The 56454-nt window shown below is 53.5% G+C and carries 59 protein-coding genes (1 of these 59 only partly in view); 24 read left to right on the top strand and 35 right to left on the bottom strand.

Features of this window, described 5'->3' with window-relative positions; genetic code table 11:
- Positions 1-117, bottom strand: the 5' portion of a protein-coding gene (locus TH30_RS13000) for a DUF2798 domain-containing protein (protein WP_114098529.1). The gene continues 114 nt to the left of window position 1, outside the view; only the first 117 of its 231 coding nucleotides appear in the window; its start codon is at positions 115-117; the stop codon falls past the left edge of the window.
- A gap of 95 nt (positions 118-212) precedes the next feature.
- Here TH30_RS13000 and TH30_RS12995 point away from each other — a divergent pair, with 95 nt between their 5' ends.
- Entirely contained in the window at positions 213-1136 is a 924-nt protein-coding gene (locus TH30_RS12995; protein WP_114098528.1) for a LysR family transcriptional regulator, read from the top strand.
- Here the strand turns inward: TH30_RS12995 and TH30_RS12990 are convergent.
- Entirely contained in the window at positions 1125-1565 is a 441-nt protein-coding gene (locus tag TH30_RS12990; RefSeq protein ID WP_114098527.1) for an Lrp/AsnC family transcriptional regulator, read from the bottom strand. The genes TH30_RS12995 and TH30_RS12990 overlap by 12 nt on opposite strands.
- 143 nt (positions 1566-1708) lie before the next feature.
- Between TH30_RS12990 and TH30_RS12985 the strand changes: the two genes are divergently transcribed.
- On the top strand, positions 1709-2605 hold the full coding sequence (locus tag TH30_RS12985) for a DMT family transporter (protein WP_114098526.1): 897 nt from the start codon (positions 1709-1711) through the stop codon (positions 2603-2605).
- An 88-nt stretch (positions 2606-2693) separates the two neighbouring features.
- Here TH30_RS12985 and TH30_RS12980 read toward each other — a convergent pair whose 3' ends face one another.
- The 7 genes from TH30_RS12980 to TH30_RS12950 all read right to left on the bottom strand — a co-directional run bounded on the left by TH30_RS12980 (position 2694) and on the right by TH30_RS12950 (position 9570).
- On the bottom strand, positions 2694-4049 hold the full coding sequence (locus tag TH30_RS12980; protein ID WP_114098525.1) for a hypothetical protein: 1356 nt from the start codon (positions 4047-4049) through the stop codon (positions 2694-2696).
- A 168-nt stretch (positions 4050-4217) separates the two neighbouring features.
- Positions 4218-6872 carry an alanine--tRNA ligase gene (gene alaS, locus TH30_RS12975; protein ID WP_114098524.1) on the bottom strand — a complete coding sequence of 885 codons (2655 nt, stop codon included), beginning with the start codon at positions 6870-6872 and terminating at the stop codon, positions 4218-4220.
- 169 nt (positions 6873-7041) lie between these two features.
- Positions 7042-7521 (bottom strand): GNAT family N-acetyltransferase, encoded by a 480-nt coding sequence (locus tag TH30_RS12970; RefSeq protein WP_114098523.1) that lies wholly within the window; start codon positions 7519-7521, stop codon positions 7042-7044.
- 28 nt (positions 7522-7549) lie between these two features.
- On the bottom strand, positions 7550-7693 hold the full coding sequence (locus tag TH30_RS12965; RefSeq protein ID WP_114098522.1) for an entericidin A/B family lipoprotein: 144 nt from the start codon (positions 7691-7693) through the stop codon (positions 7550-7552).
- Between the two features lie 207 nt (positions 7694-7900).
- Positions 7901-8077 carry a DUF1328 domain-containing protein gene (locus TH30_RS12960; protein ID WP_114098521.1) on the bottom strand — a complete coding sequence of 59 codons (177 nt, stop codon included), beginning with the start codon at positions 8075-8077 and terminating at the stop codon, positions 7901-7903.
- Positions 8078-8155: 78 nt separating this feature from the next.
- Positions 8156-8296, bottom strand: coding sequence for an entericidin A/B family lipoprotein (locus TH30_RS12955; RefSeq protein ID WP_114098520.1), 141 nt, complete (start codon positions 8294-8296; stop codon positions 8156-8158).
- Positions 8297-8517: 221 nt separating this feature from the next.
- On the bottom strand, positions 8518-9570 hold the full coding sequence (locus tag TH30_RS12950; RefSeq protein ID WP_114098519.1) for an alpha/beta hydrolase family protein: 1053 nt from the start codon (positions 9568-9570) through the stop codon (positions 8518-8520).
- On the opposite strand from TH30_RS12950, the gene TH30_RS12945 reads away from it, so the two are divergent.
- Complete coding sequence (locus TH30_RS12945; RefSeq protein ID WP_258548719.1) at positions 9535-10722, top strand: helix-turn-helix domain-containing protein; 1188 nt, start codon at positions 9535-9537, stop codon at positions 10720-10722. The genes TH30_RS12950 and TH30_RS12945 overlap by 36 nt on opposite strands.
- A 28-nt stretch (positions 10723-10750) precedes the next feature.
- Here TH30_RS12945 and TH30_RS12940 read toward each other — a convergent pair whose 3' ends face one another.
- The 3 genes from TH30_RS12940 to nikR form a co-directional block, all read right to left on the bottom strand.
- Positions 10751-11056: an NIPSNAP family protein gene (locus TH30_RS12940; RefSeq protein WP_114098518.1), complete on the bottom strand. Its 306-nt coding sequence runs from the start codon at positions 11054-11056 to the stop codon at positions 10751-10753.
- A gap of 105 nt (positions 11057-11161) precedes the next feature.
- Positions 11162-12235, bottom strand: coding sequence for a recombinase RecA (gene recA, locus TH30_RS12935; protein ID WP_114098517.1), 1074 nt, complete (start codon positions 12233-12235; stop codon positions 11162-11164).
- 283 nt (positions 12236-12518) lie between these two features.
- A complete protein-coding gene (nikR, locus tag TH30_RS12930; RefSeq protein WP_114098516.1) occupies positions 12519-12998 on the bottom strand; it encodes a nickel-responsive transcriptional regulator NikR in 480 nt (159 codons plus the stop codon).
- A 98-nt stretch (positions 12999-13096) separates the two neighbouring features.
- Between nikR and TH30_RS12925 the strand changes: the two genes are divergently transcribed.
- Together TH30_RS12925 and TH30_RS12920 are read left to right on the top strand one after the other, a co-directional pair.
- A complete protein-coding gene (locus TH30_RS12925) occupies positions 13097-13891 on the top strand; it encodes a DUF4198 domain-containing protein (protein ID WP_114098515.1) in 795 nt (264 codons plus the stop codon).
- Positions 13891-14415: a carboxypeptidase-like regulatory domain-containing protein gene (locus TH30_RS12920; RefSeq protein WP_114098514.1), complete on the top strand. Its 525-nt coding sequence runs from the start codon at positions 13891-13893 to the stop codon at positions 14413-14415. The genes TH30_RS12925 and TH30_RS12920 overlap by 1 nt, the downstream gene beginning before the upstream one ends.
- On the opposite strand, the gene TH30_RS12915 is transcribed toward TH30_RS12920, so the two are convergent.
- Positions 14398-15297 carry a DMT family transporter gene (locus tag TH30_RS12915; protein WP_114098513.1) on the bottom strand — a complete coding sequence of 300 codons (900 nt, stop codon included), beginning with the start codon at positions 15295-15297 and terminating at the stop codon, positions 14398-14400. The two genes, TH30_RS12920 and TH30_RS12915, sit on opposite strands and share 18 nt — an antisense overlap.
- Before the next feature lie 196 nt (positions 15298-15493).
- Between TH30_RS12915 and TH30_RS12910 the strand changes: the two genes are divergently transcribed.
- Positions 15494-16255, top strand: a complete 762-nt coding sequence (locus TH30_RS12910) for a PH domain-containing protein (protein WP_114098512.1) — start codon at positions 15494-15496, stop codon at positions 16253-16255.
- Between the two features lie 13 nt (positions 16256-16268).
- Here the strand turns inward: TH30_RS12910 and TH30_RS12905 are convergent, their stop codons facing one another.
- Entirely contained in the window at positions 16269-16889 is a 621-nt protein-coding gene (locus TH30_RS12905) for a substrate-binding periplasmic protein (RefSeq protein WP_114098511.1), read from the bottom strand.
- A gap of 675 nt (positions 16890-17564) precedes the next feature.
- Positions 17565-18194: a substrate-binding periplasmic protein gene (locus TH30_RS12900; protein WP_147251989.1), complete on the bottom strand. Its 630-nt coding sequence runs from the start codon at positions 18192-18194 to the stop codon at positions 17565-17567.
- A gap of 401 nt (positions 18195-18595) precedes the next feature.
- Between TH30_RS12900 and TH30_RS12895 the strand changes: the two genes are divergently transcribed.
- A complete protein-coding gene (locus TH30_RS12895; RefSeq protein WP_114098509.1) occupies positions 18596-19495 on the top strand; it encodes a DMT family transporter in 900 nt (299 codons plus the stop codon).
- A 60-nt stretch (positions 19496-19555) separates the two neighbouring features.
- On the opposite strand, the gene TH30_RS12890 is transcribed toward TH30_RS12895, so the two are convergent.
- From TH30_RS12890 to flgB, 8 genes are all read right to left on the bottom strand, one after another.
- The gene (locus tag TH30_RS12890) at positions 19556-22177 is read right to left on the bottom strand and encodes a hybrid sensor histidine kinase/response regulator (RefSeq protein ID WP_114098508.1); all 2622 of its coding nucleotides are present in this window, start codon (positions 22175-22177) and stop codon (positions 19556-19558) included.
- Between the two features lie 237 nt (positions 22178-22414).
- A complete protein-coding gene (locus TH30_RS12885) occupies positions 22415-24418 on the bottom strand; it encodes a methyl-accepting chemotaxis protein (protein WP_114098507.1) in 2004 nt (667 codons plus the stop codon).
- A 213-nt stretch (positions 24419-24631) separates the two neighbouring features.
- Positions 24632-25702: a flagellar biosynthesis protein FlhB gene (flhB, locus tag TH30_RS12880; RefSeq protein ID WP_114098506.1), complete on the bottom strand. Its 1071-nt coding sequence runs from the start codon at positions 25700-25702 to the stop codon at positions 24632-24634.
- 50 nt (positions 25703-25752) lie between these two features.
- Complete coding sequence (gene fliR, locus TH30_RS12875) at positions 25753-26517, bottom strand: flagellar biosynthetic protein FliR (RefSeq protein WP_114098505.1); 765 nt, start codon at positions 26515-26517, stop codon at positions 25753-25755.
- A 68-nt stretch (positions 26518-26585) separates the two neighbouring features.
- Positions 26586-26855, bottom strand: coding sequence for a flagellar biosynthesis protein FliQ (gene fliQ / locus TH30_RS12870; protein ID WP_068517466.1), 270 nt, complete (start codon positions 26853-26855; stop codon positions 26586-26588).
- Between the two features lie 166 nt (positions 26856-27021).
- Positions 27022-27348 carry a flagellar hook-basal body complex protein FliE gene (gene fliE / locus TH30_RS12865; RefSeq protein WP_114098504.1) on the bottom strand — a complete coding sequence of 109 codons (327 nt, stop codon included), beginning with the start codon at positions 27346-27348 and terminating at the stop codon, positions 27022-27024.
- A gap of 46 nt (positions 27349-27394) precedes the next feature.
- Positions 27395-27802 (bottom strand): flagellar basal body rod protein FlgC, encoded by a 408-nt coding sequence (flgC, locus tag TH30_RS12860; protein ID WP_044829525.1) that lies wholly within the window; start codon positions 27800-27802, stop codon positions 27395-27397.
- Positions 27803-27825: 23 nt separating this feature from the next.
- Positions 27826-28227 carry a flagellar basal body rod protein FlgB gene (flgB, locus tag TH30_RS12855; protein WP_114098503.1) on the bottom strand — a complete coding sequence of 134 codons (402 nt, stop codon included), beginning with the start codon at positions 28225-28227 and terminating at the stop codon, positions 27826-27828.
- Between the two features lie 282 nt (positions 28228-28509).
- Between flgB and csrA the strand changes: the two genes are divergently transcribed.
- The 5 genes from csrA to fliP all read left to right on the top strand — a co-directional run bounded on the left by csrA (position 28510) and on the right by fliP (position 31187).
- Positions 28510-28788, top strand: a complete 279-nt coding sequence (csrA, locus tag TH30_RS12850; RefSeq protein WP_114098502.1) for a carbon storage regulator CsrA — start codon at positions 28510-28512, stop codon at positions 28786-28788.
- 246 nt (positions 28789-29034) lie between these two features.
- A complete protein-coding gene (locus tag TH30_RS12845; RefSeq protein ID WP_114098501.1) occupies positions 29035-29463 on the top strand; it encodes an EscU/YscU/HrcU family type III secretion system export apparatus switch protein in 429 nt (142 codons plus the stop codon).
- On the top strand, positions 29460-29795 hold the full coding sequence (locus TH30_RS12840) for a hypothetical protein (RefSeq protein WP_114098500.1): 336 nt from the start codon (positions 29460-29462) through the stop codon (positions 29793-29795). The genes TH30_RS12845 and TH30_RS12840 overlap by 4 nt, the downstream gene beginning before the upstream one ends.
- Before the next feature lie 175 nt (positions 29796-29970).
- Positions 29971-30372, top strand: a complete 402-nt coding sequence (locus tag TH30_RS12835; protein ID WP_114098499.1) for a FliO/MopB family protein — start codon at positions 29971-29973, stop codon at positions 30370-30372.
- Positions 30369-31187, top strand: a complete 819-nt coding sequence (gene fliP, locus TH30_RS12830) for a flagellar type III secretion system pore protein FliP (protein WP_181850272.1) — start codon at positions 30369-30371, stop codon at positions 31185-31187. Before TH30_RS12835 ends, fliP begins: the two co-directional genes overlap by 4 nt.
- Before the next feature lie 146 nt (positions 31188-31333).
- Here the strand turns inward: fliP and TH30_RS12825 are convergent, their stop codons facing one another.
- The 10 genes from TH30_RS12825 to TH30_RS12780 form a co-directional block, all read right to left on the bottom strand.
- The gene (locus tag TH30_RS12825; protein WP_114098498.1) at positions 31334-32653 is read right to left on the bottom strand and encodes an SEL1-like repeat protein; all 1320 of its coding nucleotides are present in this window, start codon (positions 32651-32653) and stop codon (positions 31334-31336) included.
- Positions 32654-32752: 99 nt separating this feature from the next.
- A complete protein-coding gene (locus TH30_RS12820; protein WP_114098497.1) occupies positions 32753-36253 on the bottom strand; it encodes a hypothetical protein in 3501 nt (1166 codons plus the stop codon).
- A gap of 2 nt (positions 36254-36255) precedes the next feature.
- Positions 36256-36981 (bottom strand): OmpA/MotB family protein, encoded by a 726-nt coding sequence (locus TH30_RS12815; protein WP_114098496.1) that lies wholly within the window; start codon positions 36979-36981, stop codon positions 36256-36258.
- Positions 36981-37865 carry a flagellar motor protein MotB gene (locus TH30_RS12810; RefSeq protein ID WP_114098495.1) on the bottom strand — a complete coding sequence of 295 codons (885 nt, stop codon included), beginning with the start codon at positions 37863-37865 and terminating at the stop codon, positions 36981-36983. The genes TH30_RS12815 and TH30_RS12810 overlap by 1 nt, the downstream gene beginning before the upstream one ends.
- 11 nt (positions 37866-37876) lie before the next feature.
- Positions 37877-38518, bottom strand: a complete 642-nt coding sequence (locus TH30_RS12805) for a protein phosphatase CheZ (RefSeq protein ID WP_114098494.1) — start codon at positions 38516-38518, stop codon at positions 37877-37879.
- A 35-nt stretch (positions 38519-38553) separates the two neighbouring features.
- Entirely contained in the window at positions 38554-38940 is a 387-nt protein-coding gene (locus tag TH30_RS12800; protein ID WP_114098493.1) for a response regulator, read from the bottom strand.
- Between the two features lie 216 nt (positions 38941-39156).
- A complete protein-coding gene (locus TH30_RS12795) occupies positions 39157-39894 on the bottom strand; it encodes a MotE family protein (protein WP_114098492.1) in 738 nt (245 codons plus the stop codon).
- Between the two features lie 147 nt (positions 39895-40041).
- Positions 40042-40710 (bottom strand): DUF6468 domain-containing protein, encoded by a 669-nt coding sequence (locus tag TH30_RS12790; protein ID WP_114098491.1) that lies wholly within the window; start codon positions 40708-40710, stop codon positions 40042-40044.
- On the bottom strand, positions 40710-41852 hold the full coding sequence (gene fliM, locus TH30_RS12785; RefSeq protein ID WP_114098490.1) for a flagellar motor switch protein FliM: 1143 nt from the start codon (positions 41850-41852) through the stop codon (positions 40710-40712). The genes TH30_RS12790 and fliM overlap by 1 nt, the downstream gene beginning before the upstream one ends.
- A gap of 42 nt (positions 41853-41894) precedes the next feature.
- On the bottom strand, positions 41895-42431 hold the full coding sequence (locus tag TH30_RS12780) for a flagellar basal body-associated FliL family protein (protein ID WP_114098489.1): 537 nt from the start codon (positions 42429-42431) through the stop codon (positions 41895-41897).
- 426 nt (positions 42432-42857) lie between these two features.
- Here TH30_RS12780 and TH30_RS12770 point away from each other — a divergent pair, with 426 nt between their 5' ends.
- From TH30_RS12770 to flgH, 4 genes are all read left to right on the top strand, one after another.
- Entirely contained in the window at positions 42858-43625 is a 768-nt protein-coding gene (locus TH30_RS12770) for a flagellar hook-basal body complex protein (protein WP_114098667.1), read from the top strand.
- 66 nt (positions 43626-43691) lie between these two features.
- Positions 43692-44477: a flagellar basal-body rod protein FlgG gene (gene flgG, locus TH30_RS12765; RefSeq protein ID WP_114098487.1), complete on the top strand. Its 786-nt coding sequence runs from the start codon at positions 43692-43694 to the stop codon at positions 44475-44477.
- Positions 44478-44588: 111 nt separating this feature from the next.
- Positions 44589-45584, top strand: a complete 996-nt coding sequence (flgA, locus tag TH30_RS12760) for a flagellar basal body P-ring formation chaperone FlgA (RefSeq protein ID WP_114098486.1) — start codon at positions 44589-44591, stop codon at positions 45582-45584.
- Positions 45585-45700: 116 nt separating this feature from the next.
- Complete coding sequence (gene flgH / locus TH30_RS12755) at positions 45701-46474, top strand: flagellar basal body L-ring protein FlgH (RefSeq protein ID WP_114098485.1); 774 nt, start codon at positions 45701-45703, stop codon at positions 46472-46474.
- A gap of 242 nt (positions 46475-46716) precedes the next feature.
- On the opposite strand, the gene dksA is transcribed toward flgH, so the two are convergent.
- A complete protein-coding gene (gene dksA / locus TH30_RS12750; protein ID WP_008890403.1) occupies positions 46717-47133 on the bottom strand; it encodes an RNA polymerase-binding protein DksA in 417 nt (138 codons plus the stop codon).
- Between the two features lie 149 nt (positions 47134-47282).
- The gene (locus tag TH30_RS12745; RefSeq protein WP_114098484.1) at positions 47283-47726 is read right to left on the bottom strand and encodes a flagellar assembly protein FliX; all 444 of its coding nucleotides are present in this window, start codon (positions 47724-47726) and stop codon (positions 47283-47285) included.
- Positions 47727-48105: 379 nt separating this feature from the next.
- On the opposite strand from TH30_RS12745, the gene TH30_RS12735 reads away from it, so the two are divergent.
- The 8 genes from TH30_RS12735 to TH30_RS12700 form a co-directional block, all read left to right on the top strand.
- Positions 48106-49248 carry a flagellar basal body P-ring protein FlgI gene (locus TH30_RS12735; protein WP_114098482.1) on the top strand — a complete coding sequence of 381 codons (1143 nt, stop codon included), beginning with the start codon at positions 48106-48108 and terminating at the stop codon, positions 49246-49248.
- The gene (locus tag TH30_RS12730) at positions 49248-49595 is read left to right on the top strand and encodes a rod-binding protein (protein WP_114098481.1); all 348 of its coding nucleotides are present in this window, start codon (positions 49248-49250) and stop codon (positions 49593-49595) included. The genes TH30_RS12735 and TH30_RS12730 overlap by 1 nt, the downstream gene beginning before the upstream one ends.
- A gap of 2 nt (positions 49596-49597) precedes the next feature.
- Positions 49598-50059, top strand: a complete 462-nt coding sequence (locus tag TH30_RS12725; RefSeq protein WP_114098480.1) for a hypothetical protein — start codon at positions 49598-49600, stop codon at positions 50057-50059.
- A gap of 17 nt (positions 50060-50076) precedes the next feature.
- Positions 50077-52485: a flagellar hook-associated protein FlgK gene (gene flgK, locus TH30_RS12720; protein WP_114098479.1), complete on the top strand. Its 2409-nt coding sequence runs from the start codon at positions 50077-50079 to the stop codon at positions 52483-52485.
- Positions 52486-52511: 26 nt separating this feature from the next.
- Positions 52512-53741 carry a flagellin N-terminal helical domain-containing protein gene (locus tag TH30_RS12715; protein ID WP_114098478.1) on the top strand — a complete coding sequence of 410 codons (1230 nt, stop codon included), beginning with the start codon at positions 52512-52514 and terminating at the stop codon, positions 53739-53741.
- A 100-nt stretch (positions 53742-53841) separates the two neighbouring features.
- Positions 53842-54312, top strand: coding sequence for a flagellar assembly protein FliW (gene fliW / locus TH30_RS12710; RefSeq protein WP_114098477.1), 471 nt, complete (start codon positions 53842-53844; stop codon positions 54310-54312).
- Positions 54313-54422: 110 nt separating this feature from the next.
- Positions 54423-55781: a flagellin N-terminal helical domain-containing protein gene (locus TH30_RS12705; protein WP_114098476.1), complete on the top strand. Its 1359-nt coding sequence runs from the start codon at positions 54423-54425 to the stop codon at positions 55779-55781.
- Between the two features lie 408 nt (positions 55782-56189).
- Positions 56190-56454: flagellin N-terminal helical domain-containing protein (locus TH30_RS12700; RefSeq protein WP_472973931.1), on the top strand; the 265-nt coding region annotated here is incomplete at its 3' end.

Below are 56454 nucleotides of genomic sequence, written 5' to 3'. Positions count from 1 at the left end.
CGGGTATCCGGCATCAATGCCGGTATTGATCAGGGTGACAATGCCGGTCATCAGGAAACACAGCCAAAGCGACATGAAGAAGGAAAACACAAAGCGCTGCATCTGCGGGGGGAACATATCGGATCCTCATATTGGGGCTGTCGTCTGGGTCAAACATCCCCTATTCTTGTTTTTGAGAAAAGACGATAATACTGGAAGATAAATTCCCATAAATGGAACACCTGCAAAATCTTGATGATCTCGCGATTTTCGCAAATCTGGTAGATGCGGGCAGCTTGCGCCGCGGATCAACCCAGATGCGCATTCCGGTTGCGACCCTTAGTCGGCGCTTGCAAAAGCTTGAAGCTGCCCTTGGCTGCAAATTGCTTGATCGGGGTGGCGGAATCTTTTCCCTGACCGAGGCAGGACGGGAATATTATAACCGCATCAAGCCGATCATGTCCGAACTTGCCCTGCAGCTGGACGAGATCGATCAGCGCCAAAGCCAATGCGCCGGACTTCTGCGTCTGGCGCTTCCGGTCAATCTTGCCAACTATTGGCTGCCCGATTTCTTTTCGGATTTTATGACGCGCTATCCGCGGATTGAGCTGCATCTGACCCTGTCCAACGCCATTCTGCCCGAAGAAGACTTTCCGTTTGATATCGCCATCCGGGTCGGCAAACAAACCCGCCCGTCCCTGATGATGCGCAGGCTGGCAGGCACTTGGCTTGTCCCCTGCGCCGGACCGTCCTATCTGGCACGCAAGGGATACCCGACATCACCGGCCGATCTTGCCAATCACGACATGATCATCTCCCGCCCGCTTCTGACCTGGCGATTTTATGATCGCAAGACCGGGACCGAAGAAAGCGTTCCCGCGACAGGCCGGTTCAATGTCGATGAAATGGAAATGGCCATCAAAATGGTCCGCAAAGGCCACGGGCTTGGACTGTTTGCCCATAACATCATTGCCGATGATCTTGCCGCAGGCACTCTGGTCCCGATCCTTTCCGACTGGGATACGGAAATGCGCGATTTCTATGCGGTCTGGCATGAAACCGATTTCATGCCGATGCGCCAACGGGTGTTTATCGACGAACTGGCGGCCTTTGCACTGCGCAATCCGCCTGACAAGGATGCGTTGCTATCTGGGTGACAGGGGCGGCATGCGCCGTTCTACCGGCTTGGATTTGACAATGGCGGTATTGGTTTCGGCCTTGTCGACAATCTGATCAAGCAAACCGTCCAGCTCCTTCATCGACCGGATATAAAGCCGTGCGACAAAGCAATCATCGCCCGTTACCTTGTCGCATTCGCCAAACTCGGGAATTTCGGAAATCAGCTGCTGTACGATATGTAACTTCCCCGGAAGTGGCCGGATACGCACGATGGCCTGAAGCGGATAGCCCAGTGCCTCGGGATCGACATCAATCGTAAAGCCGCGAATGACCCCGCGCTCTTCGAGCCGACGGACCCGCTCGGCCACACCGGGTGCAGACAGGCCGACCTTGGCCGCCAGTTCCTTTTGCGAGATTCGGGCATCGCGCATCAGGATTTTAAGAATCTTCTGATCGATTTCATCCATGACTTTATAAATCCCGTAAAAATCGTAACCGTGCTTTCATTAAAAAGGCTACATGGCAATTTTACCTTTCACAAGCCATATAAAACCGGTCGCAAAAAGCGGAAAGTAATGCCATCAAATGAATTCCTGAACGGAGCTTTCCGATGAAAGAACAAGTACGCGGCACCATCGAAATGACGGCTGCCATGACAATTCTGGGGACCATTGGCTGGTTTGTGGTGATGTCTGACCGCCCGGCAATGGATGTGGTTTTCTGGCGCTGCGTGTTTGGCGCGGCATCCCTTCTGGTGATTTGCACGGTGATGGGTCTTTTGCGCGGGCTTTTGAACCTGCGCATGCTGGGCTGGGCAGCACTTGGCGGTGTTGCCATTGTGACGAACTGGTACATGCTGTTTCAGTCCTATCCGATGGCCTCGATCTCGGTATCGACTGCGGTTTACAACACCCAGCCCTTCATGCTGGTGCTGTTTGGTGCAGCCTTCTTTGGCGAGAAACTGACTGCCAACAAATTCATCTGGCTCGGCATCGCCTTTGCCGGACTGCTTTTGATCATTGCCGGAAAACCCCAGGGTGGTCTTGGCGGATCGGACTATGCCGGGGGCATTCTGATGGCGCTTGGTGCGGCATTTTTCTGGGCAACGGCAGCCATCATCACCAAAAAGCTCAAAGGCACGCCGCCGCATCTGATCGCCCTTATTCAGGTCTGTGTCGGCATCCTGATGCTTGTCCCGTTTGCCGATCTTGAAAATCTGCCAGACAGCGCGCTTAGCTGGGGATCACTGATCACGGTCGGGGTGGTTCATACCGGGATCATGTATGTGCTGATGTATGGGGCGGTTCAGAAACTGCCAACCCATTTGCAAGGATCACTCAGCTTCATCTATCCGGTGGTCGCGATCATTGTCGATCTGATTGCCTTTGGCTATCGCCCGGATATGGGCCAGATCATCGGCGCAATTGCCATTCTGATTGCAGCGGCGGGCATGAATCTTGGCTGGCAGATCATCCGCCCGCGCACTCCGCGCAAAGTGGTATTCTGAAGTCTGGCAAACCTGACATCGGCACATTCATCACACAAAACAAAAGGGCCCCGAACGGGGGCCCTTTCATTATTCATACTTTCGCGCCTCAGCCTTCCAACGCCATTTCCTCGGCTTCTTCCTCCAGAGCATCAACACTGACATCCAACGCCCCGTCTCGTTTAGATTTGATTTTGGGCGCAGCCTTCCGCCACGCGACAAGGTTTTGCCCAATGTCTTTGTAAAACTCTGGAACAATTTCTTCCAAGGATGAGATGAAATTGGTTTGCTGCGTAAACTTCGCACCAATTCTGCGCGACAGTAAAACGTGGAAACCAAGCACTTGCATACCTTCTTTCCCGGTTTCCGCAATCGTGGCATCTTCCCGAAGCTCTTCGAGTGGATAGAGCGTAGCCTCACTGCTACCAGGCCACATCAAACGAATGTGGATATCCGGCGTTTCGACAGATTTCAGTTGTCTCAGAAGCCAGTTGACGCGGGCTTTGGTTGATTTCTTATCCTCCGGCGCCCTGAGGAACATCTCCACTGATATGGAGCGCGTCATCAAATTGGCATAAACCTCTACAGGAGAAGCGGCATCAGGAATGATGAGCGTTGTACCTAAACGTTTTGTTTCCCGCAGACAGGCAAACTCTTCTTTCATACGCAGGTTCGGATCATCCATGTGCTTTCTTGGGAGCTTCTCACGAACCAGTGTCTGGGTCTGCCGACTCAAAATAAGGGAAAGATCGCGGGTTTCCTGATGCCAAGCTTCAAGAACAACTTGGGCTGATTCGGACTTAGCTGGTATCCCTTCAGATGCAGAGACAAGCTTGTTCAGCTCTGTCCATTCTTGCGGCATCCGGTCAAAACCTTTTATCCCCGTACTTTCGTGGGTTAAAAAACGCTTTAATTCATTGAGTAGATAAAGCTGATCTGGGTCAGAAACCTCATCGTTGCTTATCAACAAGTCTGCCGTCGTAAGAATGAACATCCAGGACCAATGATAGACTGGAATACGAGACCGACTTTTGCGAACAGATTGCAACGGGTGATTTTCAGGCTTGGATGTAAACTGATTGGAAATCGTAATTACGCAATCGACCCCATGCAATTTAGCAAGGTTGCGATATCTTTCTACTTGGTCATCATCCAGCAGGTTTGAACCGACCTTGGTTTCAACGAGCGCCCGCCATTCGCGTTTTCCAGTCTGCACTATTAACAGGCCATCCGGGCGATCTTTCGACGCTGTTTTATCCCCAGCAAAAACAATCTCGGTAAAGGCGTCAATCGTAGAGGTACGACCAACACGAACACCTAATGACTTCAGTAAATTTTGTCCGAACTCATGAATACTTGTTAAACAACTTAGCACGACTGCGGTTGTTCTGCCCTCTTTCGAAGTTGTCGCCAAAACTGGAAACAATCGCGCTGCTTCACCTTGGGACAAATATTCTGGTCTCATCTGTCTCCCCCCTTCAAATGCAACCAAAGGTTAGACCTGAGAACACAAGTACCGCAACCAAAAGATTTATTAAGCAGATATAATTTAAGTACCCCAGTTCCATAACCGAAAAAAAAAGGGCCCCGAACGGGGGCCCTTTCATTATTCATACTTTTGTCTGTGACGGCATTAGCCAGCCACATGCGCCTCGATGGCAGCCAGTGCGGCGTCGGCCTGTGACGGGTCGGAACCGCCACCCTGCGCCATGTCCGGACGGCCACCGCCGCCCTTGCCGCCGAGTTTCTCGACACCGATACGGACAAGGTCAACCGCGCTGAATTTTGCGGTCAGGTCTTCGGTCAGGCCAACCACGATGGACGCCTTGCCACCATCACCCGAAACAAGGGCCACGATACCTGAACCCATCTGATCGCGCAGTTCGTCAACCATGCCTTTGAGTTCCTTGGCAGGAATACCGTCGAGCGAACGCAGGGCAAGTTTGACGCCATTGATTTCCTTGAAGGCATCGCCACCCGATGCACCACCGGAACCGGCAGTCGCAAGTTTCTTGCGCAGATCGGATACTTCGCGTTCAAGACGACGACGTTCTTCCTGAAGCGCCTTCACGCGCGCCGGGACGTCTTCGGCAACGGCCTTAAGATCAGCTGCCACAGTTGCCAGCACGTTTTCGCGTGCGGCCATGTATTTGGCAGCATCGGCACCGGTCAGGGCTTCGATACGGCGCACACCGCTTGAAACCGCACCTTCGGAAACGATTTTGAACATACCGATATCGCCGGTGCGCTTGACATGCGTACCGCCGCAAAGTTCGAGCGAATAAGCGTGTTCGTTGCTTTCGGGCAGGCCCATGGAAACAACACGGACTTCATCGCCGTATTTTTCACCAAACAGCGCCATCGCACCCAGTTCAATCGCCTCGTCCGGGGTCATCAGACGAGTGGTGACTTCGCTGTTTTCGCGGATAAGACGGTTAACGTCGGCTTCGATCAGTGCGGCTTCCTCGGCGGTTACGGCCTTGGGATGGGATACGTCAAAGCGCAGGCGGTCCTGTGCGACGAGCGAGCCCTTCTGGGTCACGTGACCACCAAGATGCTTGCGCATGACCGCATGAAGCAGGTGCGTTGCCGAGTGGTTGGCACGCAAGCTTGAGCGGCGGGTATGATCAACGCGGAACTCCGCAGCATCACCAACAGCAACATTGCCTTCGACAACCTTGCCCAAATGCACATGAAGGGCACCAAGCTTTTTCTGGGTGTCGGTGATTTCAATGACCGCACCCTTTTCGGTTTTGATCACACCGGCATCGCCCTGCTGACCACCGGACTCACCAAAGAAGGTGGTCTGGTTGGCAAGAACAGCAACCTCGTCGCCCTTCGATGCGGATTTGACTTCGGCACCATCCTTGATCAGCGCGGTCACAACGCCTTCGGCGGTTTCGGTTTCATAACCAAGGAATTCGGTCGCGCCATCACGGTCATTGATGTCAAACCAGACTTCTTCGGTGGCCGCTTCGCCCGAACCCGACCATGCAGCACGGGCCTTGGCTTTCTGTTCTTCCATGGCCGACGAGAAACCGTCTTCATCGATGCCGATTTTACGCGCCTTAAGCGCATCGGCGGTCAGATCAAGCGGGAAGCCATAGGTGTCATAAAGCTTGAAAGCAACGTCACCCGAAAGGGTCGCACCCTCGCCCATGCCATCGGTCGCGTCATCAAGCATCTTGAGCCCGCGATCCAGCATGGTTTTAAAGCCCTGCTCTTCCAGCTTGAGCGTTTCTTCGATCAGTGCCTGTGCACGCACCAGTTCCGGGAAAGCACCGCCCATTTTGCGGACCAGTGCCGGGACCAGTTTATACATGACCGGATCCTGGGTGCCGACCATATGCAGGTGGCGCATGGCGCGACGCATGATACGGCGCAGAACGTTACCGCGACCGGCATTGGACGGCAGAACACCATCCGCAATCAGGAAGCTGGTCGAACGCAGATGGTCGGCAACCACGCGGTGCGACACATTATGCGGACCATCCGGATCGGTATTGGTGGCGTCGGCCGATGCTTCGACCAGTGCGCGCATCAGATCGATGTCATAGTTGTCATGCTTGCCCTGAAGGACGGCAGCAATACGTTCCAGACCCATGCCGGTATCAATCGACGGCTTGGGCAGATCAACGCGATCACCATTTGCCATCTGTTCATACTGCATGAAGACGAGGTTCCAGATTTCAATGAAACGGTCGCCGTCTTCGTCGGCACTGCCCGGAGGGCCACCCCAGATGTGATCGCCATGGTCAAAGAAGATTTCCGAGCACGGACCACACGGGCCGGTATCGCCCATCGACCAGAAGTTATCCGAGGTCGGAATACGAATGATGCGGTCATCGGAAAGACCGGCAATCTTTTTCCACAAACCATGGGCCTCGTCATCGGTGTGATAGACCGTGACCAGAAGCTTGTCCTTGGGAAGACCATATTCCTTGGTGATCAGGTTCCATGCGAATTCAATCGCGTTTTCCTTGAAATAATCGCCAAACGAAAAGTTGCCGAGCATTTCAAAGAAAGTGTGATGGCGGGCCGTATGACCGACATTTTCAAGGTCGTTATGCTTGCCACCGGCACGCACGCATTTCTGCGAGGTGGTCGCGCGGGTATAATCGCGCTGTTCCTGACCGGTGAAAACGTTCTTGAACTGGACCATCCCGGCATTGGTAAACATCAGGGTGGGGTCATTGCGCGGCACCAGCGGGCTGGAAGAAACGACTTCGTGGCCGTTCTTGCGGAAGAACTCCAGAAACGTGGTGCGGATATCGTTAACGGTCTGCATATCTCTCCAACCCGGAAAACGCGGAACAAATTCATCCGCCGTGTTGGCGGACGGACTGCCCTATTTAGCGGGTCGGCCCTGCCCTGTCCAGTCAGGCGAAAGCGTTCAGCGCCAATTGTATCAAGATTTATGAGATTACGGCTTGGCTCATGCTCGAAACCGCTGGATGCTATACAGTCTTCAAGACCATTGAAAACCGATCCCTGTTCATTTGCCTCACAAAGCCAAGCTTCTCAAAACCCAGTCGACGCAATAATTTGGCAGATGATCTGTTTCCGGGATGGGCAAAAGCCGTCAACACGGGAATGGCTGTTTGGTGGCGGGCATGATCAATTGCGGTCTTTGCCAGCTCTGTGGCATAGCCCTGCCCCCAGAAATCGGGATTAAAGAAATATCCCAGTTCCGGCCCCCAGTCAGGATCGAACGGATCGATATACAATCCACCCCAGCCGATTATTCTTTGATCCTGACGCAACCGGATCACCCAGGGGGCGAAACCGTCAGATTTGCGGCGCGCCTCAAAGGCACTCAATCGCCTTTCGCAGTCATCAATTGTTTTGTCGCAATGGGTAAAGCGCATTGCGACGGGATCTCCCAGGAACGCAAAAAGGTCGCCAATATCGGCGACCTGCAACGACGTATAGAACAACCGTTCGCTTCAGAACTCCACAAAGGAGTTAGTCATTAATGCCTTCCTGAATTTGCTGACCAAGCTTTTCCACGTCGCGGCCGAATCCCTGAGCGGTTTCGCAGGCTGAAAGAGCCACGCCAAGGCCAAGAACCAGTGCAAGTGCCAACAAACGCTTCGTTATCATTACCATCGTACCAGGTTGCTCCGTAGCTGGGCGGATCAGATGCCGCTTATTGATTATGGGGCCATTCTGGCGTGACCGCGCACAGCTTACAACTGATAACGCAGCCCTTTGCCCCGATCACCCTTACAGACCAAAAGGACGCCATTATGGCGCCCTTCTGACCTTGTGCCGATCCGGGTTCCGGACGGCCAATCCTGGAATTGCATCATCGGCCTACATCGGCGGACGACGACCGCGCAGCGCATTCACCAGAAGTGAAATGGCAAAAAGCACGATAAAGACAAAGAACAGGACTTTGGCAATCCCGACGAATGTCCCGGCCAGACCACCAAATCCCAGAACGGCGGCAATAAGGGCAAGGATCAGACAGAATATGGCCCAACCTAACATGGCCTGTCTCCTGTGATGAGCGGGGGATGTTGCACATCTGGCAACGGATCAGACCGTCACATTTTCGGACGGTCACATTTACTGTGCGCTATCCTGAATGGCTTCACCGGCGTCTTCGACGTCTTCGCCAAAACCTTCGGCGGTTTCACAAGCGGCCAGGCCAACGCCCATACCCGCAATCATCAGAACGGCAAAAATCTTTTTCATCAGGTCCGACATGTTTGTTCTCCTGTTTGCTCGTAAGTGAAATGTTTCACAACACTCAAAACGGGAAGAAACGGGTGATGTTCCCGCAACTCACGCCAATTGCCTGATTTGAAACAATTAAGGCAGCCTCAACCCTTTTAATTCCGGGCCCCTTGACCAATCGTGATCATTTTGAGGCAGGGAAAAAAAAGAGGACATATTGGTCCTCCTTTTTCCTTGAAGCTTTCCCGAATTCAGGACCCCGGCAGGTTCAGGAATTCAGCAATCGCTGTAACAATCCTTTGATGAATCTGGCCACGGTCTGTGCCCGGAGGATCAGAGCAAATTGGATCGCTTCCTTCTTCTTTCAGAAGTTCAACCGCCCCCGGCACACATTCCGCAAGAAACGTCAGGTGATTTGCCGGTGCAAAGATTGCCGAGGATGCGTTTTTGATCCGTGCAACCAGATTGCTGCCCGAAGGGCCAAAGTCGGTAGCCGCCCACCTGTCTTCATCACCAAGGCCAACAAACAATATGGCATTGCTTACATTCGACAGGCTGGCCTGCGTGGCTGCAAACCCCATGCCCGGTTCGATTGCGACGATGCGTTTGATCCGGTCGTCCGACTTCGAAGCGGCGAAGTCATTTGGCAAATGATCGACATCTACACCGCCTTTGCGCAAAAAGTCACAATCCTGCGCCGCATCACCAAGTCTTTTACAATATTGAGCATAAAGCGCCTGATCGAACTGCACCCCGGAAAGACTCAGCACCGTCGTCCCCCCTAAAGAAAACCCGATTGCCGCGATATTCCGAGGATCAATGTACGGGGCAAAAGCCGGATTGGAGAGTATCTGATCAAGAGTGGCACTGATATCTTCAGCACGTTCACCTACAAATGGCGTCCGTCGGGGCGAAGAGTCCCCCGATGTTGTACCTGGATGGTTTAGCGCAACAACGATCGCCCCGCGCAAAGCCAATTGTGAAGACAGCCAGCCAAGTCCGTCCATATTTCCTCCTGAACCGTGGGAAAGAAGGATCAGGGGGTGGCGTCCCGGCGCGATTGCAGCACCAATATAAGCATCCGTACCTTTCCAGATGACGTTCCCGCCAACAGGAGCACGATAAATGAAGGTATCAGCCGGGTACCAGACTGATGCTGCCAATGGCATGGAACGATGGGCTGCCCGCACATCGAACCGATCATATCCGGGGTAATCTGATTGCTGTTTTGCGTGAACAAACGATGGGGACAAACCCGCCACCAGAAGATGGGAAAGCAGGACGACGACATAATTAAGTTTCATGATCAGGTTCCTTGTTCGCAGTTTAAGCTTGTGGGAACCTTCTGGCGCAAACTAGAATTTCCTGCGTCCTCGAACGGGTTTGTGAACGTATCAAAACCGGTTTTGATACCTTTGTCGGGAACTGACTGTCCGATGCTTGTCCTCCCTGTCCCAATCATTGTTGCCCTGGTTCTGGTTTTTCTTTTTGTCCGCGCGGCCGTGGGGGGAAAAACCCCCAAGATGCTTATGGCGCTCCTGCTTGCGTCTGCAGGGCAAAGTGTTTTGGTTGGGACTGTGCAATATTATGGCTTCACCAGTCTAAGGTGGCTTCAACCCGTTACTGCGTCGGTAATTCCCGCTCTGGCATGGATTGCATTTGTCGAAGCCAGTATCCGTATCCGACTGCATAGCCGGGACTGGTTGCATTTTCTGGTACCGGCCGTTGTTTTACTGTGCGTGCTTTTTTTGCCTGCAATCATTGATGTGGTACTTTGCAGTCTTTTTGTAGGGTATGGATGCGCGATCTTGGTCATGCTTCATCGCCAAGCTGGCGATTTTGCACATATGCGACTGGCCTCGGGCCACATACCATCACTGGTTTGGCGTTTCATCGCGTTGGCATTAATCGCTTCTGCCATAAGTGACGTTATGATCATTGCCGCAAAGACAGGCGGAAATGATCAGATTGTCGGTGTCATTTTAAGTGTCACATCTTCGATGGCTCTGCTCACCATCGGCTTTCTGTGTCTTTCCCCGGATATTGCAATTGATATCGATACAAACGATCCGCCGGAAAATCCGGCATCCAGCCACATTCCCCGAAACGTCGACATCACAGAACACAAATCCACAATGATCCAGCTTGAGGATTTATTGGTGGGGCAGCGGCTTTATCTCGACCCGGATTTGACACTTGCGCGCATTTCGCGGCGTATGGGTATACCGCTAAAGCAGATTTCGGCCGCGATCAACGCCACGACCGGTGAAAACGTATCGCGCTATATCAATAAATTCCGGATCGAACATGCCTGTAACGAACTTGGCCGCGGTCAGAATGTGACAACGGCCATGCTTTCGAGTGGCTTTAACACCAAGTCAAACTTCAATCGGGAATTTCTGCGCATTACTGGCAAGACGCCCAGCCAGTGGCAACAACAGTCACAAGCTGACTGACCCTGTAGGGTATCCCTTTTTACCGTTGTCAGCCCATCACCGGGCGCATGAAGCTGCGCTCATAGGAAATGATCGAGCGGTTCCGAACTTCCATATTCAGGACTTCCTGACATTCCCCGTCATCAGCCATACGGGTTCGATAATCTTCATATTCGGCAAGGCTCGGAAAGCTGAACAGCGCATAGGCGACGTTACTGGCCCCTTCGTGGGGCAGGAAATAGCCATGATGCGTGCCGCCCATGCGGTTGACGATGGGAATCCAGCGTTTGGCATATTCCTCGAACTCGGGGATTTTATGGCTGTCGATGATATATTTCAGATAGCAGGTGATCATGGCGGGGCTCCTGACCGGTGGCAGCTATATTAACGTCCAAAAGCAAAAGGACGGACCGCAATCACGGCCCGTCCTTTGGAAAACTAAGCTGAAAAATCAGCTCGATCAATCGTCATTGACCGGTTCATCTTCGCTCATATTGGTCATGCTTTCGGCAATCAGACCGGCACTCTCGCGAATGCTCTTTTCGATTTCCTGGGTCATTTCCGGATTCTCGCGCAGGAAGGTCTTGGCATTCTCGCGGCCCTGACCGATCCGGGTCGAGTTATAGGAGAACCATGAACCCGACTTCTCGACAATCCCGGCTTTAACACCAAGATCAAGGATTTCGCCCATCTTGGAGACGCCTTCGCCATACATGATGTCAAATTCGACCTGCTTGAAGGGCGGTGCCATCTTGTTTTTGACGACCTTGACGCGGGTCTGGTTACCAACGACCTCGTCACGATCCTTGATCTGGCCAATACGGCGGATATCAAGACGAACCGAGGCATAGAATTTAAGCGCGTTACCACCGGTGGTGGTTTCCGGGCTGCCAAACATCACACCGATCTTCATACGGATCTGGTTAATGAAGATCACCATACAGTTCGACCGCGAAACCGAGCTGGTCAGTTTACGCAAGGCTTGGCTCATCAGGCGGGCCTGCAGACCAACATGGGTGTCGCCCATCTCGCCTTCAAGCTCGGCACGCGGTACAAGGGCAGCAACCGAGTCAACGACCAGAACATCAATCGCCCCGGAACGGACCAGCGTGTCGGCAATCTCAAGCGCCTGTTCACCGGCATCAGGCTGCGAGATCAGAAGTTCGTCGGTATTCACACCCAGCTTGCGGGCATAGCCCGGGTCAAGCGCGTGTTCCGCATCGACAAAGGCACAGGTCCCGCCAAGTTTTTGCGCCTCGGCAATGGTGTGCAGGGCCAGCGTGGTTTTACCCGAACTTTCCGGACCATAAATTTCAACGATACGGCCACGCGGCAAACCGCCGATCCCAAGACCGATATCAAGACCGAGTGAACCGGTCGAAATGGCTGAAATGTCAACGGCGCTATCCCGCTGACCCAGCTTCATGATCGAACCTTTGCCAAATGCCCGTTCGATCTGCCCAAGGGCGGCTTCGAGTGCCTTCTGCTTATCCATAGTATCCTTATCCACCAAATGCAGCGCGGTCTGAATCATTGCTCGAACTCTCTTATTCCACAGGGCCGGGTAGGATGCAACGCAGGCGGTTCCCCGGACCTAAATGCGGAACGCCACCGCTTGAAGAACCTGCTGCCCAGACAGACTGTTTTCCCTGTTCACGTCAGCAGAACGCTTGAGAACATAATGTGAACACTCTCATAAAAAATCGGATGTTGCAAGTTTGTTCTTTTTCTCTTCGATGCCAGAATTTATCGCCAGAATCAAAAACCCCGACCAGAATTCGGTCGGGGTGCAGCATTTCCGGATAAGAAACCTGTCTTTAGTTGGTGATTTTCAGGTGTTCATGCTTATGCGCATGACCATGATGATCATTGCCATGATGATGGGTTTCAACATGCAGTTCGCCCGGAACCGTATAAAGCTGTCCGTGACGGACACCGGGCTGGGCAAGAACCTTGTCGGCGAAGGTCCGAATTTCCGATAACGCACCACGCAGGGTCACGCTTTCAAGACAGGTATCGTGATCAATGTGGAAATGCACCGTCGAGACCGTCAGGTTGTGGTGTTCATGCTGGGTGCTCATCAGACGGGATGCCAGCATGCGTTCTTCATGGTCATAGACATAATTCAGAACGGCGATACCGACGCCGTCAGCATCCTCGCTGAGCTTGGTGTTCTGAAGCTTTTCCCGAATCAGATCGCGGAACCCTTCGGACCGATTGGTATAGCCACGGCCTTCGAGGAAGGCGTCAAAGGCCTCCATCAGATCGTCTTCAATCGATACCGTCACGCGGGTCATGGCAATTCCCTTTCAGAATCATCGTCTTGACATGTATGAACAATTTTGAAAAATTCATACCACCTGTTTTACAGACCTAATTTCCCAAAGGATAGCAGATGTTTCAATCAAAGTTCGCACGCGCCCTGATAATTGGTGCGACCGGATGCCTTTTGGGCAGCGCAGCGGCAGCCCATGAATTCATTGCCCGCACGAGCCAGACAGATGTCGCCCCCGGCAGCAGTGCGGTCCTGACGATGGATTCGACCCATCAGTTCGGCATCCCCGAAGAGGCCGAAGCTACCAGCCATGTGCGCGCCCAACTGATCACACCAGCGGGAAAAACCGACCTTGAAGTGGTCACAAACCCCGATGCCCCCAATCTTGTGGCGTCCTTTACCTATCCTGATCAATCAGCCTGGCTCCATAGCCATCGCCTTCCGGTCGTGTGGTCGCAAACGCCTGACGGCTGGCTTGAAGGCAGGCTTGATCAGCATGCCGATGCAATCACATCAACGCGGTATGAAAAATTCGCCAAACACCTGGTTGGCGGATCGCAAGAAAACGACCTCATCACCGCAGCACTTGGTGACAAACTTGAAATCGTGCCGCTTGCCGATCCGCGCAAAACCGCAATCGGGGCCGATGCCGAGTTTCAAATTCTGCTGGATGGCCACCCTTTAACGACAACTGTTCTTGCGACCTATGCCGGGTTCACCGATACCCCGTCATCCTGGGCCTATTACAGTGAAACACTCACCGACGAGCACGGCAGTGCAATTGCCAAAGTCCGCATTTCGTCACCGGGTCTTTGGGTTGTACGTGTCGCAGCCGACGTTTCCGACCCGCAAGAAGATGTTCGGGTTCACAACCTGCGTGCCACGCTGAGCTTCTATGTGGATGGTCAGGAATAATGTTCGCACGCCCTCTTCGATGGCTGCCAGTTCTTCTGGTCCTGCTTTTTGCCGGACCAGAAGATGCTTTTGCCCATGGGGCTGGATGGCAGCTGGTCGATAGCGATACGACGGTTCGCTATCGCTTTGGCTATACCGACGGAAGCCCGATGGCTTTTGCCGAAATTGTTATTACCGCTCCGGACGGGAAAATCTGGCAAAAGGCGCGTACAGACCGGACGGGCCATTTCGCCTTTGCCGTAGACCCCGCCTCAGAAACGGACGGTCCCGCCGGAAAATGGCACTTAAAGGTCGCTGACGGCATGGGGCATGTCGTGCAACTAAGCCATCAGCCGGACAGCGCACCGAACCCCGAACAAACCGAACATGCATCATCCAATGCAATGCAAGGCACCTCTGCGCTGTTTGACCTGCCCCTTTGGGCAGATATCCTGTTCGGGTTAAGCCTTTTGGCCAACCTGTTTGGCGGCTTGCTGATCTGGCGCCAACATGCCTGGAAAAAACTGTCAGTGCATGAACAATAGTGCAACACCGGCAAAGGCAAGGCAGGTTCCAGCAACGGCCTGCCAGCCGACCGGCTTGCGCATGACCAGTCCTTCATAGACGATCAGCAAGACTGGCGGCAAAGCCATCAATGTCGAGGCAATCCCGACATTGGCATTCTGAACAGCCGCCATCGACAGCCACACCCCGATAGCAGGTCCGATTAACGCCCCAAGCAGCAACCACTTGCCAACATCAGGTGCAATACAGGCAGTAACGGTCCGTCGCACCCGACCCAAAAGGATGGCAATGCCCCACATGACAATGACGGCAACCAGCGTTCTGATCCAGGTCGCTGACAAGGCGGAATAGCCATCAATCAATGCATATTTCGCGGTGATCAGATTGGCGACCTGCCCGATCGCCCCGCCAAGCCCGAACAAAATCCCCAGAACATAGTTGCGCCCGCCGAGGCCGACAGGTCGCCCCTTTTTACCAAGAATAACAATCAGAACACCACTGACGCCAAAGGCGATGCCCGCGATTTCAATCGGGCGCAGGGTTTCGTCAAACAGCAACCATGCCAGAACTGCCCCCATGATCGGTACGGTCGACATCAACAACATCGAAAGCCTTGCCCCGATCAGGACAAAGGCCTGAAACAGCATGGCGTCCCCGATCACAAGCCCGACAATGGAAGACAGGCTGAGCCAGCCAAGCTGTTCCCAACTTACGGCCGCAGGCCAGGGGGATCCTTCAAGCAGCAAATGCAAAACCGTCAGACAGAAAATCGAACAGGCCAACCGCCCGCGATTGACCGTCTGGGCCCCGGCCTTGCCGCCAATATTGGAAAAGATCATGCTTGATGTTGCCCAGCACAGGGCGGCGGTAAAGGCGGCTGCCTCACCAAACAGGGGGATCATGGGGCGCGTTTCCTGTCATTGATATCATACCGGACTTTTGACCGGCTTCGGGCGTTGGGGGCCAGCTATCCATAAGCGCAAATTTGGGGGCGTTTGCAATCTGAATTATCGGGGCTAACGGCATCGCGGTCGCAACTTCTTGCGAATTTCTGCATGCATCGTATGTTCATGAAATCACGCATTTAAGGATCCAAGCATGACCAAGGCCCGACAAAAAGACAGCAACGGTAAACCGTTCAAGGGAATTCGCCGATACCTTCATGACGGTGAAGTCGTGATCATGGATTTGCCGATATCGGCGGTGTCGGTTCTCGTCCCCGGTTTGATCAAGATCATCTGGATTGCCGCCCTGATCTATGCGTCCTATCACTGGCGTGAAATTTACAATTTCCTGATGCCGGAATTCCGGAGCCTTCTGACCGGGCCCGAGGCATTTGCCGCCCTTGACCGGATCTGGGAGGAATATGAATTCGTCTTTTCCTTTGCCCTGATCGGTTTGATCCTGGCAGCCATTTCGATTGTCTGGAGCATCCTGCGCCGCGTCCTTGGTGTTTCAACACGGGCCGCAAAAGACAGCCTGCTTTTGCCCCTGACCGCGATCCGTGATCTGTTCTTTTTTGAACGCGTCATTACCAATAACCGGATTGTCACGCGCAGCGGTGTTTTGCGCAAAGATCAGGATGATCGCGGGTTTGAGGCGATCAAATCCACCCGCATCAGCAAAAGTGTTGTCGGCAATATCTTTGATTATGGTGATCTGCATATCACCGACCGGATCGGGCATACCTTCACCCTGCATCAGGTCAGCCATCCCGAAGATGTCGCCAAGCAGCTGTCGGATTTCTTTGGGCGCGTTTACGCCAATCAGAACCAGAACGCCCCGATCGACATCACCCATCTGGGCTCAAATCAGGCGATTGAAGCTGATCCTCAATCCACACGCACACCGGAAATGTAAGGAATATCCGGGCTTACAGGCCTGCGAATGAATGTCCTTGGGCGTAAAATTCACGCAGAATACGGGCGACGTCCGGCACCAGGTTTTCATGTTCTTTGGAAAGCCAGATATAGGCACCGCTCTGTTTCAGGACGACCTTGTTCATCCCGGCGAGTGTATCCCTGTATTCGCGAAGGTTCAGATCATCGATCAGAAAGGCATCAATACGACCCTTTTTGAACATCTCGACCATCAATTCGTAGCTCGGCACAGTGATCGTGTTTTCATGGCCTTGCGACAAACTATCTGACCATTCTGTGCCGCGACGTATCCCGAGAGTAGCCTGAGAGATATCTTCAATCGCTGACACCTTGAAATCACGGGTGACAAGAATGGCCTCACCGATGATCAGGGGAACCGGCACCATAACCATGTCTGCTGTCTTGTATGGCTCGAACCCTTCTATCCGAAGTAATTCACCATCCACTTCACCATCAAGCAGCATTTGTGCCGATCTGGCAGCCGGATTGTAACTGACAATGAAACAGGGACTCTGCAGGGCAAAAAGATGTTCAAGCTCTTCGCCGACTTTCAAGCCAAGATAGTCGTTTGGTGAAGATAAAGACAGACAGTTACGCGCCTGTGCTGACGACATAAAGGTCAAGCATACTAACGAGGCCAGAAAAACCCGGGCAACGGACGATAACGGCAACGACGCAACTCCGGTCTCAACCTTTTCAATCACTTTGGATCAGGCACTTAGCAGATCAGCTCCGTATCAGGCAAGGAATTCAGTTGTTCTGGTTGTCGGTGTTCACATGCCCTTGGTGCCGACGGCACATATATGATTGTCTGTATGGCAGAACCGGGAAGGTAAAGCCATTGTAATTGCGCCGGATACCTGTCGGAATCAATTATGTTCTGACACGGTCACGAAGGATGCTGGCGCATCAATCCCATCTGCCTGCGCAGACGGTAGCAATTCAAATGATAGCAACAAGGCCACGATAAAAATAATAGCCACCATGCAGGATCGTGCGATCCCGGTCGACGTGCGTTTCGCCATTCTTACCCCCAAGCCAGCATCACGACAGGTTCATTTATCGAACCTTGTTCATGTACTGTTTCTCGCCTGTTTTCCGGTCTTCATTTACTGAGTACCGGACCTGTTCGTATTCTTTTTTGGTCTTGTCGGCGGAATGTTACCGCCAACCGGATTCAACTATAGATAAAAACGAAACAAACATGCAAGAAATCTAAATCACCACCGTGGATTTAAAATATCCAGTCAGGACATCGCGCACATCACATGGCTTCGTACCGTCGCAGCCTAGGGATTTACGATCCGAAGATAATTCGCAGTTGCCATGTCAAACCGGGGCATCAAATAGGCAAATTCTGCTTTCAGCCAGCTATAAACAAAGAACTCGTCAACAGGGACAGCCTTAAACCCGTCGGGAACACCCCCAGAGATTTCCAGCGAATAGGCGTCAAGCAACATGGCATCAATCCGCCCTTCTTGAAGCATCTGCTTTAGCATATCTGCCCCTTTGGGGACTTTGACAACATTCGGATAGTTCGCAATAAGCTTCTCTGGCCAGGTCGCGCCCAACGGCACGCCAAGAACCTCGTTGTTCAGATCCTGGATGCCAGCTATCGGGCCGTTGCTTACGACCAGAAAACCTTTAAGCCTGCCAAGAACGACCTCACCATGCACCATCGGCACGTCAAACTGTTCGTGAAGATCATCCCGCGCGGCAAACACACCATCAATTTCCCCGGAACGGATCTCGGAAAATGCCCTTATTTGTGGCAATGCGACGGGACGAACACACAGACCGGCCTCTTCCATCACCCGACGATACAGTTCCAGTTTCTGGTCATCGACGTGAATTTCCGGCAATGCAATACGCAGACAAACCTGATCAGCCTGAACCGGTGACATAGAAGCCAGTGACAAAACCAGCCCGAGCAAAGTGTATGCTGCAAAAACACAGTTTCGTTCGAAACCGCGTTTGTGATTTGGCGTCACCTTGTTTGTCGCAGGGCGTCCGCTTTCCCGGCTATGGCGGCCCAAACAAATCGTCACGATTTCAGCGACACCTTTTACATTCTATCAAGCGATTCTGATTTGCTGTTCGTCAGGATAGGACGGCTGCGGTCATTTGGCTATATCTAGAAATACGACATCATGATGTCTTTTCGCGCTTGACCAAATCCATTGCCCCACGCACCATCGCGTCGCGGTGACCTGCCGCAACTTCGGGGCCTGCGCCACCACCATGACACGTCCCCGGTCTTTCAAAATGTCGCGCCACATCCCTGACGGATGAAGGTGCCCCAACGCCGGACGTCGACCAAATGAAATTCGGGGATATTGCCCGTTACCTGTTCCTTGCCATCGTGTGGGGATTTTCATTCCTTGTTGTTATCAAAATCGTTGAAGCCTTTGGCTGGGTGGGCGCTGTCACGTTCCGCGCTTTGATCGCCGCCGGATCGCTTTATCTGTTGGCCCGCCTGTTTCGTCGGAAGCTGGATTTCGCGGCTGGCTGGCGTCCGTTTGCCATTGTCGGGGCAACCACGGTTGCCGGACAATTGATCGGGCTGTCTTATGCGGCCCCGCGGATCGGAACCGCCATGGCGGCGATCTTTGTTGCCGCCATTCCACTGTTTTCCATGATCATCAGCCAGCTTTGGGGCCTTGAACGCGCCACCCGTCAAAGCTTTGCCGGTCTTGTTCTGGGTATTGGCGGCATAGTGCTTCTGGTTGGTTTTCCAGCTGTTCCGGTTACGACCGAATTTGCACTGGGATGTGTGGCATCCGTCCTAGCTGCATTCTGCGCCGCCTTTGGCAGCAACTATGCCAGCCGTCACTTGCGCGAAACGGGCAATTGGGAAACCACCATCGGCGCATTTCTGACTGGCGGATTGATGACCTTGCCACTGATCCTTGCCGTACCGCTTGAACGCACACCGGTCGCAGAAGACTACATGTATCTGATCATCGCGGCCGTACTGATGAGTGTTTGCACCTATATCGTCTATTTCCGACTGGTCGCATCCATTGGCCCGACACGGGCTATCAGTGTGGAGTTTCTGGTGACGGTGATCGCGGTATTTGTTGGTGCCACCGTACTTGATGAAAAGCTTTCCGCCATGCAGTTCGCAGGCGGGGTCACGATCATGGTTGGCTGCGCACTGGTCTTGAATCTTGTGCCCGCCTGGATGCGCCCGCGCGCCCAAATGCCCGATATCCCGTGACAAGATCACGCCGAAGAACAAAAGAAAAAGGCGACCGCATGCTGGTCGCCTTTTTTGTGATTAGAGGACTTCCTTGACCTTGGTCGCAAGATCCTTGAGCGAGAAAGGTTTGGGCAGGAAATGCACACCGTTTTCCTCGTCAAGCTCGTCGCGATAGGTATCTTCGGCATAGCCCGAGATGAAGATAACTTTGAGTTCCGGTTTTTTCTCGCGCAGCATGCGGATCAGGCTGGGGCCGTCAATGCCGGGCATGACGACATCGGAAATCACAAGATCAATGGTCTTGTCGGTCTTGTTGAGGACCTCAAGCGCGTTTTCACCATTATTGGCTTCGAGCACGTCATAGCCCTTGCTGCGCAAGGCACGCGCGCCAAAGGTCCGCACTGCATCCTCATCCTCGACCAGAAGGATCGCACCGGTCCCGGTCAGATCGCGTGACGGGGCTTCTTCGGTTACGGCCTGGGTTTCGGCCAGTTCCTGTTCGGTCGCCTCATAGCGCGGAAGATAGATGGTAAAGGTCGTGCCTTTGCCTTCCTCGCTATTGACCGCAATAAAGCCGCCAGTCTGTTTGACGATGCCATAAACCGTCGAAAGACCAAGACCGGTCCCCTCGCCACGCTGCTTGGTCGAGAAGAAGGGCTCGAAAATGCGGGTCAGATTGTCTTTGGGAATGCCGATGCCGGTGTCGGTCACCTTGATGCCGATATAATCGCCGGGCGGAATGACTTCGGTGCCGGTTGCAGTCGGTTCATCGACGATCTCGCTGCTGGTCTGAACCGTCAGCGTTCCGCCCTCACCCGCCATGGCATCGCGCGCATTGACGACAAGGTTAATGATCACCTGATCAAGCTGGCCCGGATCGACCTTGACCAGACCAATGTCACGGCCATGGGTGACTTTAAGATCAATCTTCTCGCCAATCAGACGACGCAGCAGGTTCGACATTTCTGCAAGCGCATCAGTGATATTGATGATTTTCGGCTGCAGGGTCTGACGACGGGAAAACGCCAAAAGCTGCCGGACAAGATTGGCAGCACGATTGGCATTCTGTTTGATCTGCATGATGTCGGCAAAGCTCGGATCACCCGGCCCATGGCGCGATAGCAGCAGATCACAGAACCCGATCATCGCGGTCAGAAGATTGTTGAAGTCATGGGCCACCCCACCGGCAAGCTGACCGACAGCCTGCATTTTCTGGGACTGGGCGAACTGTTCTTCCAGGTTCTTCTGTTCGGTCGTATCCAGGAAGTTCAGAAGCAACGCCCCGGCTTCGCCTGAGCGGCCCGCCACACGTTGCAGATAAATCTGCGCGGCCACCCCTCGGGCACCTGCAAGGCGGGCTTCGATCTGACCGCCCTTACCCATGCCCATCACGGCCTTGGACAAATAGCGGGCCACTTCATCACGATCCTCGGGCAGGATCAGCTCAAGGATCGAGCGCCCCACGACATTGGAATGCTTCTGACCGGCGGTTTGCATAAATGCACGGTTGGCATCGGTCACCGTGCCCGACATATCAGCCAGAACGATCGAAAGCGGGCTTTCATCAAAGAACCAGCGCACCCGGCGCTCGGTCTCGGCAAGGGCGTGTTCCCATTCATGGGCGGGCATCGGATCAGGGAAGATCACGGCCTGACTGCGGACCGGACCTGTGCCCGGTGCATTGATCGAATGGGTCACAAAGCAGCGAATGGGTTCACCGCCAGACACCTTGAATTTGACTTCACCGTTGATCCCGTCGCCAACAATCAGGTCAGCCAGTTCGACCGTACCGTCATTGAACTCTTCGGGTTCCCCGCCAAGCCAGCTTGCCAGACGACGGTTGAGATAAAGAATGCGGCCTTCTTCATCCAGCCCGCATACCCCCACCGGAAGCCGTTCAATCATCTGATCGGCATGCTCAAACCCGCCCGCGGCCTGGGCAACCGGCAAGCTCGACACCATTTCAGGCGCAATCGGTGCAGACAGGGCAAAGCTGGGCTGGCTTTCGGTCGATGGCAGCAACAGCGAAGCACCGCTTTCCGACATGACAGAGCCATCAACACCATCAACCGTCCAAAGCATCTGACCGGCACGGGCATTTGCCTCGGTCACGGAAATGCGCAGGCAGACAACTGCTCCCGCTTCCGCATTTTTGGCTGCATCAACCGTGTTATCGACGTCAGTATTTTCTGCTTCGCCGCCGTCAGGCGCGGCGGCATCTTCGGAAGTTGCGTTATCGGCTTCGAACTTTTCAGAACGCGACAGATCAACAAACATCTGACCGCTCTCACCACGCATTGCACGTGTGCGCAGTTCGGCCAGATCGTCACTCCCGATCCCCAGAAACGACAGGCGCGCTTCAAGCGCGGACAACATGTCCGATCCGGGTTCGATACCAAGTTTGCGTGAGAAGGCAGGGTTGGCATAAAGGGTGCGGCCATAGGCATCAATCAGCGCAATGCCGATGTCGGATTTGCCAAAACCGGAAATCAGCGGTCCGAGCTCGGAATGACCGCCATTGCGCCAGCGCGCAGACAGGGCCAGCGCCGCCACCGAAATAATGGCAACGCCCGTGACCATCGCACCGATGATCCACATTAAACGCGCATCAAGGCCTGCCTTTGCCAGAACATCCATCAGGACAAAGACAAACACAACAAATGCGACACTTACAGCAAGGATGAGCCCCCGAAACAGCACGCGACCGCCTTTAACGACAATAACTTATCAAAATAGTCTATACTTTTAGCTGGTTATCACGCGACTGGCTACCGGCAAGTTTTGCCGACACCTTTATCCCGCGCCGTCACTGTTTCGACCAACCACACAAAACACCGCTGATCAAACAGCAAAAAGGCAGAACCATTTCCGGTCCTGCCTTCTCATCAGATTGTCGGGCGATCACGACGATGCAAGCCCGTTGCGATGCTTTGTCTTTTAACGCGCCAAGCGTTTAACCTGTGCTTCGTCAAGTTTTGTTCCATCAAACTCGACACTAACATTGCCGTCGCTGACATTGCGGACAACCGCCCGCATGGAACCAGAAATGCCCGGAAGTTCGAGATCGATCTTGCTGCCCTTGCCAAAGTTTTCATTCGACACCAGCAATGCCCCCTTTTCCGAGACGTTTTCAAGTTTGGCCCGTCCGGATTTGCCGCCATAGCGATAGGAAATCTCGACAACAGACGGATGACGCTTGGAAGTCCGGCGATCAACATCGGATGTCGAGGTACGAACAACCTCCACCAGAACAACGCGCAGATCACGGACGGCGTCTGCCACATTCTGTGCAAGCGTTCCGACCTCAGCGGCCATACGACCAGTTTCGGAAGCCTCGGTTGAAACTTCGCTGATCCGCATCGAGACTTCGCGCGAAGCTGATGCTGTTTCACTGACGTTGCGCGCGATTTCGGCCGTTGCAGCACTCTGTTCTTCAACAGCAGCAGCAATCGCGGTCGAAACTTCGTCCATCTCGTGAATTTTCTCGGCAATCATTGCCATAGCCTTGACCGCAGAGTCCGTTACCGCCTGAATTTCAGAAATCTGGCGGGCGATTTCATCAGTCGAACGACTGGTCTGGGTCGCAAGGTTTTTGACCTCCTGCGCGACCACGGCAAAACCTTTGCCAGCGTCACCGGCACGGGCAGCTTCAATCGTCGCATTCAGGGCCAGAAGATTGGTTTGTTCAGCAATACCGGAAATCAGCTCAACCACTTCGCCAATGCCGCGGACACTGTCGGCAAGCTGTGAAACCGTGGTTTCGGTCGAACGGCTTGCTTCAACAGCATCTTCGCTGACACGGTTGGCCCGTGCAATCTGACCGTTGATTTCACCAAGCGAAGAATTGAGTTCTTCACCCGCGCCGGCGACGGCTTCGACGGTTGCCAGTGCCTGCGAAGATGCTGCCGCGACGGTTTCGGAATTCCCCTGAACCAGATCAGCCGAGCTCGACATACGCTGGGCAGCATTTGCAAGCTCATTGGTCTGCCCGGAAATCATTTCAACAACACGGCGGGTTTCACTTTCAACCCGTTCAGCCATCTGCATCAATGATTGCTGTCGCTGTTTTTCAGCCTCTTTGCGATCAGCTTCCTGCTGCTCGCGCATTTTAAGGTTACTCAGACCTGTCTCGCGGAAGACATGCATCACCCGAACCAGATCCCCGATTTCATCCTTGCGATCCGATTTATTGAGCGACAGATCATAATTACCATCGGCCAGTTGACCGAGCATATTGACACTTTGGGCGACCGGGCTGGAAATACGGCGATGCATGACCCACGCAATCAGCGCACAGATCAGGATCGAGGCAACGGTAACAGATGTTGTCAGCCAGAAAATCGACTGTACATTTTTTTCGAGGCCGACCAACTTCTCAACCAGTTCCGCTTCGACAGAACTCGCGTAGGTATCTGTATTGTCGACCGCAACTTCCAGTGCCGCAGACAGCTTCTCGGCGGCATCGTCAAAGCTGCTCATCATCTTGTTGCCGACTTCCGGGCCACCATCGATGTAACCCTGCGCCATTTTCTTGCCAGCTTCATAATAAGCAGGGAAGGCAGCCTCGACGATATCAAGCGAACTCAACAGTTCTGTCTGACCAAGCTTTTTGGCCAGATTTTTCGCGACAATAAGGTTCTCGGCAAGCCCCTTTGCCGCGACTTCTGCCTCGTCAAAACCGTCATTAAGGCCATCAAGCCCGCGAGTTGCGGAAATGTCGCTGAGCCATTGCTGAACCTGAATGACGTTATAGCGTGCGCCTTCGATACTTTTGATCAGATCAGGGATATCCGTGCTGGCAACAACACCGATCCTTACCGCCTCCGATGTTGCCTGACGGCCGTCTGAATTAACAGCACCGATACCAATAGCTACGATGATCAACATAACAACGATGATCGCATTAGACAGGAAAATCTGCCCGGATATCCTTAAATTCATCAGATTAATCTCACCATCTCTGACCGTCGCACGAACTCACACGAACGAGAACGCATTACATTCGTATAGTATGATAACCACCAAAAGGGAACTGCAATATTCAGATTATCGCGACCTACCAAATCTGCCTTGATCCAGATCGCTACAATTCAGAATTTTTACAGTTTCTATGACGGGGAAACATGACAGGAAACTGAACAGGTGCTGTTCGCCCTAACCCAGCTTCTTGCCTTTTTGGCGGAAGACGAAGGAGATGATTTCTGCAACGGCCTTATAATGTTCTGGCGGGATTTCCTGATCGACTTCCACGGTTGCGAACAGGGCACGGGCAACCGGCGGGTTTTCCATGATCGTGATTTTGTGTTCTTCGGCGACTTCACGGATTTTAAGCGCGATATTATCCTGCCCCTTGGCAACACAAACCGGGGCTGCCATCGCACCAACATCATATTGCAAGGCCACCGCATAGTGCGTCGGGTTGGTGATGACAACGTCGGCTTTTGGCACGTTCGACATCATGCGTTGTTGGGCGCGTTGCATCCTGATCTGACGGACCTTGGCCTTGATTTCCGGGCTACCTTCGGTCTGCTTATATTCGTCCTTGATTTCCTGCTTGGACATTTTCATCTGTTTGTTGAACTCGTACCTTTGATAGGCAAAGTCGAGCCCGGCAATCACCGCCGTCAGTGAAATTGTCGCGATCAGCAAGATCACAATCATGTCGTAAAGCCGTTCAAGAGTCAGGCCAAGCGACATCTGGGGATAGAGTTCGATATCAAGCAGTTCGGGCATGATCACGACGGTCAGAACCACCCCTACCAGCACAATCTTGCTGACGTTTTTGACAAACTCGACAAGGGTTTTTAGCGAAAACTGGTTCTTGAGCCCGTTGAGCGGATTGAGTTTGTCGGGTTTCGGCTCGATCCGTTCAGCGGCAACAACAATACCGTTTTGCATGATATGCCCGGCAGCGGCAAAAAACACCAAAAGCACAAACGGAATGCCCAATACCCAAAGCATGCCCAGAATGACATCCTTGAACAGCAAGGGTATCCCGGCATTCGATACATCAAGCATATGGGGATGTTCGATAAAACCGACAGCAAGGTCACGCACGCCCTGGGCCATGGTCGGCCCCATCATCAGGATGACCAGACCACCACCAAACAACAGCATGAAGTTACCGACTTCCTTGGAAACCGGCACCTGACCCTTTTTTCGGGCATCCTCAAGCTTTTTACTTGTGGGGTCTTCTGTCTTTTGGCTGTCGTCTTCTTCTGCCATGCATAAACTCATGCTGGGCGGATACCGGAACCTTGCCCGGCCAATCCGCCTTACGGATTGAGAAACGCCTCAAGCCCGTTCTCGAAATATCCAAGATATGCCATCATCATGGATGGCAGGGCCAAGGTCAACAAAAGCAAGGCCAGCGCAATCTGAATTGGCATCGCAACAAAGAAGACGGGCAATTGCGGCATCAGTTTATTGAGCAAGCCCAGGGCAATCTGCAAAACGATGGCAACGATCAGGAAAGGTGCCGACATCTGCATCGCAATCACAAAACTGTCGTTCAATGCCCTTGAAAAGAATTCGCTCATATCGCCTACCGGAAGGACTCCACCCGGTGGGAACAGGGAATAGCTTTCAAAAACCGCCTGAATCATCAAATGATCCATCCCGGTTGCAAACAGTAACACCAAACCAATCTGCATCAAAAGGTTGCCCGTCACCGCACTTTGCGCCCCTGAAAGCGGATCAGCAGTAAAGGCGTTCGCCATTGAGGACAGATAGGCAATAATCGACCCGGCTGTCTGAATACCTGCCATCATGACCTGTGCGAACAGTCCGAAAAACAGCCCGACCGTCACTTCATATCCGATCACAAGCAAAAGCGATGGTGCATCGGCCGGCTGTGGCGGGAATAACGGCCCGGCAAGCGGTGAAATCACCACGGCAACCCAGAACGCAAAAACAAGACGTGCTCGTGCAGGAACCGAACGCGCGCCAATGCCGGGCATATAGGCAAACGCCGCCCCCACCCTGGCGAATGTCATCAGGACGACATAGACATTAAGCGTAAGAAGCTCCTGAAGATCCATCTTGTCTTTGACCGCCTTGCATCAGAAGCGTTCCGGACGCGCTCTGGGCCAGCATCCCCGTTTCGTCGCTAATTGGGTAACCCGATGAAATGATCGACCATCCGCCCCATAAACTCGGTCATCTCCGTGATCATCCACGGCAGCAACACCAGAAGGGCAATGAAAATCACCAGGATTTTCGGAACAAAGGTCAGTGTCATTTCCTGAATCTGGGTCAGGGCCTGAAACAGCGCAATAATCAGACCGACACCAAGCGCAATTAGCATCAACGGCGTGGTCACCTTCAGCAGTGTCCACACCGCGTCATAGGCCACATCCATGATTTCAGCTTGATCCATCGGTCTTCCCGCCTCGCCTTCATACGCAGTACATTGAAGTACCACTGTTATTCATACAGGATTTGGCGACATGATTGCCATGATTTCCTGTATCCCCGACTGCCCAAAACAAAAAACCGCACGATTGACGTGCGGTTCTGTCACAGGATGTCGATCACATAAAAGATCAGACCGGCATGTTCAAAATGCTCTGATAGGCTTCAAAAGCCTTGTCACGAACCGAGACCACAGTACGCAGGGTTACCTCGGCTGCCGAAACCGCCGTGACAACTTCATGGAGTTCCGCGTCACCGGTGATGGCCTTCTGGGTCATTTGTTCACTGTTGGCCATGGTCGCGCGCGCATCATGAGCAGCACCACGAACCATGTCGGCAAAACTTTCCCCCGGATTCACCTTCGTACCGGTGCCGGTTACGGTTTCCGCAACGGTATTGGTCTTGCCCGAGGCCGCATTGCGGTAGGCAGAAATGGCATCGTTGAAGCTGGCGACCATGGGTCTTGTTCCTTAAGCGTCTTAACTGTCTTTGGATATCGACTGCCTATTGCAGAATATCAAGGGTCTTGAGCAACATGCTGCGCGAAGACTGGATCACATTGAGGTTGGCCTCGTAGGAACGCTGTGCTTCACGCATATCCATCATCTCAACAAGCGTTTCAACATTCGGGGTCTGAACATAGCCCTGATCGTTGGCCGCCGGATGGCTTGGTTCGTACTTCATACCAAAATCGGAACGGTCTGGCATTACCTTATTGACCTTGACCATTTCCACACCGACCTCACGATCCATGACGTTCTTGAAGGTCAGAAGCTTGCGTCGATACGGGTCCTGACCCGGTGCGGTCGGAAGACTGTCGGCGTTGGCCACGTTTTCCGCAGCAATACGAAGACGGGTTCCCTGTGCGCGCATGCCGGCAGCCGAGATTTTAAAAGCCTTGTAAAGTTCCATGGTTCTAACTCTCCAGCTTCGGATTACACGCGACCAAGGGCCGAAATGAACATTGATTTCTGTTTGGCATACAGCCGGGTCATGGTCTGATAATCGACCTGGTTTTCGTTCATCTTGACCATCTGTTCTTCAAGGATGACGGCGTTTTTGCCCGGCGCGACTTCATAGTTCTTGCGCACTTCCTCGTCCTTGAAGTTCTGGGGTTTTTGAAGCCCCTGACTATGGCCCGGCGTGGTTGCCTCCATCGCAAGGATGAACTGGCGGTCACGACCAATATTCTTCGGGTCGAATTTCTTGAGATCGCTGGCGCGGTAGTTTGGCGTATCGGAGTTGGCAATATTCTGCGCAATGACTTCCTGGCGCTGTGTCAGCCAGTCCATCTTTTCTTTCATGTTGGCGAACATGCCAAGTTTGCCGATATCCATTTCCTGCTCCTTGTCTGCGCTTTCCGAGTATTGATTGCGCGGGTAAAGCCGACGTTAACGCCATCGCCCTGATCGGGACCGGATCCCCCGGACGGATGATTTTGCCGCCTCGATTGACCTTGCAAACTGAAATGCATGAAGCGTGCCAAAGACCAAAAGATCTTTGAAATTGACGGCATTTCACCCAATTAACGGCGGGCACTAGACCCCGCGTTTGAAAGCGGGCATATTGTGTCCGATCTGGTAAATTTTGTTTGCCATCTATCGAAACCGGGACACTGTATGCTCTATCTCACACGAAAAGTTGGCGACTCCGTTGTCATTGATGACAATATCGAAGTCACCGTCGTTGAGGTCCGTGGCAAGACCGTCAAGCTTGGCTTTACCTTCCCCGAAGATGTTCAGGTTCTTCGACGCGAACTCTATGACCGTATTCAGGAAGAAAACCGTTCGGCGGCCGTTAGCGAAGACATCATTCGCCATCTCGGCGGGGTGAACAGTCCGGCCAAGGACACCAACGAAAAAGAAGCAGACACCGACGAGAATGTCGGCAACAGCTGATTGATCCGGGCAAGGCCGGAATGACCGGCGCCTGTAATATATCTTTTGCCTGGCAACAGGCACCGTCATCTTCCGGGCAGGTAGCCAGGATATTGACCCCCGATCCGGCTCTCTCCCGCTTTTTTCTCTTCGAGAATTTCCTCGCCTGTCCGATGCTGGTTCGACAACGATTTGTTGACCATCTCTGATCTATGGTCGAGGCTTGATGAAGAGATCAGGCAACAGCGTCCTGAATTGAAGGGTCGTATGAGCGGGAAAAAAACCACCTATGACATCACCGACGAACCGGCAGGCAGGACAGGCAATCTTGCGGCACCGGGCGAAGATGGCCAGAAAGCCGTCGCACTTCGGTATGCACATGGACGTGACAATGCCCCCATATTAAGTGCCAAGGGCGAAGGCAGCGTTGCGGAACAGATATTGCAAGTCGCTTTTGCCAACGGGATCAAGGTCCGCAAGGACAGTGATCTTGCTGAAATTCTGATGGCAGTCGATGTCGATAGCGAAATCCCGCTGGAGGCCTTTGCGGCTGTTGCCGAAATTCTGAACTACATCTATCGGATCAACCGCATTTACGGTGGTTCGTCACGCAGCAAGACCGAACCACAAGACACGGTCAAGGCGACGACATCATTTGATCGAAATTTTGATCGCAACGGGGAAGGCCAGTCATGAGCCCTGAACAATTCAAGCCCGATCAGTTCAAGAAGGATCTAAAACGCGTTCTGTCCCTGATCCGGACCGGACAGAGATATCTGGACGATGGCAAGGTTGTCGAGTTATCGGCCCTTGAACACCGGATTGCCGATCTGTGTGAACAGGCACGCGCCATGGATCCCGAACAGCGTAGCGACATTGCGCCGCTTTTGGCCGCTCTTGGTGACGAACTCGGACAGCTCGAAACCAACATGCAGAAAGAATATTCCGATATTCAGCGCCAGTTGCGCGGCATCAGTAACACCGCACAGGCAACAAATGCCTATGCGCAGGCTGCCCGCACCAAATAGGCCGTGACCGGCCAAATGGCTGATTTCAAACAAACTGCCATCGATGATCTGTTCGATGGCAACTTGCCTGTATGTCGGTGGCGCGGTAAACAGAAATACCGATGGCAAACACAGACAACAATCACATCGGTCATTCTGACCAGAGTTCGGGATTGTTCACGGGGAAAGCGACCTGATGGATTTAAGCGCCTATTACCGGTTTGTTGCCGCTCTGCTTTTTGTGCTGGGGATTATTGGCATCTTCGCACTGGTTGCACGGCGGATTATTCCCGGTGCGCGCAATATCAACCGACGGGGTTCGAAGCGTCGCCTGTCCGTGGTTGAAGTTGTTCCGGTCGACACAAAAAGACGACTTGTTCTTCTGCGTCGCGATGATACCGAACATCTTGTCATGCTTGGTCCGCAGGGCGATATGGTGATTGAACGCAATATCGGCACCCATTTTGTTGATCTGATCGACACATCAACCACCGACCTTGCCCCCGAGAAAGACAAAGCCGATACGTCATCAGATATACCCGAAGCAACCCCGACCGGTCCGCGCCCGACGACCAACGACAGGAACAACCCTGCATGAGCCGCACCGACCTAAAGACACCCACTGCCCCCAAGACACAACCGGGCAAAACAGGATGGCACGCGCCGCGCTGGTTGACCTTGTGTGCGACTTGGTCGCTGATCCCTTTGATCGCACTGATTGCCGGTGGCGACACGGTTCAGGCACAGACCTTTAATTTTGATCTTGGTGATGGCCCCGGTGTGACGTCATCGGGTCGCCTTATTCAGTTGATCGGTCTGATCACGGTTCTGAGCATTGCACCTGCCATCCTGATGATGGTGACGTCCTTTACCCGAATCATCGTGGTGCTCAGCCTGCTCAGGACCGCTCTTGGCATTCAGCAATCCCCCCCAAACCAGGTCCTGATCAGTCTGGCGATGTTTCTGACACTGTTTATCATGATGCCGACCTTGGAACGCGTCTGGGACGAGGGATTGCAGCCGATGATCAACGGCAATATTGACGAATTCGAAGGGTTCGAGCGATCCGTAAGACCGGTTCATGATTTCATGATGACGCAGGTGCGTGAACGTGACCTTCAGCTGTTTGTCAATCTGGCCGGCGTTGAAGTCACCACCCCCGAAACCATTCCGCTGCGCTCCCTGATCCCGGCTTTCATGATCAGCGAATTGCGCCGCGCGTTTGAAATCGGCTTCCTGCTGTTTATTCCGTTCCTGATCATCGACATGGTGGTCGCCAGTATCCTGATGTCGATGGGGATGATGATGCTGCCACCGGTCATCATTTCCCTGCCATTCAAGCTTATCTTCTTTGTAATGGTCGATGGCTGGTACCTGATTGCCGGATCGCTTGTCGAAAGTTTCGGGCGTTAGCCAGGGTAACTCAGCATCGACCACAATGATAAAAGCCGCCAAGCACAAGCTGGCGGCTTTTTTCGGGGTTTCACCCCTTTACTTCCCTAGACTCAGGCACTCTGGCAGTTGCCAGATCCCCCATACGCACATCGTGCGCAAGACCGTCAGGACCGTCGTCTGACGGTCTTGAATACATCTTGTTCAAGCGGTTTCAGACCAAAGCTGCCCCGGCGCGGACCAGGGTTGTCGGCCACGAATTTCTCCGCAATGTTACGTTCACGCTCTGTCATGCGGGCGTGGATTGCCCCCATCTCGCGCTGGGCCTGACTGCCTTCTGTCGGTGACGACATCCGCAGCCAGTAATAGGCAAGAATGTTATCCTGTTCGACGCCACTGCCAATCGCATAGAGACGCCCAAGGGCTGCCTGGCCATTCGCGGAACCCTTGCGGGCCGCACGTTCATACCAGGTGGCAGCGCGCGCCATATCAACCGGCACGCCAAGACCATGCTCATACATCACCCCGATCAGGTGATAACCACCCGGATGCCCAAGCTCGGCCAGATCCATCGCCAGATCAAGCGCACTGGAATAATCGGGTTCGCGATGGGGCACGCCGAAAATCAGGATTTGCGTCATCTGATATTTCGCAGATGCATCGCCCTGATCGCAGGCATTCATCAACATGGTCCAGCCGCGATTGAAAAGCTTCAAATCCGGCGAATGACAGAAATACATAGCAAGGTTTGCCTGCGCATAGGCATCGCCTTCGCTTGCGGCAAGCTCAAACCAGCTGATGCTTTCGGCAATATTGCGTTCCGCGCCAAGCCCGACACCCAGCGCATAGCCAAGTGCGGATGCGGCTTCGATGCTGCCGGCGCGTGCTGCGCGCATGTTGAATTCAAACGATTTTGCCGGATCACGGCGCACGCCGCGGCCTTCAAGATAAAGATAGGCAAGAACGCTGGCCGCAGACGGATCGTTAAGATCGCTGGCGCGTTCGAAATATTCGATTGCCTTTTCGTCATCCTGGGCAACGCCCCAGCCATTCAGATAGCAGACACCAAGATTATAAAGCGCTGCGACCGAACCGAACTCGATGGCTTCTTCAAACCAGTGAGCGGCGGTTTCGGCATTTTCCTGAACGCCCAATCCCTTGGCATACAGATAACCAAGATTATTGGCCGAAACCGGTTCGCCAGAGGATGCTTCTTCATGGAACCAGTAGGCCGCTTCACGGTACCACTGCTGCCCCTCGCCCAGATCTTCGGAAACACCGAGTCCCTTGCTACGCATATAGCCATAGCAAACGGCTGCAAATGCACGGCTCTGGCGGTGAATCTGGTCCAGAATACGACGGGTCGCAGACTCGTCGCGCGGCATTCCATCGCCTTGAAAATGTTTCTGGGCAAGCGAAAGCTGTGCAAAAATGTCCTTTTCGACATTCGCATCATCGTAATAGACCATTTTAAGTGCACGATCCATCACAGCACTACACTCGCTATCACACGTTCAAACCAGCAGAAAATGGGCGAAAACCTCGCATTTTGGCGAACATCACCCACGTTACACATTTATCGAACGTTAATTTATAGCACTAAGCTGTGACTTTTCCAACTGGTCGCGATAGGTCGCAAGGAAGCCCTGAAAGTTTTCAACCTCGTCGACCTTGTCGGCAAGGGTACGGTAATCAATCAAGCCTTGCGTCGGAGATGACGTAATCAGATTGAATGCCTCGGCGAACGGGCTTTGTGCCATGCCCTCGCCGTAACGGCGTTTGAGCATGTTAAGTGTTCTTTCCTGACCAGCCATTGCAAGATTGACCGCCCAGTTCAAAAGATAGCGGGCGCGCTCATTCGAAATTTCACCGGTCGGGCTTTTTTCATCATCGCCGACAAGACGCTGGAAGGTCTCAGCCGCCGACATATAGTCCCGCGTCTGGCGATAATAATCGACCCGCAAAAGCTCCGCATTCTTCGAAAAATCACCTTCAAGAGACGCAATTGCCTCAGCTCCCCGGTCGGTATCAAGCAAAGCCCGCGCCTTGAGGTGGCGGCGCTGGGTTGACAGCTCGTCGGACAGATCGGGGGTCTCCGTATTGTCAATGACGCGTATTGTTTCCTCGGGCTTGCTATCAAGCAGATAGACCAGACCAAGTCTGGCCCCGACACGGGCCTTTTCAACCCCCTGCAGTCGGAAATCGACCTGATGTTCAAGAAGGTCCTCGGCACGTTCAAACAACTCAACATCGACCATACGGTCGGCAAGCCTGCGGATCAATTCATCCCCCTTCTCGCCCGCCGGGGTCAGTTCGCGGAATTCGTCATAAAGCGCAACCGCCTTGATCGCCGAAATATTGTTGATGTCATCGCCGAGATAGAGGTTCTCGAACGTGGTATGCATCATGTCAGTCGCCTCGGTTGCGACCGGCTTGTTCGGGAAGAAAATCGCAACCTGTCGAAGCGTATTAAGCCCGTCGCGAAAATCCTTGTTCTCGATTTGCAACTCGCCAATGCGTTTGAGCAACGCCATCTCGAAACCGTCGCCACGCCAGGCAAAACGCAGTTGCTGGAGCTGTTCGATCGCATCTTCGATTGTCAGGCGTTCCAGACGCATAAGAAGCTCGGTACGATCAAAAATTGCATGCGCGCGCGCCTTGCGGTTATCTCCTTCGGCCACCTGATCCCAGGTGGCGACCGCCTGTTCGAGTTCACCGGCCTCTTCTTCAAAGAACCCTTTGAGATATTGCACATCCATGATCTTGGACTCGGAAAGTCCATCCGTCAGCAGCATCTTGTCGATCAGATCCATACCCGCTTCCGGGTTGCCAACAATCAGGGCCTGCTCGGTCGCAAGCGGCCCTAACCGCGACAGAAGCTCTGGCGGATAGAAATCAAGGATGTGGACACTTTCAAGCAGATCACGCGCACCTTCATTCGGGCGCCCCAGTGCAGCAAGGGTCACAGCCCGCCACAACTGCATTTCCGGAATGGCGCGTAACCGTTCGTCTTCAAGAAGACGCTCTGCTTCGGCGTAATCGCGATACAGAAACTTCACAGCAGCCCTAAGCGCACGGAATTGCAGTTTCTGGGCAATCAGCGGATCGTCGCCTTCCATTGTGGAAACAACAGCATTGGCCTCTGGCCCAAGGCCGTTGGCCAGATAATATTGCGCAAGTTCAAGGCGGGCCTTGTTGCGGTGTTCATCTCCGCTTTCGGCAATATTGCCGCGCAGCTCGCGAATGGCATCATTGAAATCATCAAGTCCGCCACGCCGCCAGGTATCAAGATCAAAGATCAGACCTTCACGGCCATCACCGGTGCTTGCCCGCACACCGGTTGCCGAGGCCAGCAGACGCGCACCTTCGGGTGAAATGTTCAGGCCATCGGCGGCAGTAACAATTACGGCCTGCCCGTCATCACGACCGGCCACCTGAACACTTTCATTCATCGGCGCAACAACAACCCCCTGCACGGACGGCAACACTTCGAATTCCGGATAATTCAGGGCGACCTCGATGCCATAACCCGATTGTGTTGTTGTCACAACGCGCAGGGTATCACCGACTTCGGGATCATCAATCGGGACAATCGGCCCGACATCTTCAATCGGAACAATCAGGCGTGCACGGGTCTGGTCATCAAGCTCAATCGACGGACCCAGTTTTTCAACCGGCTGCATGGTGCCTTGCTGCAATGTCACACGCCAGTCACCGACTTCGGTTCTGGTTGTGTAAAGGCCAACCCCGTCCGGAATGGTCATCCGCAAGACGGTGGCATAGGGACTGTCGATCTGTTCGATTACCCCGATGATCTGTGACGCTTCCTGACGCACGGTTTCAAGATCAAGATTTGCCCGAACATCAAAGGCCATCCACAGGAAACCGGCACGCGACCATACCGCTGCCCCGCCGGGCTGCCCAAACGGGAAGCCCAATGTGAGTTCTGTCGTAGTCTGTTCAACCGTAACCGGCATTTCACCGATGCTGGTACGTTCCTGCGGCACCCCGCCTGTGCTACCGCCATTGCCCTGCCCGGCGGCAGCTGCGCGTGCCAGTGCTTCGGGTGAATTCGGATCCAGCACCTCACCGGTTGAAGCAGCTGGCTGCGTGTTGGTTCCTGTCTGGCTATCCGGCTGCGCATTTTGCTGTGCCGGGGCGACCGGGGCATCCGGCGCGGCGACGGCAACCGCTTCGTCCCGGGGTTCTGCTGGCGACGCTGAACGTGACTGTGCGGTTTCACTTGCGGGTGCGCGCTGGGCGCCCATGATGTCAACGACAACCTTGTTGCCCGAGCGGAAATGACGCAGCTGGCGCGCCGGGCTGGTTTCAATCACAACATCAAGCGGATTTGTCGCGGCCTGGCGAATACGCACACCTTCGGGCAGGCGTCGTGACAGACCCGTGGCATCAATGCGCGCCGGAGACTGAAAGGCAACCGTCTGCAATCCCTGATCGCCTTCCAGGGCATAATCCGTACGCGTTGGCCAATCAAAAACCAGCCGATAGAACGTCGGGTGACGTCCGACACGAACATCAAGAAGATCTGCTGACGCATCTGCCAAAGCAGTCGCATCTTCGGTTGCCACCGTTTCAACCGGGCTGGTCGGTGCGGGCGTTATTTGCGGCTTTTGTTCCGGGGTCGGAACCGATGGTACTGCCGGTTCCGGTGCAGCTACCGGTGTCGGCGGTTGCTTGTCCAGAATATCAAGGACAACGTTGCTTCCGACATTAAAGGCGCGCACTTCGTAATCGTCGCTCAGAACAAAGGCGACGGTGCGACCATCCGGATCAAAGAACCCATCCGAAACATATTTGGAAATCGGGGTCAGCACCCCGCGCAAGGAAGCAACAAGCGGCTCGTCAAAACGCACAACAAGCTGGTCGCCGATGATCTCGGCGCTGTAATTGACCGGCTTGCTCCATTGCAGAACAATTCGTCCATAACCGCTATGCAGCCCGGAGCGGATGATAACTGGATCAACCGCCTGGGCCATTGCTGGGCGCATTCCGCCTAGGGGCAACAAAATTGCCGTGGTGGTCGCAAGAACAACCGCCAGCAGGACGCGCACGGCAAGTTTTGCCATACTTACGTGCCTCCGATCCCGCTTCCACCATGAGGCTCGATGACGATGTCAACCCGGCGCGCCATTGCAAAGCGCGCCTCCTCATCAAGCAGCTTGGGAAGCTGGTCGTATCTTGATGCCGCAAATCCGTAAATATTTATGTAATCTGTGTAGCCTGATTTTTTCAGTTCGTTGGCAACAGCACCGGCACGGGCAAGAGACAGCTCCCAGTTCGAGGCATATTGGCCTCGCCCGCTAAGTGGTCGCGGATCGGTATGACCCTGAACACCAATACGGTTCCCGATATTGCGCAACACCCCGCCCAACACGAACAAGGCCTGCTTGGCCTTTGGCGTCATTTCAGAGCTGCCAGCGACAAACAGGATATCACCGGGAAGTGAAATCACCAGCTTGTCGGCATCACGCGACATCTTGGCGTCACCGAGAACCGGGTTGTCATCAATGGCGTCGTCAATCACAGCGCTCAGATAATCAAGGTTCATCGCCGGTTTGCGATAAACGCGCGGAATGTTCAGACTTGCCATCGGCTCGTCATTTTCTTCCTTGGGAGCGGGCTTGATGCTTTGCGACAGCGCATCAACAACCTCGTCCCAGCGGTCAATCTTGACCTTGGACATCGCAAACAGCATCACAAAGAAAGTCAGCAACAGCGAAATCAGATCGGCAAGGCTGAGCATCCAGACCGGCGGGCCACTCGGACCATTGTCTTTTTTGACTTCATCACTCATCAGCCACCTCCTCCGGCCTGCGGTCCAAGCGGAATGGGCTGGTTCACCGTGGGCTGATTGCCCCCCGGCAGCGGAATAGCCATTTTAGGCGGGATCAGCATCTGGCCAGACGCCCCGTTTGCCGCCCCGTTCCCACCTGTCCCCGCACCAGTACCGCCATTGGTAGAGGTGCCATTCTGACCAGTGCCGGTCGCACCGGTTTTCTCAATCGGAGCTGGTGGCTCTTTGGGGCCAAAATCCCAGAAAAACCGGAAAGTCGCGATAAACGGATCCGCGCCCGGATCAATACCGACATAAAGATGATTTTCCGGCGCGCCTGCATCAATCAGTTCTCGTGCAAAGGAACCGGCACGTGCGATCTGGAGATTGTTCTCGATCTCGATCACGCCTTTTGATTCAATCTGGCTGCCCATCACCATTTCCATCTCATAGGACGCATAGCCCTCATCATCGGCAAGGACAGATGCGAGCTGCTTCATGAAGCTTGCCTGCCGTTCCCTGATAAGAATGGAGTTGGGATCAAACAACTGATCAACATGCATGATGATTTCCATCAGCTTTCCGGGCTGAATGACTTCGACCCGGACAACCTTGATGGCGGTCTCAAACAACTGACCAAGCTTTTCCTGCATGTCTTCGGCCGCAACCACCGGGCCCTCAATCGAGGTCACGGTTTGCAAACTGGTCGTTGGCGGCAGAATGGCGGCAAAAGCGGAGGAAAGGCTTTCCTGCACTTCGCGCGTTTTGACCTCTTCAAAGGTCGAAATGGTATTGAGCAGAATAAAGAACGCCAGCAGCAGAAGATAAAGAGCCAAAAACAGCGCCACAGCCCCGTTGGCAGGGGGGGATGGTGGTGTGGGTCCGTCGTCCTCTATCTCCGCCATGTCAACGCCACTTAATTGAACATCGCGTCGATGTCAGCCTGCGAAACGCCTTTACCCTCAAGCTGAGGCCCGTTGAGCAAAGCTTCCTCGCCTTCCGGTTCTTTTTTCTGCTTTGGATTTGCGGCAGCATATTTGGCGATTTCGTCGCCGAATGCGGTGACCAGTCCCTCGACGCGTTCCTCGATGGATTTCAGGGCCTTGATCACCTTGGTGGTGCGCTGCCCGGTGATATCCTGAAAATTACAGGCTTCATAAACCCGCATGGTCGCATCGGTGACAATCTTGCCCTGTTCAGGGGGCAAGGTCGATGCGAATTCTTCGAGCACATCCATGGCGTCAAGGATCTCGTGGGTTGCCCCGGCCGTCGCATCCACAATGGCATCAAGCTCATCGGTGGCATTGGGGATATATTCGGCCTTGATATCGTCCGGACGAAGCGATGCAATCTCCGACTTCATCTTGCGGATGATGCCGGACAATTCATCAAGTTCACCAAACAGGCGTTTCTGATCGTCAGACGGCGCGTCCCCCATGAAACGGGAAAGCTGATCCATCAGATCAGACAGCTGCTCAACCTTCAGGTCATCACCATCAAGGCGTGCTCGAAGGTCATTTAGCAGCTTCCGGAGTTCGTCCTTGGACGCTTTGGACATAGCGGTATCGCGGGACGCAGGCCCCGCGCTCCTGATCAGAAATCGCCAATAACCGTTTTCATCTTGCCCTTCAACGTCTCGGCGTTGAACGGCTTCACGATGTAATTGGAGACACCGGCCTTTTTCGCCATCACGACGTTTTCGGTCTTGGCTTCGGCGGTAATCATGATGAAGGGGAGGTCCTTCAACTTGGCATCTGCACGGACTTCTTTGAGAAGCTGAAGACCGGTCATCGGCTCCATGTTCCAGTCGGAAATCACAAGACTGAACGGAGCTTCACGCAGTTTACGAAGCGCCATGCTACCATCTGTCGCTTCTTCAATATTCGTAAAGTTGAGCTGCCGCAGAAGGTTACGGATGATACGCAACATGGTTTTGTAATCATCCACAATCAGGATCGGCATATTCGGATCGACGGCCATTCACAACTCCATCAGCTATCTGATCTCTCACCCTTGCTGCATATTTCAACGCACACAGACAAGGCCCCTAATAATCGTGATGTACATATTTAATATTGGTTAATCAAGGTTTTTAACCAGAGATCAAATCATTCCATCACATTGACTATTCTCGAAAAATTGGCCGTTTTTCTATTTAAAGGCACGAAAATCGAAACCAACCTATTTTTGTAACCCCTATTGCAATGGCAGCATGTTTATATCTTGCTTATATGCCAGTTCAGCTGTCAATGCCCGCGCACGTTCCGGCGTCATTTGCGACAGAACAGCAGCAGTATTGGCCTCGCGCATCCCCAGCGCCACTTGCAACAGGATATCCATATCCAGATCGTTCCAAATCCGCGCAGCGTCTTTCGGTTTCATTTTCTCATAAACGCTGATCAGTTTCTTGATCCGGTCATCTTCCTGGGCTTCCTTGGTTTCGACCAATCCTTCGATGGCCGTTTTCAAGGATTTCATTTCTTCGATCTTGGCATCAATCCGGGCTTCGGCTGCCGCAATCAGGCTCTCGCGTTCGTCGAGACGCTGTTCCTTGCGATCAAGCTCGCCACGGCGCACCGAAAGGTTCTGAAGAAGGTCGATTTCTTCCTGGGTAAACAGGGTCGGATCACCGCCAAGGGTCGGCGCAATATCACTTGCGCTCGCCTCCCCCTCAAGCGGGGTACCTTCCATCGTCATCGCCGCCGGATCATCAAGGCCGGGGCCCGCAGCCTGGGAAGCTGCATCCTGTCCTGCAGGTGCGCTTGCCGGTGCAGGAGCCTGCGCCTGGGCCATCTGGACCATGCTTACACCTGTCGGCTGGGACTCAGAAGTCGCAACGACATCATCCCCTCCCGAAAACAGGTTCACCACCCGCATTGACAACACCATCAGTCCAACCAGAACAACCAATGGCAAGATACGCACACCAGACATCTATTCACCTAAGCAATGAGGCATCTTGTCCCATGCTCCTTCACGCTTCAATTATCTTTAATTCCATCAGAATGACGGATCACTCTTTAGATATAAAGAAATGTCATGATCTCAAGTCCGGACCGGAAGCCCGAACAAATTTCAAATCTAGCGTACGGACCGCAAAGCCGCGAGCAATTCGCGCTCTGCCTCTGAACGACCGGCATCTTCGTCCTGATCGTACGGGTCTGCACCACCAGCATCACCATATCCGGCAGATGATCCCCCAAGAGACACATCATCGCGGTCACGATCACTCATCGCATTTCCGCCGCGTTCGAATTCGCCCACCATGCGCGCAGCCAGTTCTTCGGCGCGTGTTTCCACACCGAGGCGGTCCCGGTCATCAATAACATCGTGGCGATCCTTGCCGCTACCCTTGCCCGAACGCATAGGCGCACTGTCAGCACCACCCGCCACCTGCCCGGCACCAGACGCCCCCGAACGGCGCACAGCATTCACATCACTGGCAGCCTTTTCGAGACGGTTTGCGATGCTTTCACCGCGATCGACCATAAAGCTCAGGTCTTCGTTAAGGCCACTGGCCTTTTCAATGTTTTCGCGCAGTTTTTCGCCTGACTGTTCGGCCATGTCCTTGAGAGCCATGATCGAGGTTTCCGCCCGTTCATTGGCCGCATTGAACGCTGTCAGGAAGTTCTGCATGTCTTCCCGGCTGCGCCGGAATGCGGCGAGCTTGCGATTCAGAATGATGGCATAGACAATCGTCACAACCAGCAGCACGATCATCACAAGATCAAGATAGAACGCGAAGTCCATCACTTCTCTTCCTCGTTTATGCGCGCGCGATCACGCACCTGAATAGCGATCCGGTCACCCTTGCGTCCCATCATGCCCTTGAACAACGGAACATCGCCGCAGCGGACCTCGACAGGTGAAGTCGGACTGGTATTCAGAACCAGACGGTTGCCAACTTCCAGATTGAGCACATCGCCCAGCGCCATCACCTGTTCATCAAGGACTGCTAACAGGTTAACATGGGTTTGCCACAGTTCGTTTGCGAGGTGGTTTTCCCAAATAGAGTCACGACCAAACTTTTCCCCCATGAACATCTGAAGCAGAAGTTCACGAACCGGCTCCAGCGTCGCATAGGGGATCAGCAGCTCAAGCCGGCCACCGCGGTCTTCCATATCAATGCGCAACTTGGCCACAATCGCCGCATTGGCGTGACGGGCAATGGTTGCAAAACGCGGGTTCGTTTCAAGACGTTCGAACCGGAAAGTTACCGGGCTTAGCGGATCAAACGCAGCCGAAAGGTCGCCAAGCACCACATGGATCATACGTTCGACAAGGTTACGTTCAATCGTCGTATAGGGACGACCTTCAATACGCATGGCCGCCGTACCGCGACGCCCGCCCAGCAACACGTCGACGATGGAATAGATCAGGGCTGAGTCAACGGTGAGCAAGCCATAGTTATCCCACTCCTCGGCCTTGAAAACACCCAGCATCGCCGGTAGCGGGATCGAGTTCAGATAGTCACCGAAACGCAGCGACAGAATGTTATCGAGCGACACTTCAACGTTGTCGGACGTGAAGTTACGCAAAGATGTCGACATCATGCGGACAAGGCGGTCGAACACGACCTCAAGCATCGGCAGACGTTCATAGGCAACCATCGACGAGTTGATGATTGCCTGAATACCGGACTGGTCGCCTGCGCCGGAACCATCATCAAAGCCCAGAAGACTGTCGATTTCGTCCTGGTTCAGAACGCGTGCCGAACCACCGCCCATTTCGGCGGCCATATCATCGCCACCGTCATCGCCGTCATCGTCGCCGAGCATGGATTCCCATTCGGCGGCCATATCCTCGCCGCCGTCGTCTCCACCTTCGTCATCTCCACCCGCCATGGCTTCCCATTCGGCAGCGAGTGCATCATCATCGTCTTCATCAGCCATCAGCGATTGCTTCCTGATTTTGGCATTCGGGCCGCTACAAGTTTATTGTACCAGCATTTCCTTGAACAGAACGTCGTTAATTTTTGCAGGCTTGGCCGCGGCACTGACCCGGATCAGCAATTCTTCACGCAGTCGGAACATGCCTTCGGAACCGGAAAGGTCTTCCGGACGCAATTCACGAAGATAAACCTGAAAGTTGTCAATAATGCGCGGCATCATCTGTTCGACCTGCGGCAACATTGACTGATCGGCCACTTCCAGACTGACACGAATTTTAAGATAGCTTTGCTTGCCTGCACCGGTATTCAGATTGACCAGAATTTCCGGCAAATCCACGAACCCGACATTCTCAGGCACACCTGGTGCCTGCTCAATCGCATCTTCGGAAATCACTTCTTCGGTTTGCTGGCCATCACCGCCGGTCAGCATGTCAATTACCGGCTGAAGCAATCCGGTGAAATAGGCCGCGGCCGCACCGCCAAGCAGTAGCAGCACAAGCAGCACGACCACGATCAGCATTTTTTTGCTGCGACCGCCGCCACCTTCGTCCATTTCGATTTCGTCGACATCGTCGCCCATAGCTTCGCCAATTCCCGCGCTTGAAGTTATGTCGTCATCTCCAGCAAACACTGTGCCGGATTAACAGCCATAACGCTATCACGTTAAAAATCCGTTTCGTTTCCGACAGCTTACGTACCTTCAGACCATTCAGCCACCAAGACTTGAAACGAAATTCCCCCACAACATCAAAGCGATCCTCGACCTGGCAGAAATAGCCCTGCTGCATTTTACGACATTCCTCCGCCCCCTCGAAAAATCCGACCCGGAAAACTTTGTCCATTTGAACGGCTTACGTCGCGGCAGTTTCTGCCAATCCCCACGTTAGACACCCCGGCAACAAATGCCGAACACAAAATTTTTTGTTTATTTTCAATGCCTTGAATGTTCTGGCATGGCTTTCGCATTTGTGTTGGCAAATCATTGCCCCCAACCGGGAAACTGACCATGGAAAATATTTCATATATCGCGCTGTCCCGTCAGAAGACGCTTCGCAGCATGATGAACAACATTTCGCAGAACCTGGCGAACATGAACACGACCGGGTACAAAGAAGAGCGGATGATGTTCACCGACTGGATCGCGAAGAACAAGGACGCCCCGTTCCGCGGCGAGCGCGAGATTTCCCTTGTTCAGGATATTTCCCAGTATCGCAACACGACGGTCGGCAACATTGAGCATACCGACAGGCCGCTCGACGTTGCACTAAGTCAGCCCGACATGTTCTTTGCCGTCGAGACACCAACGGGCGTCCAGTATACCCGCAACGGTAATTTCACGCTCGACCCCGGCGGACAGCTCATCACCAATGACGGTTACCCAGTCCTGAGCGACGCCGGTCAGCCTATGTTTTTCAATCAGGCCGATGGGCAGATTGAAATCAAGGGTGACGGGACCGTTTCCACTGATATTGGCCAGATTGGCAAATTGCAGGTCATCACGGTTGATAATGTTCAGCGCATGATCGTGACTGGTAATACGCTTTATCGGGCGCCCAACGAGCAAGCTGGGGATGACGAGGAAATCGCCGTTCAGCAAGTTGAAAACCCCGGTATTGTTCAGGGAGCCCTTGAAAAATCCAACGTCAACCCGATCAGCGCCATGACACAGATGATCGACGTCTTGCGAACATATCAATCCGTCACCCGCTCTTTGGAAAGCGAGAACGAGCGGATGCGTAACATGATCAGCAAACTCGGGGATGTTCGCGCCTGATTTGGCCGCTGACACCCGTACCACAGAAATTTGGCGCAAAACTTGCGCAATCGAAGGAGAAGACAGATGCGGTCACTTGATATCGGCGCTTTGGGGATGCAGGCCCAGTCCACCAACGTGGACGTTACATCGCACAACATCGCCAACATGACGACGACCGGCTACAAGCGCCAGCGCGCGGAATTTCAGGACCTGCTTTATCAGGATCTGCGTCGTGCCGGTTCACCGTCATCTGATACCGGAACGATTGTCCCGACCGGGGTCCAGGTTGGTCTGGGTGTCAAAACCGCCGCAATTGGCCGCTATATGGGGCAAGGCACACTTACCCTGACCGAGAACGAACTTGATATCGCCATTCAGGGCCGCGGCTATCTTCAGATTGACCTGCCGAGCGGTGAAACCGCCTATACCCGCGATGGCACGCTGAAGCTTGATGCCAACGGGGCGCTTGTCACCAAGGACGGCTTTGCCGTTCAGCCGGGCATTACCGTTCCGAACAACGCAACGTCGGTCACCATCAACACCAACGGCGAGGTCTATGCCGAAATCGATGGTCAGGTTGCCCTTTCCAATCTGGGACAAATTCAGCTCGCAACCTTTATCAACCCGGCCGGTCTTGATGCCCTTGGTGATAACCTTTACCTTGAAACGGAGGCCTCGGGTCAGGCGAATACCGGCGCACCGGGTGATGTCGGTTATGGCACGGTCCAGCAGGGCTATCTGGAATCCTCGAACGTCAACGTGGTTCAGGAAATCACCAACCTGATCAAGGCACAGCGTGCCTATGAGATGAACTCCAAGTCGATTTCGACCACCGACGAAATGATGAGCGCAGTCAGCAATCTGCGTTAATCCTGCGTTCTGAATACAGTTATTCGCTTGCACAAGTCGCGGTCTGAAAGATCGCGGACTTGTGCGAACTGTATTTACGCGATGTATACCGTTCCGTGGTATAGTAGGCGCATGAAGATAAAGAAATTAATCCTCTCGTTCGCGATCTTGTCCTTTGCCCTTTCGACCGGGGATGCCTTTGCGCAGTCGACAAGGAACAGCAGTTCGCGCACCAGCCAACAGGTTGACGAAAACATCCTGCTGAAACCTGATGCGCTGATCGAAGGGCAATATGTGACGCTTGGGGACATTTTTTCTGGCATCGACCTGCAACAGGCAGATATTGCCGTTGCCCACGCACCGCAGCCCGGCAAACAGGTCGTTCTTGATTACCGCTGGCTTTATGGCATTGCCCAGCGGCACAAAATTAACTGGCGCCCCCGCACCACGGCCGATCAGGTTCTGATCACCCGGGCAAGCCAGATCATCACGATCGAAGAAATTCGCGACGCTGTTGAAGTTGCCCTTGTTGATTACGGGATAAAACGCCCTTTCACGATTGACCTTTCGAGCGACAACTTCCAGATCCATTTGCCCGTTGATGCTCGCAGTGATGTCACCGTCAGTTCGGTCGAACTCAATTCCAGAACCCAGCGTTTTGTCGCCAGCGTGACAACCGGCGCACAAACTGCACAACAACGCACATATCGCATCAGCGGCAAATATTACCCGCTTTCAACCGTTCCAGTTCTGGTTGAACCGGTTGCCCGGGGGCAAATCATTCGTCCTGACCAGGTTGAATATCGTGATTTCCGAACAGAACGTGTTCCAAACGGCGCTATTCAGGACATCAATGATGTCATCGGAAAGGAAGTTGTCCGCGCAGGCACCCCAAACGAACCGTTGCTGTTCCGTGACCTGACCAATCCAATTCTCGTTCGACGTGGCGCATTGGTAACCGTTCGACTGGTCACCGCCAATATGTCGCTAACCGCACGCGGCAAAGCCCTTGAGAACGGATCCAAGGGCGACATCATCCGTGTCGTCAATCAAACCAGCAACAAGACCATTCAGGTTGAAGTCGTTGCCGAAAATGAAGTCCGGGCCCTGCCTGCTATGTCACAATAACCCGTGACTTCAGGCCTGATACGACACACTTCGCACCCGGCAAGCTTTTCCCAGATTTCCACGCTACAACTGGCATGATCCTTGCGTAGATACCGGCAGGAACCCAGGAGGAATTCATGCCCGGTAAAAACACACAGATTTCATGGCGGCGTATCGCGCTTGTCAGCGGACTGATCGGTGCAACGGTACTGCTTTCAGGCTGCAACGCGATGAAACGTCTTTCCGAAGTCGGCGAACCGCCAAAATTGTCGTCGATCGACAATCCGACCCAGTCGGAAAACTATCATCCGGTCAGCCTGCCGATGCCAGCACCGCAAGTTGCCGAAAGCAACCCGAACTCATTGTGGCGTGCAGGTGCACGATCCTTCTTCAAGGATCAGCGTGCCAATCAGGTCGGTGATATTCTGACCGTTGTTGTCAATATGTCTGACAGCGCAGCCCTTGCCAATACCACGACGCGTTCTCGTACAAATTCCGAGGATCTCGCGGTCCCGAACCTGTTCGGCCTTGAAGCAGAATTCACCAAGGTGTTGCCAGAAGCGATCAATCCCAGTTCAATGTTCGATATGGACAGCAAAACGTCCAACCGAGGCGCTGGATCTTTGGATCGTACCGAGGCAATCAATCTGCGTGTTGCCGCCATCGTGATTCAAGTTCTGCCGAACGGCAATTACGTCATCCATGGCCGTCAGGAAATTCGCGTAAACAGCGAGGTCCGCGAAGTTCAGATCGCTGGCGTTATTCGCGCTGCCGACATTACTTCCGCCAATGAAGTCGGATATGACAAGATTGCCGAAGCACGCATTTCCTACGGCGGACGCGGCACAATTTCCGATGTCCAGCAACCACGCTATGGCAGTGAAGTTCTTGATATCATTCTGCCATTCTAGGGAGCTGCTGTGATCTGATCCGTTGCCCGGGTTCCTGTCAGACAGATCATCACACAGTAAACCTGACAAAAGACCGTCTCCGGACGGTCTTTTTCTTTAGAGCCTCAGTATAAACGGGAAAAGCCCGGTCATATGACCGGGCTTTTGAATTTGGTTATCCCTAACCAGTAATCTCCCACAAGGCCACATCGTTGCATGGCACGGGCCGACTTTGCGGCTCCTGATTTTGTCACCCGGCGCGATCAATCGTCGCGACGTGTGCGCTCCATCCGTTCATGGCGTTCCTGGGCTTCGATGCTCAGGGTCGCAATTGGACGAGCTTCAAGTCTTTTCAAGCTGATCGGCTCGTCGGTTTCTTCGCAGTAACCATATGATCCGTCTTCAATTCGACGCAAAGCAGCATCAATTTTTGAAATAAGCTTGCGCGCCCTGTCACGAGTACGAAGCTCAAGCGCCCTGTCCGTTTCCGCCGACGCGCGGTCGGTCAGGTCAGGTTCTTGAAGCCCGCCATCTTGCAGGTTCGCTAATGTTTCCGAAGATTCGTGCAGAAGTTCTGCCCGCCAGGTCAGAAGTTTCTGCCGGAAATATTCCCGCTGACGCGGGTTCATGAACTCTTCGTCCTCAGCAGGACGATAGTCAGGTGGTAATGTGATAGTCATGTATGCCCTCTATACAGGACTCATCGATCGCGCGGCAATATAGAGGGAGCCAGCGGGTGGTGCAAGCCGATTGAACAAATAAATCTTGATTTACCCTGAAACGGGCAGAAACCTGCGGCTTTCACCCTCAAATACCGCAAATTAAAAAGCTAGATCAGGCCGGAAACCTCAAGTTTCGCCAGCTCTATTCGGGCACGCAGGTCAATCTCGTCAAGAACCGCCGAAAGCTTGGGATCGTCAATCGTTTCGCGCTGCTGATCCATCAAGCCGACAAGCTGTTGCAGGCGTGCCCCAGACAGAGCCCCGCTCAGCAAGCCGTCACGAATGGACTCAAGCTGTTCAAGCAGGCTTTTGGCCCGCAAAACAGCAGCCTTGCGCGGAGAGTCGAGCGCGTCACCGCTTTGCTGCAAGGCCAATAACGCATCAAGCGCACTGACACTTCCCGTACTATGAACGCCAACCGAACCGCCAGCATCCCCCGAACCGTCAAGCGAACGCATGGTATCTGCAAAGCCGCTGCCGCCTGATGCGCCAGATGCCTTCTTACGTGATGTTCCGCTCGTCCCGGTTGCCTTGGAACCGCTAACCTTCATGACCTGTTTCCGTCTCGTTATGATACGATCATTGCGCAATCCCCAACGGATGAGCTGTCAGATATGGCCCATGGCCACCAATGCCAATCCGTTCGCCGAACTGAATCATGCGTCGATTACGATATAAGAGTCTCCCTCAATCGCAGAAACCGCGCAACGGGAAAAAAATGCCGGGCAGACGGCACCGATATGTGTGAAGCGGCCCCATATCTGAATTTGACGGCACATTTTCGCGGAATCCTTGGCGTCTTTCGCAAGAAGCCCCGGAAAGCCTGACTTGGCATGATTTTCGCAAACCATATGACAAACGCGATTAATGTCTTCTATCGCACCATTTGCCGGATGCCCATGCATCCCACGTCAAAGCGGAATTGAGAATATGATCACAGGTCTTGGCAAATCAGCGCGCAAAGCGACAGTCGCAGTCGCACTGGCTATGCTCGCCCTGACGCAGCTTGCCCCGGCACATGCACAGTCACGCATCAAGGATATCGCCGACTTCGAAGGCGTGCGTGACAACATGCTGGTCGGTTACGGTCTTGTGGTTGGTTTGAATGGTACTGGCGATGATCTTGGCGACGCTGACTTTACCCGCCAGAGCCTGGTTGCCATGCTTGAACGCCTTGGCATCAACGTCCGCGACCAGATTGAAGATCTGGAGTCTGACAATATTGCAGCAGTCATGGTCACCTCGACCCTGCCACCATTTTCCCGTCAGGGGGCCCGTATTGATGTCAGCATCAGCGCCATTGGTACTGCTAAAAGCCTTCAGGGCGGCACCCTTCTTGTCACCCCGATGGTCGGCGCAGACGGCGAAGTTTATGCTGTTGCCCAGGGCAACCTTGCCGTTGGCGGATTTTCTGCCGGTGGCGCTGCCGAAACCATTGTCAAAGGTGTCCCGACCTCCGCACGTATTGCCAATGGCGGCATTGTTGAACGCGAGATCGATTTTAACCTGAACTCGATGCAGGACATGTCTGTTGTGCTGCGCAACCCGGATTTCACCACCGCTCGTCGTGTCTCGGAAGCAATTAATGCCTATCTTGGCGAAGTTGCAGCACGTCCGAGTGATCCCGGTACGGTTCGCCTGAACATTCCGGACCGTTACAATCAGAATGTTGTCGCCCTTTTAACCGATATTGAACAGTTGCGCGTTGAACCCGACCAGATTGCACGCGTTGTGATCGACGAGAATACCGGAACCATTGTCATGGGTGAAAATGTCCGGATCAACCGGGTCGCAATTGCCCAGGGCAACCTGACCATCCGCGTAACTGAAAGCCAGCAGGTCTCCCAACCTTCGCCCTTCTCGCAGACCGGCACGACCCAAACAGTGGACCGGACCAATGTGGAAGTTGATGAAGACCAGGACAATCAGCTTGGCATCATGGATGGCGGCGTAAGCCTTCAGGAACTGGTGAACGGCCTTAACAGCCTTGGCGTTGGACCACGCGACATGATCACCATTCTTCAGGCGATCAAAACGTCCGGCGCGCTTCAAGCCGAAATCGAGGTGATGTAATGCAGACCGACAGCTCAACAGCCCTGATGGCACAGGCGCAAGCCAGCGCACAATATGGCGCCCAGAACAATATGGCTGCCAAGATGAGCTCGCTTACGGACGGTCACATCAAAACCGAAGCCGAAGCCCGCGAGGCCGGCAAAGAATTTGAATCCATGTTTCTTGGCCAGATGCTGAGCCACATGTTTTCCGGGATCGAAACCAACGAGTTGTTTGGCGGTGGTCATGGCGAAACGATGATGCGCTCCATGCTGGTTGATGAATATGCCAAAGAAATGACCCGCGCAGGTGGCATCGGAATTGCAGATGCTGTCACACGCGAAATCCTCAAAATCCAGGAGGGGTAAAAATGACCACCCAAGAGTTGGTTACTGAACTGAAAAGTGTCACTTACGACCTCATGTCCCTGCTGGAACGTGAAACGACCGACCTGCGCACCCTGTCGCATGGCGAGTACGAACAGTTCATCTCGGAAAAATCTGCCCTGTCGATGCAGTATGAGCAGCTGGTTGTGAAATTGCGCAGCCGCGGCGATGAATTGCGCGCTATGCCCGAAGAAGACCGTGCCGAATTACGTGAACTCCAGGCCGAATTCCAGGAAACTGCGCGTCGCAACATGACGGCCCTTCAGGCAGCCAAGGCGACCAATGAACGCATGGTTCAGGCGATCGTCCGTGCTGTCAATGACAAGGCCAAGGAAGATTGCACCACCTATAATCGCTCGGCCAAAACCAGCAAGGCAACCCTTGGCGGCTATGGTCGTACGATGAACAAATCCGGCGGCGCGTTTAGCGTCAATGAAACGCTCTAGGGGTAAAGGCACATATCATGTCACTGACCCAGGCACTCAATACGGCAATTTCCGGCCTCAATACGGCTCAGTCACGTATTGCCATCACGTCTTCGAACATTTCGAACGTGAATACTGAAGGCTATTCAAAGAAGATTGCCGGACAAGAAACCCTTACACTTGACGGTACGGGTGCCGGTTCACAGATCGCCGATATCTATCGCAACGTCAATGAAGGCCTCCTGCGTGAAGTTCGCGGCGAGCTGGGCAAAGCCGGGCGTGAAGAAGTCCGCTACGAGTTTTTCCAGCGTGTTCAGACCCTGTTTGGTACGGTTCAGTCGGATGCAGCCATCAGCCAGCGCATCAATGATCTGGCCGATGCTTTTGAACAGCTTGGCGTTACCCCGGATCAGAACTCGCCGCGCATCGAAGCCATTGAAAGCGCTATTCAGGTTGTTGAGTCTTTTGAAAAGCTCTCAAGCCAGCTTCAGGACATGCGCGATGACATCGACGATCAGATCACCGACGAGGTCAACACCGCCAATACGCTGCTCAGCCAGATCGCAGATCTGAATACCGGCATTATCCGCCTGAAAAACCTTGAACAGCCAACGACCGAACTTGAAGATCAGCGCGACCAGAAGCTCAACCAGCTTTCCAAGATCATTGACATCACCACCTTTTCCCGCAGTGACGGGTCGATGGTGGTTTATTCGGCCGCAGGTGCAAACACCCTTCTTGATCGCACCCCGAACAAACTGACCTTTACCCAGACGGCAGGCTTCGAGCCGGGCACCGGGGGCTCCGGAATTACGCTTAATGGCGAAGATATCACCGCCACCCTGCGTACAGGCACTCTTAAGGGCCTGTTTGAAATGCGCGATTCTGAAATTCCCGCCATCAACGATCAGATCAACGAGCTTGCAGGCGAATTGCGTGATGCCCTGAACGAAGAACACAACAAAGGTACTGCGTTCCCGCCGCCAGCCAACCTTTCAGGCAACCGCGTCGTTGCAGCAAGCGATCCCCTCACCGCAACCGGTGCGTTTCGTGTAGCTGCCCTCGATGCCGACGGGCAGCTTGTTGCGACCGACAGCTGGGCCGATATTGCTCTGCCGACCACTCCTGCTACGGTTCAGGGGATTGTTGACGCCATCAACAGCTCCGATGCCGGAACCTATCTGACAGCGTCACTGATTGACAACAAGCTGGTTATCGAAGGCACAGATGGTAACCGCGTTTCGATCAATGAAATGGACAGCCAGATTACAACCGGTGATGGCCGCAAACAGGGTATGTCCCACTATTTCGGCCTGAATGACTTTATTGCGACAGTCAAGCAGTCGGACACCATCACAACCACGGCACAACGCAACTCGACAGATGCACTCAATATTACCGCCAGCTCCTTTACGCTTTCAGCGGGATCGGGCGTATTGGTTGGCGGGGTTACGGTCAACTACACAGCTACGGACTCTCTTGAAGACATTCGCGATAACATTCGCACCGCCCTGCAAGGGGCCGGCATGACGGTCGCAGATTCAGAAACAACCGCGTTCATTGTCGAGGATGGCAATCGTTATCGTCTTGTCATTGACTATAACGCCAATATGACAGTCACAGATTCCGGCACCTTGTCGAGCAAGCTTGGCCTGAGCGAAGATCAGCCCAATCTTTCGGGAAATATGAGCGTTTCGGCCGCTATTCAGAATGATCCGTCACGCATTGTGCGTGGACAGCTGAATGCCGACACTTATGAAACCTCGAACGCCGTGGTCAATCCGGACAATGCCATTCCGAACCTTGGCCCGCTGGTTCCGCCGCCGCTCAACTATACCCTGACTGTCAGCGGTGATTTCACCGATGTCGATATTGATTATGACAGCAACACAACCCTGCAGGACATTGCAGATGCGATCAATAACAGCGCGACATTGACCGATAACAACATCACGGCAGAAGTGGTTTTTGACAGCCAGATTGGCGGCTACAAACTCAGCGTGACAGACGCCGATGGCGATCCGTTCTATTTCAGTGATAATGGCCTGCCGAATACGGACTCCTTGACCACCGTTCTTGGTCTTGGGATCAATTTTGGCGTTCATGAAGGCGACAACAGTGCTGCCCTGATGATGAGCCATACCTTTGAGCGAACCGATATCGAATTCGAGGCTACCGATGGCCTGTCTGGCGAGCGCACGTCCCTGACGGACTTTGCAGCAGGCATCGTCGCCACCGCAGCGACCAAGACCAAGGTTGCTGAAAGCTCTTATGAATTCCAGTCAGGACTGGTCACCGATTTGACCACCCGCATCCAGAATGAAGCCGGCGTTAACCTTGATGAAGAGATGTCTGATCTGATCATCTTCCAGCGCGCCTACACCGCATCGGCCCAGGTGATCTCTACGGTTGATGAAATGTTTGATGCATTGCTCAATGCAGTTTAAACTTCGGCTTATGAAGTGAGGATATCATGGTATCTCGTGTCGCAACCTATACGAACCATACGCTGCTTTCGGATCTTGCCATCCGGAACGCGGCAAAGGTAACGGATCTGCAGAATCAGGCGTCGAGCGGCTATAAATCGCGCGACTATGCCGGTATTGCAGACAGCGCACAGCGCCTGCTTAATCTGGAAGGCGAATATACCCGAACTGAACAGTATCTGCGCAACACGACGCAGGCCAAACTCCGTCTGCAAAGCATGGAATCTGCTGTCGACAGCATGATGACCATCGCAACAGAGATGAAGTCGCTTCTGATTCAGGCAAGCTCGGCCCAGCAGGCCGACGATGTAAACATCAAGGACGAAGCCAAACAGGCCTTGCAGCAGATTGCCAATCTGCTCAATACGAACCTTGATGGCCGTTATCTGTTTGCGGGTGGCCGTTCCGAAGAACCGGCTGTCGATCTCGACAAGATTGGCGCACCGGATAACTATATGAGCGACATGGACGTTGCTCTGACCGGTGCGACCACACTGGCCTCCCTCGGGGTCACAACCGGACAGCTTCAGATTGTCAGCACCGATGTCAACGGCAACAGCGTGACGACCAACGTCAACTATAATGCCGCAACAGATGACATTGATGACATTCTTGATGCCATCAACAGTGTCACGACCAATGGCGCAATCGCCTCCTTGCGCGGTTTTGGCGGCAATGGAAATCCGCTTCTGAATATCGAAAATGTCGGCAATGGGTCCATTACCATTACCGAAACCGGTGCAGGCGATTTCCTGACCCAGCTTGGCATGGAAAAGATCCCGAACCCGCGCCCGGATGCAGATTATTATGACGGCGATCAACAGATCCTCGAAGTCCGTATCGACGAACAATATAACGTTTCATACGGAATTCTTGCCGATAACCCGGCTTTCCAGAAGCTGGTTCAGGGCCTCGGGATTGCGGCAGGCACGGAAGACCAGGACGCAATGACCGTTGCACTTGGCTTTATCAACGACGCCATCAACGATCTGCCAAACGTTCAGGGACAGATCGGCCTTGATATTTCAAACGTCGAACGGTTCGAAACGCGCCATCAAGACTTCAAGGTTTTCGCGGCCCAGGCAATTAGTGACATTGAAACCGTTGATGTTCCGCTGACGCTCGCGGAACTGTCGCAGTATGAAACCGCCCTGCAGGCAAGTTTTATTGCCATTTCGCGGGCCTCGGATTTATCATTGGCTAACTATTTGCGTTGATTATCATACATATTTAATTGCTTCTTTACCTGTTTTGTCCGCTTAATAGCGCGAAATGTGTAAGTAGACAGAACCTTTCGACCGTCGGAGTATTACGGGAATGGATACCGAAAACGTCGCCGAAAACGGAACCCCTGAATCCGTCACAGTGGAAACACGCTTTGGCGATATCGAATTCAGCTGGGACAAAGGCATTTATATGCCGGTCGGCCTTCTTGGCTTTCCCGAGCACCATGTCTTCGGACTGGCAAATATTCCCAATACCTCACTGGATCAGTTCAAGCTCTATCAGAGCCTGACGGACGCGAACCTCTCCTTTATTGTCGCACCCTATAATATGGAAAGCGGCGTTTATGCAGAAAAAGACCTGACGAATGCCCAGAAAAGTCTCGCAATTGATGCTGCGGACATGGCCATTCTGATGGTTGTCACGATCCGCAGCGCACCTGGTGGTCAGGGCATCACAATGTCGACCAATCTGCGTGCACCAATTCTTGTGGATACCGGCCGTCAGGTCGCCTGGCAGCATATCCTGCCAAACGAGAAATACTCTGTGCAGCACGACCTGTAATTTTTGCCTAGTAAATTTGGCACGCGCATTGCTTTATTGTCCCGTAAGGCAATGTAGCCGAAGGATTGAATGGCTGAGCCATTCTGTCTTATCCGTGTAGGAGGAAAAAAATGGCTCTCAATATTATTTCCAACTATGCAGCGAACGTCGCCCATCGCAACCTGACCAATTCGGACACGATGGCGACCCGATCGCTTGCAAAGCTTTCTTCTGGTACCCGCGTTGTTTCCGCTCGTGACGATGCGGCATCGATGGCTATTGGTGCGCGCCTGAATGCAACGACCCAGGCGTTGAAAACCGCAACGGTTAACGTTGGTCAGGCCAACTCGATGCTTCAGATTGCCGATGGCGGCATGGCAACGATTGATGACATCCTCGTTCGCATGAAGACACTGGCTGTTCAGGCTTCTTCGGGCAACCTGTCTGACACTGAACGCGGCTTCCTTAATGACGAATTTGTTCAGCTTCGTGACGAGATCGACCGCATTGCATCCTCGACCAACTTCAACGGCATTCAATTGCTCGGCGATGGTGGTGACGTTGCACTGGATTACACAGATCTTGCCGCTGCCGGCACTGGTGCTGCACTGTCAGCCGTGAACGGCTTTGATGCGATTGCCATCACTGACAACAATTACTGGGCGACAGATACCAACACCAACACCGTTACGGACAACGATTTCTCCGTTGCTATAAACTATGCGGCGGGCGGTCAGGTGATTATGACCGTCACTGCCAATATTGATGGTGCTGTGACCACCAATGACCGCACCCAGTCAATTGACGTAAGTGATTACGTTACTGGCGGCAGCAAAGTCATGAGTGCTGGTGACAAAGCGACCCTGAACTTTGACGAGCTTGGCCTTACATTCTCGCTAAACAGTAACTTTACGGCATCTGTCGATGTTATCGCTGGCGACAACACCGGAGCTTCGGACTTCGGTACGGACACAACCTTTAACGGTGTCGCCGGCAACAACTCTACTTTGAACACCGTTACAATGGCCGCTGACAACGGCCAGCAATTGCAGGCGACTGTCGATTTCCAGGTTGGTGCCGGCAACACTGCAAATGATCGTCTGGCGATTGAGTTTACCGCAGTGGACTCTGAAACCCTCGGTTCTGGCGCTGCTGGCACACAGGAATCACTTGCCGATCTTACCGCCAACGCGATTGATACTGCTGCCAATGCACAGAATGCAGTCGAAGTCGTAACCCGGGCGATTGATGACCTGCAGCGCGCACGCGCCAATATCGGTACTTATCAGAACCGCTTGGATTTTGCCGGTCAGAACCTTGCATCTACGCAGGAAAATACTGAATCAGCTCGCTCTACCTTGCTTGACCTTGATGTTGCAGCAGAAATGACTGCCTTCACTTCCAAGCAGATCCTGGTTCAGTCGGGCGTTGCGATGCTTGCCCAAGCCAACCAGATGCCGCAAAACCTGCTGCGTCTGCTTCAGGGCTAACAGCTGCAGCAGCTATCGCAGCGACAACGGCGGCAAACTATTTTTGCCGCCGTTTCCTTATGCGTACACCGATTATTTCCTTCTGATCACTAAAGTTTGTTTACCTCATCGACGAATCTTAGACCTTGACCGGATTCGCAAGCCAAAAGTTAGCTTATCTTCTTTTGTAAGAAAGACGTCGTTTTTTCACCGCACAACAACCAATCTTAAAATAAAATTTCCTCACGATATCAACGACCACAGGCCACAGTCAGCATTTTTTTGACATGAATTGATTTTTTTTCTGGACTCATTCGTAGTTTGAATATCTAATCGGCAGGTCTGGACTAAATAGAGTTGTTCAAGAAGAACTTCTGGTCCGTATTTTTCGCAGATCGATTCTGCGCATTCCAAGTAGGAAGATGAAAAATGGCTCTCAATATTATTTCAAACTATGCCGCTAACGTTGCGCACCGTAACCTGACAGCATCTGACGAGATGGCGACCCGTTCGCTGTCGAAACTTTCGTCCGGTACGCGTGTTGTTTCCGCACGTGACGATGCTGCCTCTATGGCAATCGGCGCACGTCTCAACGCAACCACCCAGGCTCTGAAAACGGCAACCGTTAACGTTGGTCAAGCCAACGCGATGCTCCAGATTGCCGACGGCGGCATGGCAACCATCGACGATATCC

The organism is Thalassospira profundimaris, from assembly GCF_003326795.1.
Taxonomy (GTDB): Bacteria; Pseudomonadota; Alphaproteobacteria; order Rhodospirillales; family Thalassospiraceae; genus Thalassospira; species Thalassospira profundimaris_C.
This window is presented reverse-complemented; position numbering and strand designations above follow the sequence as displayed.

What these genes read in the sequence shown, in the direction of transcription:
- TH30_RS12995 (WP_114098528.1), top strand. Translation starts at nt 213, where the DNA reads ATGGAACACCTGCAAAATCTTGATGATCTCGCGATTTTCGCAAATCTG.
- TH30_RS12990 (WP_114098527.1), bottom strand. Translation starts at nt 1,565, where the DNA reads ATGGATGAAATCGATCAGAAGATTCTTAAAATCCTGATGCGCGATGCC.
- TH30_RS12985 (WP_114098526.1), top strand. Translation starts at nt 1,709, where the DNA reads ATGAAAGAACAAGTACGCGGCACCATCGAAATGACGGCTGCCATGACA.
- TH30_RS12980 (WP_114098525.1), bottom strand. Translation starts at nt 4,049, where the DNA reads ATGAGACCAGAATATTTGTCCCAAGGTGAAGCAGCGCGATTGTTTCCA.
- alaS (WP_114098524.1), bottom strand. Translation starts at nt 6,872, where the DNA reads ATGCAGACCGTTAACGATATCCGCACCACGTTTCTGGAGTTCTTCCGC.
- TH30_RS12965 (WP_114098522.1), bottom strand. Translation starts at nt 7,693, where the DNA reads ATGGTAATGATAACGAAGCGTTTGTTGGCACTTGCACTGGTTCTTGGC.
- TH30_RS12960 (WP_114098521.1), bottom strand. Translation starts at nt 8,077, where the DNA reads ATGTTAGGTTGGGCCATATTCTGTCTGATCCTTGCCCTTATTGCCGCC.
- TH30_RS12955 (WP_114098520.1), bottom strand. Translation starts at nt 8,296, where the DNA reads ATGTCGGACCTGATGAAAAAGATTTTTGCCGTTCTGATGATTGCGGGT.
- TH30_RS12945 (WP_258548719.1), top strand. Translation starts at nt 9,535, where the DNA reads ATGGGAAAGCAGGACGACGACATAATTAAGTTTCATGATCAGGTTCCT.
- TH30_RS12950 (WP_114098519.1), bottom strand. Translation starts at nt 9,570, where the DNA reads ATGAAACTTAATTATGTCGTCGTCCTGCTTTCCCATCTTCTGGTGGCG.
- TH30_RS12940 (WP_114098518.1), bottom strand. Translation starts at nt 11,056, where the DNA reads ATGATCACCTGCTATCTGAAATATATCATCGACAGCCATAAAATCCCC.
- recA (WP_114098517.1), bottom strand. Translation starts at nt 12,235, where the DNA reads ATGATTCAGACCGCGCTGCATTTGGTGGATAAGGATACTATGGATAAG.
- nikR (WP_114098516.1), bottom strand. Translation starts at nt 12,998, where the DNA reads ATGACCCGCGTGACGGTATCGATTGAAGACGATCTGATGGAGGCCTTT.
- TH30_RS12925 (WP_114098515.1), top strand. Translation starts at nt 13,097, where the DNA reads ATGTTTCAATCAAAGTTCGCACGCGCCCTGATAATTGGTGCGACCGGA.
- TH30_RS12920 (WP_114098514.1), top strand. Translation starts at nt 13,891, where the DNA reads ATGTTCGCACGCCCTCTTCGATGGCTGCCAGTTCTTCTGGTCCTGCTT.
- TH30_RS12915 (WP_114098513.1), bottom strand. Translation starts at nt 15,297, where the DNA reads ATGATCCCCCTGTTTGGTGAGGCAGCCGCCTTTACCGCCGCCCTGTGC.
- TH30_RS12910 (WP_114098512.1), top strand. Translation starts at nt 15,494, where the DNA reads ATGACCAAGGCCCGACAAAAAGACAGCAACGGTAAACCGTTCAAGGGA.
- TH30_RS12905 (WP_114098511.1), bottom strand. Translation starts at nt 16,889, where the DNA reads ATGTCGTCAGCACAGGCGCGTAACTGTCTGTCTTTATCTTCACCAAAC.
- TH30_RS12895 (WP_114098509.1), top strand. Translation starts at nt 18,596, where the DNA reads ATGAAATTCGGGGATATTGCCCGTTACCTGTTCCTTGCCATCGTGTGG.
- TH30_RS12885 (WP_114098507.1), bottom strand. Translation starts at nt 24,418, where the DNA reads ATGAATTTAAGGATATCCGGGCAGATTTTCCTGTCTAATGCGATCATC.
- flhB (WP_114098506.1), bottom strand. Translation starts at nt 25,702, where the DNA reads ATGGCAGAAGAAGACGACAGCCAAAAGACAGAAGACCCCACAAGTAAA.
- fliR (WP_114098505.1), bottom strand. Translation starts at nt 26,517, where the DNA reads ATGGATCTTCAGGAGCTTCTTACGCTTAATGTCTATGTCGTCCTGATG.
- fliQ (WP_068517466.1), bottom strand. Translation starts at nt 26,855, where the DNA reads ATGGATCAAGCTGAAATCATGGATGTGGCCTATGACGCGGTGTGGACA.
- fliE (WP_114098504.1), bottom strand. Translation starts at nt 27,348, where the DNA reads ATGGTCGCCAGCTTCAACGATGCCATTTCTGCCTACCGCAATGCGGCC.
- flgC (WP_044829525.1), bottom strand. Translation starts at nt 27,802, where the DNA reads ATGGAACTTTACAAGGCTTTTAAAATCTCGGCTGCCGGCATGCGCGCA.
- flgB (WP_114098503.1), bottom strand. Translation starts at nt 28,227, where the DNA reads ATGGATATCGGCAAACTTGGCATGTTCGCCAACATGAAAGAAAAGATG.
- csrA (WP_114098502.1), top strand. Translation starts at nt 28,510, where the DNA reads ATGCTCTATCTCACACGAAAAGTTGGCGACTCCGTTGTCATTGATGAC.
- TH30_RS12845 (WP_114098501.1), top strand. Translation starts at nt 29,035, where the DNA reads ATGAGCGGGAAAAAAACCACCTATGACATCACCGACGAACCGGCAGGC.
- TH30_RS12840 (WP_114098500.1), top strand. Translation starts at nt 29,460, where the DNA reads ATGAGCCCTGAACAATTCAAGCCCGATCAGTTCAAGAAGGATCTAAAA.
- TH30_RS12835 (WP_114098499.1), top strand. Translation starts at nt 29,971, where the DNA reads ATGGATTTAAGCGCCTATTACCGGTTTGTTGCCGCTCTGCTTTTTGTG.
- fliP (WP_181850272.1), top strand. Translation starts at nt 30,369, where the DNA reads ATGAGCCGCACCGACCTAAAGACACCCACTGCCCCCAAGACACAACCG.
- TH30_RS12825 (WP_114098498.1), bottom strand. Translation starts at nt 32,653, where the DNA reads ATGGATCGTGCACTTAAAATGGTCTATTACGATGATGCGAATGTCGAA.
- TH30_RS12820 (WP_114098497.1), bottom strand. Translation starts at nt 36,253, where the DNA reads ATGGCAAAACTTGCCGTGCGCGTCCTGCTGGCGGTTGTTCTTGCGACC.
- TH30_RS12815 (WP_114098496.1), bottom strand. Translation starts at nt 36,981, where the DNA reads ATGAGTGATGAAGTCAAAAAAGACAATGGTCCGAGTGGCCCGCCGGTC.
- TH30_RS12810 (WP_114098495.1), bottom strand. Translation starts at nt 37,865, where the DNA reads ATGGCGGAGATAGAGGACGACGGACCCACACCACCATCCCCCCCTGCC.
- TH30_RS12805 (WP_114098494.1), bottom strand. Translation starts at nt 38,518, where the DNA reads ATGTCCAAAGCGTCCAAGGACGAACTCCGGAAGCTGCTAAATGACCTT.
- TH30_RS12800 (WP_114098493.1), bottom strand. Translation starts at nt 38,940, where the DNA reads ATGGCCGTCGATCCGAATATGCCGATCCTGATTGTGGATGATTACAAA.
- TH30_RS12795 (WP_114098492.1), bottom strand. Translation starts at nt 39,894, where the DNA reads ATGTCTGGTGTGCGTATCTTGCCATTGGTTGTTCTGGTTGGACTGATG.
- TH30_RS12790 (WP_114098491.1), bottom strand. Translation starts at nt 40,710, where the DNA reads ATGGACTTCGCGTTCTATCTTGATCTTGTGATGATCGTGCTGCTGGTT.
- fliM (WP_114098490.1), bottom strand. Translation starts at nt 41,852, where the DNA reads ATGGCTGATGAAGACGATGATGATGCACTCGCTGCCGAATGGGAAGCC.
- TH30_RS12780 (WP_114098489.1), bottom strand. Translation starts at nt 42,431, where the DNA reads ATGGGCGACGATGTCGACGAAATCGAAATGGACGAAGGTGGCGGCGGT.
- TH30_RS12770 (WP_114098667.1), top strand. Translation starts at nt 42,858, where the DNA reads ATGGAAAATATTTCATATATCGCGCTGTCCCGTCAGAAGACGCTTCGC.
- flgG (WP_114098487.1), top strand. Translation starts at nt 43,692, where the DNA reads ATGCGGTCACTTGATATCGGCGCTTTGGGGATGCAGGCCCAGTCCACC.
- flgA (WP_114098486.1), top strand. Translation starts at nt 44,589, where the DNA reads ATGAAGATAAAGAAATTAATCCTCTCGTTCGCGATCTTGTCCTTTGCC.
- flgH (WP_114098485.1), top strand. Translation starts at nt 45,701, where the DNA reads ATGCCCGGTAAAAACACACAGATTTCATGGCGGCGTATCGCGCTTGTC.
- dksA (WP_008890403.1), bottom strand. Translation starts at nt 47,133, where the DNA reads ATGACTATCACATTACCACCTGACTATCGTCCTGCTGAGGACGAAGAG.
- TH30_RS12745 (WP_114098484.1), bottom strand. Translation starts at nt 47,726, where the DNA reads ATGAAGGTTAGCGGTTCCAAGGCAACCGGGACGAGCGGAACATCACGT.
- TH30_RS12735 (WP_114098482.1), top strand. Translation starts at nt 48,106, where the DNA reads ATGATCACAGGTCTTGGCAAATCAGCGCGCAAAGCGACAGTCGCAGTC.
- TH30_RS12730 (WP_114098481.1), top strand. Translation starts at nt 49,248, where the DNA reads ATGCAGACCGACAGCTCAACAGCCCTGATGGCACAGGCGCAAGCCAGC.
- TH30_RS12725 (WP_114098480.1), top strand. Translation starts at nt 49,598, where the DNA reads ATGACCACCCAAGAGTTGGTTACTGAACTGAAAAGTGTCACTTACGAC.
- flgK (WP_114098479.1), top strand. Translation starts at nt 50,077, where the DNA reads ATGTCACTGACCCAGGCACTCAATACGGCAATTTCCGGCCTCAATACG.
- TH30_RS12715 (WP_114098478.1), top strand. Translation starts at nt 52,512, where the DNA reads ATGGTATCTCGTGTCGCAACCTATACGAACCATACGCTGCTTTCGGAT.
- fliW (WP_114098477.1), top strand. Translation starts at nt 53,842, where the DNA reads ATGGATACCGAAAACGTCGCCGAAAACGGAACCCCTGAATCCGTCACA.
- TH30_RS12705 (WP_114098476.1), top strand. Translation starts at nt 54,423, where the DNA reads ATGGCTCTCAATATTATTTCCAACTATGCAGCGAACGTCGCCCATCGC.